The organism is Bacillota bacterium (assembly GCA_013178305.1).
GTDB lineage: Bacteria > Bacillota > Sulfobacillia > JABLXB01 > JABLXB01 > JABLXB01.
Window position 1 is genome coordinate 230686 of the sequence record JABLXB010000003.1, and the last position, 57671, is coordinate 288356.

At 64.1% G+C, this 57671-nt stretch carries 55 protein-coding genes and 1 riboswitch (2 of these 56 only partly in view); of the genes, 45 read left to right on the top strand and 10 right to left on the bottom strand.

The annotated features are described in order from the left end of the window. Nucleotides 1-75 carry the final stretch of a Holliday junction resolvase RuvX gene (ruvX, locus tag HPY55_08780; GenBank protein ID NPV70722.1) on the top strand. Its footprint begins 375 nt before the window's first position, so the window shows 75 of its 450 coding nt (coding positions 376-450); the start codon falls outside the window, past its left edge; it ends in the stop codon at nucleotides 73-75. Between the two features lie 97 nt (nucleotides 76-172). Then, nucleotides 173-493, top strand: a complete 321-nt coding sequence (locus tag HPY55_08785) for a DUF1292 domain-containing protein (GenBank protein ID NPV70723.1) — start codon at nucleotides 173-175, stop codon at nucleotides 491-493. A 68-nt stretch (nucleotides 494-561) separates the two neighbouring features. Here HPY55_08785 and mltG read toward each other — a convergent pair whose 3' ends face one another. Further along, entirely contained in the window at nucleotides 562-1593 is a 1032-nt protein-coding gene (gene mltG, locus HPY55_08790; GenBank protein NPV70724.1) for an endolytic transglycosylase MltG, read from the bottom strand. Nucleotides 1594-1705: 112 nt separating this feature from the next. On the opposite strand from mltG, the gene HPY55_08795 reads away from it, so the two are divergent. Further along, a complete protein-coding gene (locus HPY55_08795; protein ID NPV70725.1) occupies nucleotides 1706-2635 on the top strand; it encodes an NAD-dependent epimerase/dehydratase family protein in 930 nt (309 codons plus the stop codon). After that, the gene (locus HPY55_08800; protein NPV70726.1) at nucleotides 2611-2817 is read left to right on the top strand and encodes a hypothetical protein; all 207 of its coding nucleotides are present in this window, start codon (nucleotides 2611-2613) and stop codon (nucleotides 2815-2817) included. The genes HPY55_08795 and HPY55_08800 overlap by 25 nt, the downstream gene beginning before the upstream one ends. Nucleotides 2818-2829: 12 nt before the next feature. On the opposite strand, the gene HPY55_08805 is transcribed toward HPY55_08800, so the two are convergent. The 3 genes from HPY55_08805 to HPY55_08815 all read right to left on the bottom strand — a co-directional run bounded on the left by HPY55_08805 (nucleotide 2830) and on the right by HPY55_08815 (nucleotide 5646). After that, a complete protein-coding gene (locus HPY55_08805; protein NPV70727.1) occupies nucleotides 2830-4149 on the bottom strand; it encodes an extracellular solute-binding protein in 1320 nt (439 codons plus the stop codon). Between the two features lie 65 nt (nucleotides 4150-4214). After that, nucleotides 4215-5033 carry an epoxyqueuosine reductase gene (locus tag HPY55_08810; protein NPV70728.1) on the bottom strand — a complete coding sequence of 273 codons (819 nt, stop codon included), beginning with the start codon at nucleotides 5031-5033 and terminating at the stop codon, nucleotides 4215-4217. Between the two features lie 34 nt (nucleotides 5034-5067). After that, nucleotides 5068-5646 (bottom strand): DUF2284 domain-containing protein, encoded by a 579-nt coding sequence (locus HPY55_08815; protein ID NPV70729.1) that lies wholly within the window; start codon nucleotides 5644-5646, stop codon nucleotides 5068-5070. Between the two features lie 134 nt (nucleotides 5647-5780). Here HPY55_08815 and HPY55_08820 point away from each other — a divergent pair, with 134 nt between their 5' ends. The 14 genes from HPY55_08820 to HPY55_08885 all read left to right on the top strand — a co-directional run bounded on the left by HPY55_08820 (nucleotide 5781) and on the right by HPY55_08885 (nucleotide 24123). Next, nucleotides 5781-6830: a lipoate--protein ligase family protein gene (locus tag HPY55_08820; GenBank protein ID NPV70730.1), complete on the top strand. Its 1050-nt coding sequence runs from the start codon at nucleotides 5781-5783 to the stop codon at nucleotides 6828-6830. Nucleotides 6831-6970: 140 nt separating this feature from the next. Next, nucleotides 6971-9139: an S-layer homology domain-containing protein gene (locus HPY55_08825; protein NPV70731.1), complete on the top strand. Its 2169-nt coding sequence runs from the start codon at nucleotides 6971-6973 to the stop codon at nucleotides 9137-9139. 409 nt (nucleotides 9140-9548) lie between these two features. After that, nucleotides 9549-11228, top strand: a complete 1680-nt coding sequence (locus HPY55_08830) for an L-lactate permease (protein ID NPV70732.1) — start codon at nucleotides 9549-9551, stop codon at nucleotides 11226-11228. A 134-nt stretch (nucleotides 11229-11362) separates the two neighbouring features. Next, nucleotides 11363-12757, top strand: coding sequence for an FAD-binding protein (locus HPY55_08835; protein ID NPV70733.1), 1395 nt, complete (start codon nucleotides 11363-11365; stop codon nucleotides 12755-12757). After that, the gene (locus tag HPY55_08840) at nucleotides 12754-13908 is read left to right on the top strand and encodes a (Fe-S)-binding protein (protein NPV70734.1); all 1155 of its coding nucleotides are present in this window, start codon (nucleotides 12754-12756) and stop codon (nucleotides 13906-13908) included. The genes HPY55_08835 and HPY55_08840 overlap by 4 nt, the downstream gene beginning before the upstream one ends. Before the next feature lie 134 nt (nucleotides 13909-14042). Next, nucleotides 14043-16043 (top strand): LUD domain-containing protein, encoded by a 2001-nt coding sequence (locus HPY55_08845; protein ID NPV70735.1) that lies wholly within the window; start codon nucleotides 14043-14045, stop codon nucleotides 16041-16043. A 107-nt stretch (nucleotides 16044-16150) separates the two neighbouring features. Beyond that, nucleotides 16151-16600 (top strand): glycine cleavage system protein H, encoded by a 450-nt coding sequence (locus tag HPY55_08850; protein NPV70736.1) that lies wholly within the window; start codon nucleotides 16151-16153, stop codon nucleotides 16598-16600. Nucleotides 16601-16688: 88 nt separating this feature from the next. Then, nucleotides 16689-17921 (top strand): (Fe-S)-binding protein, encoded by a 1233-nt coding sequence (locus HPY55_08855; protein NPV70737.1) that lies wholly within the window; start codon nucleotides 16689-16691, stop codon nucleotides 17919-17921. A 64-nt stretch (nucleotides 17922-17985) separates the two neighbouring features. Next, nucleotides 17986-19971 carry a CoB--CoM heterodisulfide reductase iron-sulfur subunit A family protein gene (locus tag HPY55_08860; GenBank protein NPV70738.1) on the top strand — a complete coding sequence of 662 codons (1986 nt, stop codon included), beginning with the start codon at nucleotides 17986-17988 and terminating at the stop codon, nucleotides 19969-19971. Next, the gene (locus HPY55_08865; GenBank protein NPV70739.1) at nucleotides 19953-20375 is read left to right on the top strand and encodes a hydrogenase iron-sulfur subunit; all 423 of its coding nucleotides are present in this window, start codon (nucleotides 19953-19955) and stop codon (nucleotides 20373-20375) included. The genes HPY55_08860 and HPY55_08865 overlap by 19 nt, the downstream gene beginning before the upstream one ends. Then, complete coding sequence (locus HPY55_08870) at nucleotides 20366-21349, top strand: hypothetical protein (GenBank protein ID NPV70740.1); 984 nt, start codon at nucleotides 20366-20368, stop codon at nucleotides 21347-21349. Before HPY55_08865 ends, HPY55_08870 begins: the two co-directional genes overlap by 10 nt. A 15-nt stretch (nucleotides 21350-21364) precedes the next feature. Next, a complete protein-coding gene (locus HPY55_08875; protein ID NPV70741.1) occupies nucleotides 21365-22441 on the top strand; it encodes a 4Fe-4S dicluster domain-containing protein in 1077 nt (358 codons plus the stop codon). Continuing rightward, nucleotides 22431-23309: an FAD/NAD(P)-binding protein gene (locus HPY55_08880; GenBank protein ID NPV70742.1), complete on the top strand. Its 879-nt coding sequence runs from the start codon at nucleotides 22431-22433 to the stop codon at nucleotides 23307-23309. The genes HPY55_08875 and HPY55_08880 overlap by 11 nt, the downstream gene beginning before the upstream one ends. Before the next feature lie 103 nt (nucleotides 23310-23412). Next, nucleotides 23413-24123, top strand: coding sequence for a FadR family transcriptional regulator (locus HPY55_08885; protein NPV70743.1), 711 nt, complete (start codon nucleotides 23413-23415; stop codon nucleotides 24121-24123). Here the strand turns inward: HPY55_08885 and HPY55_08890 are convergent. From HPY55_08890 to HPY55_08900, 3 genes are all read right to left on the bottom strand, one after another. Beyond that, a complete protein-coding gene (locus HPY55_08890; protein NPV70744.1) occupies nucleotides 24098-24685 on the bottom strand; it encodes a biotin transporter BioY in 588 nt (195 codons plus the stop codon). The genes HPY55_08885 and HPY55_08890 overlap by 26 nt on opposite strands. A gap of 162 nt (nucleotides 24686-24847) precedes the next feature. After that, nucleotides 24848-25822 carry a biotin--[acetyl-CoA-carboxylase] ligase gene (locus HPY55_08895; protein NPV70745.1) on the bottom strand — a complete coding sequence of 325 codons (975 nt, stop codon included), beginning with the start codon at nucleotides 25820-25822 and terminating at the stop codon, nucleotides 24848-24850. After that, on the bottom strand, nucleotides 25819-26919 hold the full coding sequence (locus HPY55_08900) for a pyridoxal phosphate-dependent aminotransferase (protein NPV70746.1): 1101 nt from the start codon (nucleotides 26917-26919) through the stop codon (nucleotides 25819-25821). Before HPY55_08900 ends, HPY55_08895 begins: the two co-directional genes overlap by 4 nt. Before the next feature lie 305 nt (nucleotides 26920-27224). Between HPY55_08900 and murJ the strand changes: the two genes are divergently transcribed. The 22 genes from murJ to HPY55_09010 all read left to right on the top strand — a co-directional run bounded on the left by murJ (nucleotide 27225) and on the right by HPY55_09010 (nucleotide 49491). Next, nucleotides 27225-28871, top strand: a complete 1647-nt coding sequence (murJ, locus tag HPY55_08905) for a murein biosynthesis integral membrane protein MurJ (GenBank protein ID NPV70747.1) — start codon at nucleotides 27225-27227, stop codon at nucleotides 28869-28871. A gap of 180 nt (nucleotides 28872-29051) precedes the next feature. Beyond that, complete coding sequence (locus HPY55_08910) at nucleotides 29052-30704, top strand: penicillin-binding protein 2 (GenBank protein ID NPV70748.1); 1653 nt, start codon at nucleotides 29052-29054, stop codon at nucleotides 30702-30704. Between the two features lie 40 nt (nucleotides 30705-30744). Then, a complete protein-coding gene (locus HPY55_08915) occupies nucleotides 30745-31674 on the top strand; it encodes an EamA family transporter (protein ID NPV70749.1) in 930 nt (309 codons plus the stop codon). Further along, complete coding sequence (locus HPY55_08920) at nucleotides 31671-32723, top strand: hypothetical protein (protein ID NPV70750.1); 1053 nt, start codon at nucleotides 31671-31673, stop codon at nucleotides 32721-32723. The genes HPY55_08915 and HPY55_08920 overlap by 4 nt, the downstream gene beginning before the upstream one ends. Before the next feature lie 127 nt (nucleotides 32724-32850). After that, a complete protein-coding gene (locus HPY55_08925) occupies nucleotides 32851-33279 on the top strand; it encodes a sigma-70 family RNA polymerase sigma factor (GenBank protein ID NPV70751.1) in 429 nt (142 codons plus the stop codon). 288 nt (nucleotides 33280-33567) lie between these two features. Next, complete coding sequence (locus tag HPY55_08930; GenBank protein ID NPV70752.1) at nucleotides 33568-35247, top strand: recombinase family protein; 1680 nt, start codon at nucleotides 33568-33570, stop codon at nucleotides 35245-35247. Then, nucleotides 35171-35533, top strand: a complete 363-nt coding sequence (locus tag HPY55_08935) for a sigma-70 family RNA polymerase sigma factor (protein NPV70753.1) — start codon at nucleotides 35171-35173, stop codon at nucleotides 35531-35533. Before HPY55_08930 ends, HPY55_08935 begins: the two co-directional genes overlap by 77 nt. 104 nt (nucleotides 35534-35637) lie before the next feature. Beyond that, a complete protein-coding gene (locus HPY55_08940; GenBank protein NPV70754.1) occupies nucleotides 35638-36228 on the top strand; it encodes a YqeG family HAD IIIA-type phosphatase in 591 nt (196 codons plus the stop codon). Between the two features lie 144 nt (nucleotides 36229-36372). Beyond that, the gene (locus tag HPY55_08945; protein NPV70755.1) at nucleotides 36373-36741 is read left to right on the top strand and encodes a response regulator; all 369 of its coding nucleotides are present in this window, start codon (nucleotides 36373-36375) and stop codon (nucleotides 36739-36741) included. A gap of 237 nt (nucleotides 36742-36978) precedes the next feature. Then, a complete protein-coding gene (locus tag HPY55_08950; GenBank protein NPV70756.1) occupies nucleotides 36979-38025 on the top strand; it encodes a type IV pilus twitching motility protein PilT in 1047 nt (348 codons plus the stop codon). An 89-nt stretch (nucleotides 38026-38114) separates the two neighbouring features. Continuing rightward, nucleotides 38115-38597, top strand: a complete 483-nt coding sequence (locus tag HPY55_08955; protein NPV70757.1) for a prepilin peptidase — start codon at nucleotides 38115-38117, stop codon at nucleotides 38595-38597. Between the two features lie 173 nt (nucleotides 38598-38770). Continuing rightward, the gene (locus tag HPY55_08960) at nucleotides 38771-39970 is read left to right on the top strand and encodes a M20 family metallopeptidase (GenBank protein NPV70758.1); all 1200 of its coding nucleotides are present in this window, start codon (nucleotides 38771-38773) and stop codon (nucleotides 39968-39970) included. Beyond that, on the top strand, nucleotides 39967-41121 hold the full coding sequence (locus HPY55_08965) for a sensor histidine kinase (protein NPV70759.1): 1155 nt from the start codon (nucleotides 39967-39969) through the stop codon (nucleotides 41119-41121). Before HPY55_08960 ends, HPY55_08965 begins: the two co-directional genes overlap by 4 nt. 46 nt (nucleotides 41122-41167) lie before the next feature. Then, nucleotides 41168-41836, top strand: coding sequence for a response regulator transcription factor (locus HPY55_08970; GenBank protein ID NPV70760.1), 669 nt, complete (start codon nucleotides 41168-41170; stop codon nucleotides 41834-41836). Nucleotides 41837-41947: 111 nt separating this feature from the next. Continuing rightward, a riboswitch (cyclic di-GMP riboswitch) is annotated at nucleotides 41948-42035 on the top strand. 13 nt (nucleotides 42036-42048) lie between these two features. Continuing rightward, a complete protein-coding gene (locus HPY55_08975) occupies nucleotides 42049-42342 on the top strand; it encodes a Flp family type IVb pilin (protein NPV70761.1) in 294 nt (97 codons plus the stop codon). 182 nt (nucleotides 42343-42524) lie between these two features. Next, complete coding sequence (locus HPY55_08980) at nucleotides 42525-42986, top strand: pilus assembly protein (protein NPV70762.1); 462 nt, start codon at nucleotides 42525-42527, stop codon at nucleotides 42984-42986. Nucleotides 42987-42997: 11 nt separating this feature from the next. Next, nucleotides 42998-43954, top strand: a complete 957-nt coding sequence (locus HPY55_08985; GenBank protein ID NPV70763.1) for a pilus assembly protein — start codon at nucleotides 42998-43000, stop codon at nucleotides 43952-43954. A 12-nt stretch (nucleotides 43955-43966) separates the two neighbouring features. Then, nucleotides 43967-44674: a Flp pilus assembly protein CpaB gene (gene cpaB / locus HPY55_08990; protein ID NPV70764.1), complete on the top strand. Its 708-nt coding sequence runs from the start codon at nucleotides 43967-43969 to the stop codon at nucleotides 44672-44674. A gap of 46 nt (nucleotides 44675-44720) precedes the next feature. Next, the gene (locus HPY55_08995) at nucleotides 44721-45989 is read left to right on the top strand and encodes a response regulator (protein NPV70765.1); all 1269 of its coding nucleotides are present in this window, start codon (nucleotides 44721-44723) and stop codon (nucleotides 45987-45989) included. 18 nt (nucleotides 45990-46007) lie between these two features. After that, a complete protein-coding gene (locus HPY55_09000) occupies nucleotides 46008-47435 on the top strand; it encodes a CpaF family protein (protein ID NPV70766.1) in 1428 nt (475 codons plus the stop codon). Next, nucleotides 47408-48478 carry a secretion system protein gene (locus HPY55_09005; protein ID NPV70767.1) on the top strand — a complete coding sequence of 357 codons (1071 nt, stop codon included), beginning with the start codon at nucleotides 47408-47410 and terminating at the stop codon, nucleotides 48476-48478. The genes HPY55_09000 and HPY55_09005 overlap by 28 nt, the downstream gene beginning before the upstream one ends. Before the next feature lie 77 nt (nucleotides 48479-48555). Further along, entirely contained in the window at nucleotides 48556-49491 is a 936-nt protein-coding gene (locus tag HPY55_09010) for a type II secretion system F family protein (protein NPV70768.1), read from the top strand. 4 nt (nucleotides 49492-49495) lie between these two features. On the opposite strand, the gene HPY55_09015 is transcribed toward HPY55_09010, so the two are convergent. After that, nucleotides 49496-51097 (bottom strand): hypothetical protein, encoded by a 1602-nt coding sequence (locus HPY55_09015; GenBank protein NPV70769.1) that lies wholly within the window; start codon nucleotides 51095-51097, stop codon nucleotides 49496-49498. A 475-nt stretch (nucleotides 51098-51572) separates the two neighbouring features. Here HPY55_09015 and cpaB (HPY55_09020) point away from each other — a divergent pair, with 475 nt between their 5' ends. From cpaB (HPY55_09020) to HPY55_09040, 5 genes are read left to right on the top strand one after another with little or no spacing between them, the layout of a single operon-like run. After that, the gene (gene cpaB / locus HPY55_09020) at nucleotides 51573-52298 is read left to right on the top strand and encodes a Flp pilus assembly protein CpaB (GenBank protein ID NPV70770.1); all 726 of its coding nucleotides are present in this window, start codon (nucleotides 51573-51575) and stop codon (nucleotides 52296-52298) included. Between the two features lie 18 nt (nucleotides 52299-52316). Next, on the top strand, nucleotides 52317-53537 hold the full coding sequence (locus HPY55_09025) for a hypothetical protein (protein ID NPV70771.1): 1221 nt from the start codon (nucleotides 52317-52319) through the stop codon (nucleotides 53535-53537). Next, a complete protein-coding gene (locus tag HPY55_09030) occupies nucleotides 53521-54864 on the top strand; it encodes a CpaF family protein (protein ID NPV70772.1) in 1344 nt (447 codons plus the stop codon). Before HPY55_09025 ends, HPY55_09030 begins: the two co-directional genes overlap by 17 nt. Then, nucleotides 54861-55589: a hypothetical protein gene (locus HPY55_09035; protein NPV70773.1), complete on the top strand. Its 729-nt coding sequence runs from the start codon at nucleotides 54861-54863 to the stop codon at nucleotides 55587-55589. Before HPY55_09030 ends, HPY55_09035 begins: the two co-directional genes overlap by 4 nt. After that, the gene (locus HPY55_09040) at nucleotides 55582-56229 is read left to right on the top strand and encodes a hypothetical protein (GenBank protein NPV70774.1); all 648 of its coding nucleotides are present in this window, start codon (nucleotides 55582-55584) and stop codon (nucleotides 56227-56229) included. The genes HPY55_09035 and HPY55_09040 overlap by 8 nt, the downstream gene beginning before the upstream one ends. 329 nt (nucleotides 56230-56558) lie before the next feature. Here HPY55_09040 and HPY55_09045 read toward each other — a convergent pair whose 3' ends face one another. Both HPY55_09045 and trpB read right to left on the bottom strand, forming a co-directional pair. After that, on the bottom strand, nucleotides 56559-57404 hold the full coding sequence (locus HPY55_09045) for a tryptophan synthase subunit alpha (protein ID NPV70775.1): 846 nt from the start codon (nucleotides 57402-57404) through the stop codon (nucleotides 56559-56561). After that, nucleotides 57401-57671, bottom strand: the 3' end of a protein-coding gene (gene trpB, locus HPY55_09050) for a tryptophan synthase subunit beta (GenBank protein NPV70776.1). The gene runs 926 nt beyond the window's last position; the window shows 271 of its 1197 coding nt (coding positions 927-1197); the start codon falls outside the window, past its right edge — the gene reads right to left on this strand; it ends in the stop codon at nucleotides 57401-57403. Before trpB ends, HPY55_09045 begins: the two co-directional genes overlap by 4 nt.

The window sequence follows — 57671 nt, forward strand, 5'->3', positions numbered from 1 at the left end:
CTCATCCTGCAGGCATACCTGGACAGGACTCGGGCGGCTCCTGGAGGAGCGCCTCGCCCGGGATTAAATCCGTAACGGTGGGTAGAATTAAGGCTCGGGATGAAGTCGATTGACTCCCGTCGAGCGCCCGTACTACAATAGGTCTATCCGCTGGAAAACTGAGGTGAGTCGTTTGACAGAGGAAGGAATGGACGACACTATCGTCCTTAAGGATGAGGACGGCGAGGAGCATGAATTCAGCGTCGTCGACGTGATCGAGGTCGACGGCAAGGAGTACGCTATCCTGCTGCCCATGGACCACGAACTCGACCAGGGCGCCGACATTGAAGACATAGAGGAAGGGGCCGTCATCTTCAGGGTAGAGAGCGACGGCAAGGGCGAAGAGGTGCTCGTCGAGATAGATGATGACGACGAATGGGAGCGGGTGGCCGGGGCCTGGGAGGAGATAATCGAGGACGAGGAAGACGAGGACGATGAGGACGACGAGGATTGACCTGAGTCTACCGGCGTTTGCCAGCGTACGGACGCCCTGCGGAACGGTCCGCGGGGCTTTCTGCTTTATCAGAGGCCGTAAGGCCTGTACTTGTTGATTGCGTTGATGTGCTCTCGCAACGTCATGCTGAAATGGTGGGTGCCGTCGTTCTTCGCCACGAAGTACAGGTACTTGGTCTCGGCGGGGTACAGCGCGGCGCGTATCGAGGCCGTCCCCGGCGCCGCGATCGGGCCAGGCGGCAGGCCCGGCTGCCTGTACGTGTTGTACGGTGACTGCGCCTTCGTATCGTCCAGGGTGACCGGGCCGCTGAACTTGCCGGTGGCGTACCTCACCGTGGGGTCGGCGTCGAGTTTCATCCCGATACGCAGCCTGTTGTGGAATACCCCCGAGATAAGCGGCCTCTCCTCGTCAACCACTGCTTCCTTCTCGATAATGGAGGCCAGGGTCACCACGTCGTGCAGCCGCATTCCGATCTGCTTCGCGCGCACCCTGAAATCGTCGTTGAAGACATCCCTGAACCGCTGGACCATGAGCGCCACTACCTCGGTTTCGGCAGTGCCCTTGCGTATCCTGTACGTTTCGGGGGAGAGATAGCCTTCGAGTGGCTCCTTTAGATTGACGCCGGGCGGTGCAAGGTCCGCCACGACCGAGCGGTCCCTGGCCGCCTTGAGGAATGCCTCCTTGTTCACCACTCCCTGCGAGGCGAGGGATTCAGCGATCTGCAGGACTGTCAGGCCCTCCCGGACCGTGAACGGTCGCGTCAGGATCGGTCCCTTGACGAGGTACTCGAGGATCTCGGCGGGGGACATCGCGGCGTTCAGCTCGTACTCACCGGCCCTGATCTTGCCGTCGAGCCCACGGTACTCGGCCAGCAACCTGAACACGAACGCGTTCCTGATCACCCCGCTGGACTCGAGTATCTCCGCGATCTTCCCAGCGGTGGCGCCCTGGGGGACTTCCACGACCCGCGGCACAGGGGCGCCTGGTGACGCCGGCCGGAGCATGAGGTTAACCTGAAAGAACACCAGACCCCCGACCAGGACGGCCAGGGTTGCCAGGACGAGCAGCAGGACAGGCCTGTGTTGTGCGCGAAACTCCATGCGTACCCCTCTCCGGCGGGATGGACGTTCATATTCTTCCACGAAACGCCCATTTCCTTTGTTCCGCGCACCGGTGAGGTTGTGAGAAGGATTGAGGGACGCGAGGTGTGTGGTGTTGTCCAGGATACTCGTCACCGGAGGGGCCGGCTTCATCGGCTCACATGTCGTCGAGGCGCTGCTTGACAGTGGTTCGATCGTCGTGGTCGTTGACAATCTGTCGACTGGCAAATCCAGGAACCTGCCTGACGGCGTGCCGCTGCACGTGGCCGACGTGGCTGATGAGGAGGCCGCGCGTCTTGTCGAAACGTTCAGGCCGCACTGCGTGGTGCACCTGGCGGCGCAGGCGTCGGTCGGCGTTTCAACGAAAGACCCCGTTCTCGACTGCCGCACGAACGTGTTGGGGACCGTGAGGATGCTGGACGCGGCGCACAGGTGCGGGTGCGGCAGGTTCGTGTTCGCTTCGTCCGCGGCGGTCTACGGAGTGCCCGGACAGATCCCGGTTTCCGAAGACCACCCGGTGGGACCGTTGTCGTTTTACGGCCTGTCAAAGGCCTCAGCGGAACGGTACGTCCGCGAGTACTCGCGGCGAGGCATCGATTGCGCCATTCTCAGATACGCGAACGTGTACGGCCCCCGGCAGGACACACAGGGCGAGGCCGGCGTGGTGGCCGTGTTCGTGGATCTGCTCGTCAGGGGTGGACGGCCGGTCATACACGGTGACGGGACTCAGTCCAGGGATTTCGTCTACGTAAAGGATGTCGCGGCCGCTACTGCGTCTGTAGCCCTCAGGGGATCCGGGGGCGCCGGTACACTCAACATCGGGACCGGGAGGGAAACTACGGTCAACCGGCTGCTGGAAATGGCCGCGGCCGCGTGCGGCCGCCGGGTAGAACCCCTGTATGGCGAGCGCAGGGAGGGCGACATACACCGCAGCGTGCTGGACGTTTCCGGGGCCGGAGAGAATCTGGGCTGGAAAGCCGGGTGGTCGCTGGACGACGGGTTGAGGGAGACCGTTCTATGGTATTCCGGGTCAGGCAGGTGATAGACATCATGGAGCAGGCCCACCTGGGCACACCGGGCCTTGGCCAGGCCAGGGGCCTCATCGAGTCTCAGAAGCTATCGGTAATGGATGATGAAAAGGGGTTTGTGGATCTGATAGACAGAGTCACCGACGTTCTCATAGACGAGGTTGACCGTCCCTTTCCCCACCGAACCGAACCGTAGTATATCGCAAGTCTATTGCAGGCGGCTGAAGCCCCTCTTCAGCTCGATCCTCGCCTTCTCGCGGGCGAGCTGCTTAAGCCGCAGCTCGGCGGAGTCGTAGAGTGGCTGCGGGCTGCCCCTTTGGACCGAGGCCAGCGCGACCACCGCATTCCACCCGTGAGCCTCCGTCCAGTCTCCAAGATTCGGCCTGTAAGCAGGCGTTAATAGTACTGGCAGGGCGCCATCCCATGGCGCGGTCGAGAGAGCCTTGGCCAAATTGACGACGATCCTCGTGTGCTGGCCCCCCTTATACTGTTGTTGCCTGAAAACGATTATCCCACCGGTACGGACCGGGTGTCCCCGCAAAAGGCCCGACGTCGGTACGGGCATGAGGACGGGGGAAAACGAATCGCGAGAGTGCCTCGCCACGATCTCGCTGGCGAGGATCGGGCTCAGCCCGGCGGCGAACCCAACATTTCCGCCCGCCAGAGCATCGAGCGTTCGCCACTCCGCGCCGCCCACGATCTGTGCTCTGGCGAGTCCCCGGCGGACCAGAGACCGAGCCAGTTCGGCGGGCGCGCTCGACAACACCCGGGGCGGCCCGGTGTCGGTAGGCGGCGGAGGCGACCGGCCGGGTGGCTGGGGTTCTCCTGGCGGTTCGTAACCCAGGTCGGTCATCAGGTCTGGTGACGACGGGTCGACCATCGCCGGGACGAATCTCTTCGCCTTGAGCTGCTCGCACAGATTCTCGAACTCCCGCCAGGTCCAGCCGCTCATCGTCTTCCCGGGGTCAAACCCCACACTTCGCAGCGCCCCGGCATTCGCGATCCATGCCCTGCCTTCCACCCACCTGGGCAGGGCGAGCAGTCTTGCCCCGCGGCTGCAGCCGGAGATAGCCTGGGGCAGATAGGATTCGATCTCGTGGCGGGCCAGGAACGGCCTCAGGTCCAACTGCAGGACCTCATCGTAAACGGCAAGCCCTCCGGGGGGCGGCAGAAAGATGTCGGGTGGGTCGCCCGATAACAGCGCCCTGGTCAGCTCGCTGGTGCAGGCCTGGTACCCCAGGATAACCAGATCGACCGTAACTCCAGGGTGCGACGCGCGGAATTCGCCAATTACTTGTCCGAGCCCCGCTTCGGGGCCATTGACTGGCGCCGGCCAGCGGTATGCCCAGATGCGAATGTGTGCCGGGGATACCGGGGGCTCGTCTGGCAGGAGTCTCGGTGAAGGCGTCCGCGAAGGTGGGATCGTGAGGGGTGGAAGAAAGCCCGCGCGCACGACGGAGAAGGCGCCAAAGAGAAGGCCGGAACACACTACAGCCGCAAGAATCCTGGTTCCCCACCGTAATCGCAACCCTGCAAGCCCCCGGGGAGCCACACCGAGTGACCGAACGGTCCTGTGGACACCCGGTAACAAGGCTATGCGCTACGGGGCCTGCCTGAGAACGGCCGGAATGCGCAGGGGCCGGTCGCGCACTTGCCGCAGATGGCGAGGGACCCCGGGAAACCGCGCTCGGTGTTCAGGTACTTTCCGACTCTGCGGCAGTGGTCGTTACACTTGCTCTTGTCCAGCCCTTCGCCGGATATGGCGGACGCGGGGCATAGCCTGATGCAGGTATTGCAGCGTTCTCCCGCGAGGAAACCACAATATGGCTCCTCCCCGCCACCCTCGCCTCTGGCGGACCGGGTGTCGTGTACGGCCGAGTCTACCACGATACTCGAAATGCGTCCTGCGCACCCGCGTTCGGTGATGAGCAGGTGGTTGAGCCCGAACCGCCCGACGCCGGCAATCGCCGCCGCACTCTTGTGCGACCACCTCGCGCGCAGCGTCGCGGGGTCGTAGTTGTGGGTGGGCTGCTGAAAGGCGGCGCCCACGCCAACCGCGGCAAGCCTGCGCTGCAGGTCCTCACATATCGCCGCGAGCAGGGCATTGGTCTCGGTGTAGGAGGCGGCCCATTCGTCCGCGCAGAGGGGGGCGCGAGCGTTCGCCGCAACTATGCCCTTATCGAAGGGTAGGAAGAAGCACACCACCGAGCGTGCCTGCGGGAGCAGATCGGTAGGGAGGAGGTGGCCCGGGATAGGGCCGTCGCCGAGATCCTTCCACCGCGGGTCGGCAGCGTCGGCATACCCGGTGACGGGCTCGCGATACCTGGTGCTGCCGGCATGGTTCAGCGCGGCGGACCGGACGGTATCCTCGATAAGGCCCCGCAGCTCCGCCGCGTTCAGTTCTCTCTGCATTACGTCAACGCCCTCCCCCGGACTGCCACCCCGCCTAGTGGACAAGTACACACCCGGTCCACACGGCTCGGTTACCGGCTGGGAATTCCGCGTCCAATCCGAGTTCCCTTACGGTACGGATGACGTCGATCCCCATGCCTTCCATCGAAGGCCTCGCCTCGAACGGGTGCCTGCACGCCTTGCCGTCGTCGGCCGCCACACAGGTGTCGCACAGGCGGCACGCCCCGCCGATCAACCCTGCCGCGAGGACGAAACCCATCTCGAACGCCTTCTTCTCGACCGCGCTGACGGCGCGGTGAAGCCGCAACGCCCCCTGGTGGACCTCAGGGCGGGTGATGGACCCCCCGGTGGCCGGCGCCGCTTCAACCTGGATCATGACGACCCTGCTGTACCGCGCCAGCGCTTCTTCAAACTCCTTCACAGCAGGAAGGTTCGGGGGGCACATCAGGTTCCGGCCGTAGCTGGGGCACCGCGGGATCATGCATTTGAGCCGCACCCTGGGATCCACGCGGATTGAAGACGTGCTGGTGACAATGGCGCGCGTGGCGCCGGCGCCACGCGCTGCGTCGAGGAGGCACTTGAGATCACTACTGTTACCGGCATCCTCGTTCATGGTCCTCATGATTCTACGAATTTTACGGATCCACCTGTCGGCCCCCCGCTGGTTCATGCGAGGGCAGTTGCCAGGCGTGCCTTATGCTGGTAGGATGGTCTATAGGTCAGACCACGTACAGGAGGAAGATTAGAGTGAAGATCTTCAGGCTCGGGCTCGTCCCACCCGCCTTCTCGCAAGCCGTCTACCACGCTCTGGCGCGGGAAGGCATTGAATCGCTGGTCATCCTGTCGCCAGCCAGCAGTTACGTGTGCGTCGGCTACTTCCAGAACCCGCACAACTGCGTGGACCTGGAGTTCTGTCAGAGCGAGGGTATCCCGGTAATCAGGAGGGAGGTTGGGGGCGGTGTCGTGCTCCTCGATTCTAACCAGGTGTTCTACCAGCTGATCCTCCGGAGGGGGAACCCGCTCCTGCCCGGTACTGTCGCGGAGATGTACGAGAGGTTCTCGGGCCCCCCCGTGGCGACGTACAATGCCCTCGGCGTTCCAGCGAGGCACCGGCCCGTCAACGACATCGTGACGCTCGATGGGAGGAAGGTGTCCGGCCAGGGTGGAGCCGATATTGGGCCTTCGCAGGTTTTCGTCGGCAATATAATCCTCGACTTCGACTACGACACCATGGTCCGAGCGCTCCGCGTGCCCGACGAGAAGTTCCGGGACAAGGTCTACAAGACCATGAAGGACAACCTGACAACCCTCAAGCGAGAGCTCGGCGAGGCCCCTCCCAGGCGGAAAGTGGAGGACGTGCTGATAGGCGAATTCGAGAAGATGCTCGGGCCGCTGCACGAGGAATCGCTGTCGCCGGAGTTCCTTCAGAAGGTCCGCGCGATGGAGGAGTACCTCGCGTCCAGGGAGTTCCTCTTCAGAGAGGGCGCCAGGCCCCGCGGGGTCACCATCCGCGAGGGGGTCAGACTCGGGCGCGCGGACTACAAGGCCCCGGGCGGCCTGATAACGGCCGAGGTCGAGGCCGGAGACGGGACCATCAGGTGGCTGTCGCTTTCGGGAGACTTCACGTTCCACCCCAAGGATGAATTCGACGGCCTGGCGGCGGCCGTCAGCGGCCTGCCGCCCGAGAAGGAAGCCGTCAAAAAGGCCGTGGGCGCATACTACTCGTCCAGGTCGATCGACTCCCCGGGCGTTACTCCGGAGGACATCGCTACCGTGGTAGTCAAAGCATTGGGTTAGATACTGTAGTCCAGGCGCCGTGAGCCGTCGCCCGCGCCGCGGCCCCCGGTATTTTCCAGATCGTGTCCGGCAACCCTCATAAAGCCCCGGTCCCCTGCGAAAGTATCTGGAAGAACAGGCAGTGAGGAGGAGGTCTTGGTATGGCGTGGGCTAGGAGACTGATCTGCGTGGCGGTGGTGGCGTCGCTGCTGGTGGCGGCAGGGGGCGTGGCGAGCGTGGCGGCCGCGGCGTACGAGAAGGAGGTCGCTTTTAAGCCACAGGGCAAAGGGGTAAGTGTCGGCTGGGCCAAGAAGGTGTTTATAGACGAGGATGATGCCCCGTGGGCCACGGGATACATGGCCAAGATGAAGGTACGAGGGCTCATGCAGGGGTATCCCGGGGGGAAGTTCCTCCCCAACGCGGCCGTCTCCAGGGTTGAACTGGTGGTGCTGGCCGTCCGTCTGAAAGGGCTGGAGCAAGAGGCCAGAGACCGCAGCGGCGCAGTCCTCCCGTTCAGTGACGCGGAGCAGATCTACCGCAAAAACGCGTGGGCCGTCGGCTATCTTGCCACGGCGATTAGCGCGGGGTTGATTTCGTCGACGCGTGCGGCGTTCCAGGCTGAGAAGGCCGCGACCAGGCTCTGGGCTTCCGAGGTATTCATAAAGGCCATGGGCCTGGAGCAGGAAGCCAACGATATGATGAACACCAGTCTCCCGTACTCAGACGCCCACGAGATCCCCTCCGACAAGGTCGGCTACGTGGCCGTCGCCCTGGAACGGGGGATCATGATGGGGTACGGCAACGCCTTCAGGCCGAACGCTCCGATCAAGCGCTCGGAGATCGCGGCGGTGCTCGACCGAGCCGACGAGGCTCTCCCGCCGAAGATCGGCTACGAGGTTCGCGGGATCATAACCGGCGTTAACGAGCAGAACCCCGCCATAACCGTCAGGGTGCTCGACAACCGGTGGTGGGACTGGAAGGTCATGACCCGCAACGCGTACAAGGGGAACCTGTTCACAGGCACGGTCACGATACCGGTGTCAGAGGACGCGCTGATCCTGGTCAACAAGAAGCTCGGCGACCTGTCGGACCTCGAGACAGGGCAGCGAGCGTTGATACTCAGGAACTCCGACGGCAAGGCCATCCTCATCGACGCCAACGGGAACGGCCCGACCCCGAACTGGCCCGACGTGGGGAGCATCAGCAAGGAAGGCACCGTGAGGGCGATCGATCTGGGCAGCCCGAACAAGGTCACCATCAGGGATAATCAAGGGATCGACTGGACGTACCAGATCGCGTCGAATTGCCAGTTCCTCAGGGACGGTGACGAGATCGACCTCGACGATGTGAGGGTCGGCGACAGGGTCACTATCAAGATCGTTGACTCCAAGATCACCAAGCTTGTTGTGGAGGCGCCGGTGGCGGACTCGGTGAAGACCGGCGAAGTCACGGACATAAGAGCGGGTTCAACACCGAGGATCACGATAGAGCTGTCCGATGACTCGAGCTTCACCGCCGCCATCTCCTCCTCGGTGGTCGTGAAGGAGGACGGCTCGACGCGGTATCTCAGCGACGTGCACGTCGGTGACGACGTCCGCATCGAACTGCGCGACGGATATGTTGTAAGGATCGACATACTTGAATCGGAGGCCCGTGAGTACACCGGAGTAGTGCAGGACGTGTACTTCAGCGGATCGCCGAAGAGGCTCACAATCAGGTTGGACGGGACGCGGACGATGAGCGCCACCCTGTCGGACAGCGTCGTAGTCAAGTACGACGGGCATACCGTCAGCCTCAGCGAAGTCAAGGTCGGTGACACAGTCGATCTCACGGTTGTGAACTCGCTGGTCACGAAGATAGACATCGAGCGACGCTCGGTCACCGAGAGAGAGGGGACGGTAACCCAGGTCGAGACCGGCTCCGGCGCGCGAATCTGGATACGCGTCAGCGGCGGTTCCATCGTGAACTACCAGGTTACCTCCAGCGCCACCGTCGAGTTCCACGATGACGACGACCTGGAACTCGAGGATGTAGTGCCCGGCGACAAGGTCGACCTCAGGATCTCCGACTCCAAGGTGACCAGGATCGTGATCGAGGAGCGGCCGGTCAGTGAAATCCAGGGCACGGTAACAGCACTGAACCCGAGCTCAACCTCGGGGCGCACGGTAACGGTCCGCGACTCGGCAGGGAACCTCATGACCTACAAGGTGTGGAATGAGGCCAGCATTAAGAAGGGCTCCGACACCCTGAGGTTCAGTGACCTCGACGAAGGTGACTCGGTGATACTGAAGGTCGAGGGGAACCTCGTGACGAGGATCACAGTATTGTAGCACCGCGACGTAACCACGTCACCTGATCGGCGGCCGTTGGCCGGCCTGGAGCCGGCTCGGCCGCTGGTCGTTTTGTGGCCGCCGGCGAGTTCTACCGCCGCTCCAACCGCGTCGCCCGCGTTTTACCACTGTGAGCAGCATTTTGAGCAGTACTTTCGAGAAACATTACCGTAAGACTTTCTTTCCGGCAGGAATCATCCGCCACCACGCTGAATAGCCGCGGTGGCCTAGACATCATACTGGTCTGACCAATGAACCTGGGACCTGCTAAACCGCAGTTGCAGGCGCGAAGGGGGTGAAAATGGGGGTAGGACGACGGTGAGCATTCGGCCACTGGAGGCATCAGTAAGGCAGTAGATTCTCTGTGGTTGGAAGGTGCCCGCGTGACAATAGAAAGGAGGTTTCCCTAATGCCACTTCCCCTTGGGGTTATGGCCATCCTTGCTCTGTTGCCCATCCTCGCGGCAGTCGTCCTGATGACTGCATACAGATGGCCCGGCAAGAAGGCCATGCCGGTGACGTGGCTGGTAGCGGTCCTCATCGCAGTGGTTTTCTGGAGAATGGATTTCACCTGGATAGCGGCTTCAACGATTAACGGCTTCCTCTCCGCTCTGAACATCCTCGTCATCGTTTTCGGCGCAATCTTCGTAATGAACACGTTGCAGAACGGCGGCGCGATGAATGCCATCAAGCGCGGGTTCTACGGCATCACCGGGGACAGGCGCGCGCAGGCGCTCATCGTGGGCTGGCTGTTCGGAGCCCTGATCGAAGGGGCGGCGGGATTCGGCACCCCGGCGGCGCTGGCCGGACCCCTGATGGTCGGCCTCGGATTCCCGCCACTCGCTGCGGCAATGGTTGCACTCATATACAATAGCACCCCCGTTTCGTTCGGGGCCGTCGGCACCCCGATCCTGGCGGGCGTCAATACCGCCATAGGCAACTTCATAGGGGCCGGAAAGGAGCTGCCGGTCGACTACCTCAGGATGCAGGGTATCTACGTCTCGCTCGTTCACGGTATCTGCGGCACGTTCATCACTCTCGTGGGCATATGCATGATGACCAAATTCTTTGGTGAGAAACGCTCGATCAGCGACGGTCTCGCGATCTGGCCGTTCGCGGTGTTCTCGGGCCTGGCGTTCACCGTCCCCTACATGCTTCTAGCCCAGATAAGCCCGGAGCTCCCGTCGCTCGCCGGCGCGACCATCGGCCTGCTCATCGTGATGTACGCGGCGTCGAGGAACTTTCTGCTGCCGAAGGAGCCGTGGGACTTCCCCGCGCGAAACAAGTGGGAATCCGACTGGGTGGGGAGCCTGGAACCCGGAAGGAAAGGGGACGCGGCGGAGAAGACGATGTCTCTCGCGCTGGCGTGGGCGCCGTACATACTCATCGTCGCGGCGCTCGTGCTGACGAGGCTCCGCAACCTGCCGTACGGCAACATGCTGAAGGCTGCGTGGGTCATAACTGTCCCCAGGATACTGGGGACCTCGATAACCTACACGGTGCAGCCGCTTAACCTCCCCGGCTTGTTCCCGTTCATTCCTGTGGCGATGATCGCCTGGGTCATTCACTCGATGAAGGGGGAGGCCATCAACAAGACTCTCAACCAGACGTTCAGGCAACTGGTCCCCGCGACGATCGCGCTGCTGTTCGCCGTGGGTGCCGTTGAAGTCATGAAGGCCTCTGGGAACAACGCCCTGAAGATCGATGGCATGCTGATCACTATGGCGAAGGCCGCGGCCTCGCTGTTCGGGGCTGCTTGGCCGTTGTGCGCGCCCTTCGTCGGCGTACTCGGCGCGTTCGTGGCCGGTTCGAACACCGTTTCGAACATCCTGTTCAGCGGGTTCCAGTATGAGGTGGCCAAGCAGCTCGGCATATCCAGGCTCATAGTGGTGGCCCTCCAGGTTGTCGGCGGCGCCGTCGGCAACATGATTTGCGTCCACAACGTTGTGGCGGCATGTACCACCGTGGGTATCCAGGCAGCCGAGGGCACTGTCATCAAGCGCAACCTCGTGCCGACGGTCATGTATAGTCTGGCAGCGGGGATAATCGGGCTTCTCATGGCGTACGTTTTCGCTCCCGGGCTCCTGTAAGGGCTGGCAGGCGCTCGCGGGCAATTGGCGTGGCACGGTGATCCGCCGCTGGGCTGCGGGCGGTCACCGTGCCGCCCCAAGACACACGCGGACCGGGTGACGCGGACCTCATCACGCGGGGGTGAGATTGACTGATGTGTGAACTGGGACAGGAGCTCCGGAGGATAGCCGGAGACGCGAACGTCCTCAGCGACATGGAGGACCGCCTGTGCTACTCGTACGATTCGACCCACGTCGAGCATCTCCCGGAATTCATAGTTAGACCCCGCACGACCTCCGAAGTGATCGAGATAATGAGATTGGCCAACGACACGATGAAGCCGGTCGTGCCCAGGGGCGCCGGAACTGGCCTGAGCGGCGGCAGCGTCGCCATCTCGGGCGGCATAGTGATGGACCTCACCCGCATGAACTCGGTGCTGGAGGTAAATAGCCAGGACCTGTACGCCGTGGTGGAACCCGGCGTAATCACGCTGGACCTGCAGAACCAGGTCGCTGTGGACAAGCTACTCTATCCGCCGGACCCGGGTTCGAACAGCGCGTCGACCATCGGCGGCAATATCGCCGAGAACGCGGGCGGGCTGCGCGGGCTGAAGTACGGGGTCACGCAGCACTATGTGATGGGACTCGAGGTTGTGGCTCCGACCGGCGAGGTATTCAGGACCGGAAGCAAGACCGTGAAGTGTGTCACGGGGTTCGACCTCACGCGGCTCATGGTCGGCTCCGAGGGGACGCTCGGGGTGGTCACCCGGGCGACCCTCAGGCTTATACCGGCGCCCGAATTCGGCCGTGCCATGCTTGGGGTATTCGACGAAACGATGAACGCGGCCAGGGCTGTATCGAAGATAATCGAGGCGGGCGTGGTGCCCGCCACGCTGGAATACCTCGACAGGGTAACCGTCAACGCCGTCGAGGACTTCAAGCCGTGCGGCCTGCCGAGGGATGCCGAGGCCGTGCTGCTGTGCGAGTGCGACGGCTACCGAGAGGCCGCCGAGAGGGAAGCCGCTGCGGCGAGCAAGATCATGAAGGACTGCGGGGCGAGGCGCGTCGATTTCGCCCGTGACGACGCCGAGAAGGCGGCCGTGTGGGCCGGCCGGCGCGCTGCGCTCGCCGCGCTCACCCGTGTCATGCCCACGACGATCCTGGAGGACGCTACGGTACCGCGCAGCAGGATACCCGACATCATCGAGATCATAAGGCGGATCGCCGCGGAGTACGACCTGGGGATCGGGACGTTCGGCCACGCGGGCGACGGCAACCTCCACCCCACGTTCCTCACCGACGAGCGCAATGCCGCCGAGATCCATCGCGTCGAGATGGCAGTCGACGACCTTTTCAAGGCGGCGCTCGAACTCGGGGGGACCCTGAGCGGGGAGCACGGCATCGGGGTCACCAAGGCGAAGTTCCTCGCGTGGGAACTGGGCCCCGAGGGTGTGGGGGTCATGCGGCGGATAAAGAAGGCGATGGATCCGCGTAACATTCTTAACCCCGGGAAGATGGACCTGGGGGATTTTGGGGGTGTTGCCGGTTGAGCGCGCTGTCCGCTGTCGAAGAAAAAATGGTGCGCTGCATGAAGTGCGGGCTCTGCAGGGCGGCGTGCCCCATATACAAGGAGACGGGAGTCGAATCGAACCTCGCGCGCGGCAGGGTCCGCCTGGTCAAGGCGGTGCTGAGGCGGGAACTCCCCATCACCCCCAACCTGGTTTCAAAGATATACATGTGCCTCCTGTGCAGGCAGTGTGTCACGGCATGCCCGAGCGGCGTGGATGTGGACACCATCATGAAGGCCGCGAGGGAGGAATTCGCGCAGGGCGGGTTCGCCCCCGGGGCGATGGAGACGCTCGCGAAGTCGATCGATGAATTCAAGAACATCACGGGGGAAGCCAACGAGAGCCGCCGGCTGTGGACTGAAGGTGAGTCCTGGGCTGAGCGCGTGGCGGCCCAGGCGCAAGGCGCGGAGGCCCTGTATTTCGTGGGATGCGTGGCCGCGCTTTTCCCGCAGGTGTACGATATCCCGCGCGCTGTTGCCTCGCTTCTCGACTCGGGCGGTGTCAGGTTCGCCACCGCGCAGGGTGACGAGTGGTGCTGCGGGTTCCCGCTCCTCGTGGGGGGAATGCCCGGGCGGGCGAGGCAACTTGCCAGGCGCAATGTCGCGGCGGTGCGGGAGACGGGCGTCAAGGCCCTGGTGGCGGCGTGCCCGTCGTGCTACCATACGTGGAAAACCGGCTACCCCGAGCTCCTGGGCGAGGACCTCGGGTTCAAGGTATTGCACTCATCCGAGGCGTTGCTGGAGCTCGTGGAGTCGGGCCGGCTGAAACCGGCTGCGGTCGAGATGACGGTCACGTACCACGACCCATGCGATCTCGGCAGGAAGAGCGGGGTGTACGACCCGCCGCGGAATCTGCTGAAGAGCATTCCGGGGATCGATCTCGTCGAGATGAAGGCGACGCGCGATGCCACGGTGTGCTGCGGCGGCGGCGGGAACATGGAGATGAATTTCCCGGATATGGTGCAGGCGCTGGCGAAGAAGAAGGTGCAGGAGGTCCTCTCGACCGGGGCCTCCGTGGTCGCAACGTCGTGCCAGCAGTGCAAGAGGACTATCCAGGGGTCGGCGAGGAAAGACAAGGCGAAGCTCAGAGTCCTGGACGTCTCCGAGATCCTTGCGAGGGCGGTTTCGGGGTAGATGCGCGGCGCGGTCCGCGTAGGAGCCGTCGCGGCGGTCTTGCCGCGGGGGACCCGCGATGACCGGCAACCAGCCCGGCCGGTCTGCCCGGAAGCCTCACTGTCGAGAACACTCATCAGAAAGGGGCCTGCCGTATGAGCGAGCAGAGGGTGACTGCGCACGAGGCGCTGAACGAGAAGATCAGGGACGGGCTGGCCGACCGCGACTCCCAGCGCGGGCGGAACGTCGCCCTGCAGGTCATCTGCCCCAAGCACATAGCGAAGGTACGGGATTATCCCGCCCTGTCGCGGCGCCTCAGGGAAATAAAGGCGTATTCGATCACTAACCTCGATGCCCTGGTGAAGAGGGCCGTCGCGGCGATGCAGGCCGTCAACTGCAAGGTATTCTACGCAAGAACGGGCGCCGAGGCCAGGGACTACATACTCGGCGTCATCAGGAAGGGGCCCGTGGTAAAGAGTAAGACCAACGCGGGCAAAGAGATCGGCCTCGTCGACGCACTCGAGGCCGCGGGGATTCAGGTGATCGAAACCGACCTCGGCGACAGGATAGTGCAACTTGCCGGCAGCCATCCCAGCCATTCGCTCGTTCCGGCGCTGCACATCCCCCTCGAGCGGATAGCTCAGATCTTCAGCGAGGAGACCGGGCAGGTTGTGGATCCCACTCTCGATGCGTGCATCGCGGCCGCCCGGAAGGGCCTCCTGCACTACATGCTCGACGCGCAATACGGGATATCGGGGGCGAACGCCATCGCGGCGGATTCCGGGACCATATTCCTCATCGAAAACGAGGGCAACGTCCGCGCCGTCACAAACCTGCCGCACACCCACATCGTCATCGCGGGTATCGAGAAGATCGTGCCCACTCCTCAGGATGCCCTCACCGTGGTACAGGCCGCGTCCGTGTACGGCCTGGGGCAGGACCTGGGCACTTACGTCTCGTGCATATCGGGACCGTCGCGCACCGGCGACATCGAATACAAGGTGGCGCTCGGGATGCACGGGCCGAAAGAGGTGCACGTGGTGCTGCTCGACAACGGGAGGTCGGAGGCGATCAGGCAGGGCTACGAGGAGGCGCTGTACTGCACCAACTGCGGCAGCTGCCTGAACTTCTGCCCGGTGTACGGGGCGATCGGCGAGCGGTACGGCTACAAGTACCTCGGCGGCAGGGGCATCGCGTTCACTGCGTTTCACGCAGGGCTGGACACGGCCGTCGCGGAAGGATTGCCCCTGTGCACCACCTGCGAGAGCTGCAAAGCGACCTGCCCCGCGCAGATTGACGCGCCCAAACTGGTCAAGCGCCTGAGGAAGGACGCTGGGTGTTCCGCGCTCGAGTTCGAACCGTACGCGCAGGCGAAGGCGGAGATCGATAGGAACGGCAACCCGTACGGCGAGACGCGCAAGCCCTGGGGACACGAGAAGTCTTCCGCGGAGAACGTTGTGTTCGTCGGTTGCGTGGGGTCGTTCAGGGAACGCGAGAGCGCGGAGGCGACCCTGAGACTCCTAGAGAGGCTCGGGGTGGATTTCACGACGATCGACGAGCGGTGCTGCGGCGGCGTGTACGAGGACATCGGGTACCAGGCGAACGCGGAGTTCGCGCGGCACAACCTCGACGCTGTGCGCGCCGCAGGCGCGAAACGCGTGATCGCCATCTGCCCGCGGTGTATGAGGTTCCTCAAGGAGTCCCCGGGCTACGAAGGCGTCGAGATCGTCCACGTGACGGAATTCCTCGCTGAATTCCTCGCGGGCAAGGGCCTACCGGTGAAGACCGGCGCGAAGATCGCATACCACGACCCCTGCCATCTCGGCAGGTCGCAAGGCGTGTACCAGGCGCCGCGAGATCTCGTAAGGATGGTGGCCGATAATACCGTGGAGCCGCTCCGTTCGAAGGAGTACGGCCGCTGTTGCGGCGCCGGGTCCGTGGTGCGCGGCGTGTTCCCGCGGCTCTCGATCTCCATGGCCCGCACCCGCGTGCAGGAGTTCGAGGATACGGGGGCGGACGTGGTGCTGACGGAGTGCTTTGCTTGCCTGCACAACCTGAGGAATGCCCTGACCTCCAGGAATAAGGTGGAGGTCTACAACATAACGGAGTACATCTCGCTCCTGCTGGACGGTAAGGCGCAGGCGGCGGCCGAGTAGAGGCGCCCGCCCGGACACGGTGCGCGCTGCATTTGCCGGGGTGGCGGTGCGGTCGCCCGCCGGCGCTGCCGCCCGCCGCCTGATGTGAGGTATTGGGAGGGATACGCTTGGAACTCAACGGTTACGTTTTTCCGGACGATCTGCTCTACGACAGGCATCACGCGTGGGCGCGGGTCGAGGAGGGCGTTATCACCTGCGGTGTGACCGACTTCGCCCAGAAGCTCGCGGGGGAGATCGTCTACGTCGAGCTACCGCGCAAGGGGCGCAAGGTAGAGCAGGAAAAGCCGCTCCTGTCCCTGGAGTCGGGGAAGTGGGTGGGCAGGGTGTATGCGCCCTTCACGGGGGAGGTTCTGGAGGCCAACACCTCGCTCGAGGATGACGCCTCGCCGGTCAACGCGGACCCGTACGGCGAGGGCTGGATCGTCAGGCTGAAGGTCGATCCAGCCACGGCGCAGGCGGAAACCGCCAACCTGCTCAAGGCCGGTCCGGCCCTCGAGGAGTTCATAAGGTCGGAGATGACCCGTATCGAGAAGGAGAAGGCGGAGAAGCGCGGCTAGGTGCGGCCGCCCGCGGGCCGGCGGGTGCGGCGCTGCGGTGCGACTCCGCACGGCGTCCCGGCCGGCGCGGGGGTTGGGGGTGTGGACGTTGGGCCCGGGCCTTATAACGGCAGCGGAACTGGATTCGCGTTTCCTCGGCGGCCTGGCGGACCAGGCGGGCCGGCCTGTAGCCGGCGAGTTCAAGGGCTGCATACAGTGCGGCACCTGCACCGCCACCTGCCCATCGGCCGTGGTCATGGAGCACCCGCCGAGGCGGATGGTGCGAATGGCCGCGCTGGGCCTGTGGCGGGACCTGTTCTCCGCCAACTCGGTGTGGCAGTGCCTGACCTGCGCATCGTGCCAGGCCAGGTGCCCCCGTGGAGTGAAGATTGCCGACGGCGTACTTGCCCTCAGAAGGGAATTCGGGCGGCGGGTCGGCCTGCCCGAGGGCATGGGGCGGCTTGCATCCGTGGTGTCGTCGGACAAGAACATCACCGGTGACCCTAACGATAACAGGAATCTATGGGTTGACGACCTTGACATGAAACCCCCTCTCGCGGATGAGGCCGCCGGGGCGGGCGTGACGCTCGATGCGGTCTACTTCGTCGGCTGTGTGGCCTCGCTTTTCCCCGCGGTGTACGGCATACCGAGGAGCGTGGCTGGTCTGCTGTCGCGCGCGGGACTGAAGTTCGCGGTCATGGGCGGGGACGAGTGGTGCTGCGGCTTCCCGCTGATCGGGGCGGGCGCCACGGAAGGGGACGCGCCGGATTCCCCGAACCGTATCGAGGACCTCGTCCGCCACAACGTGGACGTGGTGAGGCGCTCCGGCGCGTCGAGGCTGGTTACGTCGTGCCCGTCGTGCTACCACACCTGGAAGCACACCTACAATGCGATATACGGCTCGACGCTGGGTTTCGAGGTTGTCCACGCGTCCGAGCTCCTGGCGGAGGTCGTAGACGGCGGGAGGCTCAACCTGAACCCGCAAGAGATGGTCGTGACGTATCACGACCCTTGTGACCTGGGCAGGAAGTCGGGAATATTCGACGCCCCGCGGGCCCTGCTCAGGGCGGTGCCGGGGCTGGAACTGAAGGAGATGAGGTTTCACGGCCCCGACTCGAAGTGCTGCGGGGGCGGCGGGAACCTTGAGATGAACGACCCCGCTCTGAGCGGGGAGATCGCAAGATCGAGGCTGGCGCAGGCGGCTTCGACCGGGGCCGCCGTACTTGCCTCGTCCTGCCAGCAATGCAAGCGCACGCTGCAGGGCGCGGCGCGGAGGGACAAAGTCAAGATCAGGGTCATGGACGTGAGCGAGGTCTTGTTGAAGTCTGTGACCGGCGAGTGAGTCGTGGGACGCGGGGGCATGGCAGCCGCGTGACCGGCGGGCCGAGTTTCCGGGGGTGTATGGGTTGCGGAGAATAGGCGTTTACGTGTGCCACTGTGGCAGCAACATCGCGGGCACGGTGGACGTCAAGGACGTCGCGGCGGCGGCTGCCGCGCTCCCGGGGGTCGTGGTATCGAGAGACTACACCTACACCTGTTCCGACCCGGGGCAGGAGATGATCAGGGAAGACATCAGAAACCTCAAACTCGACAGGGTGGTTGTCGCGGCGTGCTCCCCCAGGATGCACGAGCCCACGTTCAGGGAGACCGTCAGGTCGGCCGGGCTGAACCCTTACTACCTGCAGGTAGCGAACATCCGCGAGCAGGTCTCGTGGGTCACGAAGGACACCGCCGAGGCGACCGGAAAGGCGAAGGACCTGGTACGTGCCGCCGTCGCTCGCGTGGCCCTGCACAGGCCGCTCGACACCCCGTCGGTGCCGGTCAACCACACCGCCGTCGTCGTGGGCGGCGGGATCGCCGGGATACAGGCTGCGCTCGACATTGCTAACGCGGGGCACAAGGTGTACCTCGTTGAGCGGGCGCCCAGCATAGGCGGGCACATGGCGCAGCTCGACAAGACGTTTCCGACGCTCGATTGCTCGGCGTGTATCCTCACCCCAAGGATGGTCGACGTGGCGCGCCACCCCAACATCGAGATGCTCGCGTACTCCGAAGTCGTCGACGTGAGCGGCTACGTCGGCAATTTCGCGATCAAGGTGAGGCGTAGGCCGCGCTACGTTAACGAGGAATCGTGCACCGGTTGCGGCGAGTGCGCCAAGGCGTGCGTACTGGAGGGCAGGATACCCGACGAATTCGAGAGAGGCCTTTCGAAGCGCGGCGCGGCGTACATACCGTTCCCTCAGGCCGTGCCGCTCAAGGCCGTCATAGACCCCGTTCACTGCCTGTACCTGACGCGGGGGAAGTGCACGAGGAGGTGTGAGACTGCGTGTTCGAGGGGAGCCATCGACCTCGCGCAGTCCCCGCGTGAGATCGAGATAGCCGCGGGCGCCGTGGTGCTGGCGACGGGTTACGAGCTGTTCGACGCCTCCCGCCTTACGCCGTTCGGCTACGGGCGTTATCCCGACGTGGTCGACGGCCTTCAGTTCGAGCGACTCGTGAACGCCTCAGGTCCGACGCAGGGACACATCGTAACGAGCGAGGGGAAGACCCCGGAATCCGTCGCGTTCCTGCACTGCATCGGATCGAGGGACGACAACGCCAACAAGTACTGCTCGCGGGTGTGCTGCATGTATTCGATGAAACAGGCCCACCTCGTGAGGGACAAGACCGGCGCTGAGGTATTCGAGTTCTACATCGACATCCGCGCCTCCGGGAAGGGCTACGAGGAATTCTACGAGAGAATCCAGGGCGAGGGCGTGAACTTCGTTCGAGGGCGCGCGGCCGAGGTCGTCGAAGAGAACGGGCGCCTTCACGTGAGGGCTGAGGACACGCTGCTCGGGCGGCTGGTGGATGTCCCGGCTGACATCGTCGTGCTGGGCTCCGGCCTGACGCCCCAACCAGACGCCGTCCCGCTCGCCAGGATGTTCCACGTCGGGATCGGGTCCGACGGCTTCTTCATGGAGGCCCACCCGAAGCTCCGGCCGGTGGACACGAATACCGCGGGGGTGTTCCTCGCGGGCGCGTGCCAGGGTCCGAAGGACATCCCCGAGAGCGTGGCGCAGGCGAGCGCGGCCGCCGCCAAGGTGTGCGCCCTGTTCTCCAAAGACACTATCGAGGGCGAGCCCGCTGTGGCCGAGGTGGATGAAGCGCTGTGCACCGGCTGCATGTGGTGCGAGCCGGTTTGCCCCTACGGGGCGGTGAGCCCCAGGACCATAACCGAGCGACTGCACGGTATTCCAGTTGAAAGGCGCGTCGCGCAGGTCAACCCTGCCCTGTGCCAGGGCTGCGGGGCGTGCAGCGGCGCGTGCAGAGACGGGGCGATGAGCCTCAAGGGATGCACGACTGAGCAGGTGCTGGCGGAGGTGGACGCGCTATGCCTTGGAAGCCGTTGATAGTGGCGTTTTGCTGCAACTGGTGCAGCTACGCCGGTGCCGACCTGGCCGGCACCAGCCGGCTTGATTACCCCGCGTCCGTCAGGATCGTCAGGGTCCCCTGCTCCGGGCGGGTCAATCCGCAGTTCGTGCTCAGGGCGTTCCAGCGAGGCGCGGACGGCGTGCTGGTGGCGGGGTGCCATCCGGGGGACTGCCACTACACGACAGGCAACATGTTCGCCAGGAGGCGTTTCCTGATAGCCACGAGGCTCCTGGAATACATGGGGATCGATTCCGCGCGATTCACGGTCAGGTGGATATCGGGCTCGGAGGGGCCGAAGTTCCAGGAAACCATACGCGAATTGACGGAGAAGGTCCAGGCGCTGGGCCCGAACCGCAGGATGAGGGAAGAGCCATGGACGTGAACAGCGAACGCCGGACGGCACAGCCCGGGTCCGCGTGGAGCGGCCTGGTGAACGATCTCCGCGGGCAGGCGGCGGAGCTCCTTGCGTCGGGCTGCGTCTCGGTGGTCATCGGGTACGCGAATGGCTGGGACCCGTCGAGGCCGGTACCGTACTTCGCTCGTAGCCCCGCCCAGGCGCAGGACCTCGTATTTGACTCGAGGTGCGCGTTGTCGCTCGTCAAGTACGTACTCGACTGGATACCCGGGGCCCGGCGAACGGCGGCCAGCCGGCGCGCCGCCGCGCCCGCGGGCAGCGCCGCCGGCGACAGAGCGGGCGCCGCCGTGACGAAGGTCGCGGTAGTGCTCAAGGGTTGCGACGCGCTCGGGCTGAGGCGCCTGATCATGGACAGGAGGGTATCCCGCGATGCCGTATACGCCATCGGGGTCCGGTGCAACGGCGTCCAGTCGCCGGACGCCCAGTGTGGCGTACTGTTGCCGAAATGTACTGGCTGCGAATCGTTCGAGCCGGCGGACTGCGATATCGTCCTCGGGATACCCGCGGACCCCGCGACTTTCGGGAAAAGGGACCTTTCGAAGGTGGACGAATTCGAGGCGTCCACGGCGGACAGCCGGTACGCGTTCTGGGCGAGACAGATGCGGAGGTGCATCAGGTGTTACGCCTGCCGGAACGTGTGCCCCGCCTGCCACTGCAGGGAATGCTCGCTCGAGCCGTCCAAGGGGCCGTGGTTGACGAGGGAGCGGGACGTGCCGGAACAGGCGATGTTCCAGTTCGCCCGCGCATTCCACGTCGCGGGCCGCTGCGTGGACTGCGGCGAGTGCGAGAGGGTCTGCCCCGTGGGCATCCCACTTGCGCTATTGAACCGGAAAGCAATGAGGGACATCAAGCACCTGTTCGGCGTCGAGAGGCCCGGGGTCCCCGGGGAGACCGAGCCCCTCGGCCGTTTCTCTCAGGATGACCCCGAGGAATTCATGTGAAGGGAGGGGCTCGTGATGACGCACTGCATACGCATAGAAGACTTGCCTGCGCTACTTCCCCGGCTTTCGGGGCTCGGGAGCATTGTGGCGCCGGCCTACGAGGACGGCGTGGCGGTACTGGCGGAAGTGGCGGACCCCTCCCGCGTCGCGTGGGATTTCCCGAAAACGATAGTCCCCCCCAAGGAACTACTCCTGCCGCACACGGACAGGTTCCTCAGGATTTCCGTAAAGGGGCGGGCGGTGGAAGCCGGCGAGCCGGCGTCGCCCGCGCCGGTCGTACTGTTCGGGGCGAAGCCGTGTGACGCGGCGGCTGCCGACATGCTGGGCCGGGTGATGTTGGAGGGACAGTTCAAAGACGAATCGTACGCGCGCCGTCGGGACTCCGTCACGATAGTGACGGTCGCGTGCCGGGACGAGGGCCCGTACTGTTTCTGCAGGTCGTTCGGGCTGGCGCCCGATTCCCCCCGGGGGTCCGACCTGATGCTCTATCCCGGCGGCGACGTGCTATATGCTGAGAGCCTCACTCCCCGCGGCGACCGGGTGATTACGATGGCCGGCGGCCTGTTCAAGGACGCTCCCGGGGGAAGGGGGCCCACTCCGTGTCGCGAGCCCATGAATGGCGGGCAAGACTGGCGGTCCGGCTCGCCCGGCGACGGCCGGCGACTACGTCCCGCGCCTGGGCAAGTGGCTGCTGCCTCGCGTAGAATGGCGGCCGACTTCGGGCTCGCATACTGGGAGGAAGCATCCCTTCGCTGCCTTGGCTGTGGCCTGTGCACTTACCTGTGCCCCACGTGCCACTGCTTCGCGGTGGTCGACAAGTTGCGCGGAGACCGGGTAACCAGGTCAAGGTGCTGGGACTCGTGCATGTTCGAGGATTTCTCGGCAATGGCCGGGGGGCACAACCCCAGGCCGACCACGCTCGAGCGCGTGAGGCAGAGATACATGCACAAGCTGGTGTACCATGCCGAACGATTCGGTGAGATACTGTGTGTGGGCTGCGGACGCTGCGTCGAGAAATGCCCGGTGGGGCTGCACGTCGCGTGTGTCGTCGAGGAGATCGCCGCGGGAGGTGGGCCCGGCAATGACCGTTGAGATTCTACAGCCGGCGCTCGGCACTGTAATTGACGTACGCAACGAAACCACCTCAGGTGACGTCAAGAGGATTGTCGTGGAGGTGCCTCGCTCGAGGACGTCAGGCGCCGCGTGGGCGGGGCCGCACCGGCCCGGGCAGTGCGCGATGCTGTCGGTATTCGGCGTGGGCGAGTGCATGATCTCCGTTTCGTCGTCCCCGCCGCTCGTCTCCGGACCGGGCCGCCCTGGAGCGACCGTCGAGAGGCTGGAGTTCGCAATCAAGAACGCCGGGCGGGTAACGTCCGCGTTCCACGAGCTCGAACCGGGTTCCCCGGTCGGCGTGAGAGGTCCGTACGGCAACGGCTTCCCCGTGGATTCCTGGAAGGGCATGAGCCTGCTGTTCGCGGGGGGCGGCATAGGCATGGCGCCGCTCAGATCGGTCATCAACTACTGCCTGGACCGGCGCGACGACTACGGGCCGATCCGCATCGTTTACGGGGCGCGGTCGCCGGGCGACCTGTGTTTCAAGGACGAGCTGTTCGAGAAATGGCCGGGGGTGAAAGGGGTCCAGGTCGACGTCACGGTCGACAGCGGAGATGAAACGTGGCCGGGCCCCGTCGGGTTCGTCCCCCAGTTCACGGAGTCGCTCGCCCCGTCTCCAGACGGGTGCGTGGCGGTAACGTGCGGGCCACCGGTGATGATCAGGGTAATGCTCGCCACGCTGGAGCGGATCGGGTTCAAACCGGAGAACGTGTTCACCACACTGGAACTCAAGATGCAGTGTGGTGTGGGGAAGTGCGGCAGGTGTAATACCGGCTCGAAGTACGTTTGCGTGGACGGTCCGGTGTTCACGCTCGCTGAAATGAAAACGCTGCCGTCCGAATACTGAGTGCGTCGAAGGCAACCCCCGGTTTACATGCCCCACCACCTTAACCTATATTAAGAAGAGCGGCGGCCTCAAACGAGGGCCGTCCCGCGCTGGGGGTCGTGGGATGTTCAAACCGGTGAAAACGCGGAAAGTATACGAAGAAATCGTCGGGCAAATAAGGGAACTCATCGCAAACGGCACACTCCGGCCGGGCGACCGCCTTATCTCGGAGCGCGAACTCGCCGACAAGCTCCGCGTGAGCCGCGCGTCGGTCCGCGAGGCGTTCAGCGTCCTGGAGAGCCTGGGCATCATCGAGAGCAGGCCTGGAGAAGGGACGTTCATCCGCGAGGAGACCGCTGATTCGATCGCCGAGCCGCTCGCGTTGCTGGTGGTGAGAGAGCGCGACAGCGGCTTCGCACTGCTCGAGGTGCGGAAAATCCTGGAGGTCGAGGCAGCGGGCCTGGCGGCGGCCAGGGCAACCCCGGAAGACATCCAGAAGATCGACGACTGCCTTTTGGAGATGAAAACCGAGGTCGACCGGGGCGAACTCGGGGACGTCAGCGATTACAGGTTTCACTACGCGCTGGCGGAAGCCGCTCAGAACAGCGTCCTGGTCCGCGTGATGGCCACCATATCGGACCTTTTCGCGCAGGGACTCCGGTCGAGCCGGCTCAGGTTGTACAGCCTCGATGGCATGCCGCAGATCCTGATGCAGCAGCACTCGCGCATATCCGACTCCGTCAGGGGGCGGGAGCCGGCGGCGGCGCGGCAGGCGATGCGCGAACACCTCGAATTCGTGGAGCAGAAGCTCAGGGAGCTCGAAGGGGAGCGATAGCGCGTAGCCTGGGCGCCAGGACTGCTGCTGCCACAGCTTTTGCCGTGTCCAGGGGGATGAATGGAACGACGGCGACACTCGCCGCCGCGCCGGCGGGCTTTCCCGTGATCCAGGCGAGCCTCAAGGTCCCTACGAAGTAAATCACCGCCAGGCCCGCTATCATCGAAACGAGGGTCCTGGCGACCCCCGCCCTCTTCGACGGACCCGCCAGGAGACCAACCACCGCCGTGGCGAGCGGGAACGCGGCGAGGTATCCGCCGGTGGGCCCCAGAAGGACGGAGAACCCTCCCCTCATCATCGAGAACACCGGGAGGCCCGCGGAGCCCAGCAGTATGTAGACGATCACCGCCATGGTCCCGGCCCTCGGTCCCGCGACCGCGCCGGCAAGGAGCGTCACGAACACCTGGAACGTGATGGGGACGGCGCTGCCGGGAAGCGGGATGGAGATTGCGGCGCTGGCGCACATCATCGCCGCGAACATCGCGGGCACGGTGATGCTCCGTGCAATTCCGCCGGCGCCTCGCGCGGCGGATGTCGTTACGCTAGGGCCTGAGACCACCACAGGCTGACCCCCCTGATCCCCTGATGGCTTACCTAAGGCAATTATAGCCACTGCGGGCGTGGAATGTCAACTATGTGGTGAGCACAGGTTAACAATACAGCCATGAGAAAACTGACCATGAAAAAAGGCGCTCGCAAGGGCGCCCCTGCCTCGCGCATTTGTCTACGCACTCCGGAGGGAGACATCTCCCGAGAGAACCCTTCTCTCCGGACCCCCGTCAGGTTTCACGATGAGTGCGCCGTCCTCGTCGATTCCGGTGGCGGTCCCTTCGAATGACTCCCCCTGGCCCACGACCCTCACGCGCTCGCCCAGCGTAATCGAGAGTTGCCTCCACTCCGACAGGGCCGGTACGGGGCCGTCCTGCAGGTACCTCATGTACCACGACTCGAACTCCCGCAGGATGGAGCGGAAGACGGCCGCCCTGTCGAGTCGCCTGCCGAGTTCGATGTCGAGCGACGTGGCACAATCCCTCAGGTCCTGAGGTAGCCCTTTCCTGCCGAGGTTGACGTTGAGGCCTATGCCGAGGACCACGAATTCCACGCGGTCGATCTCGGCGACCATCTCGGTCAGTATCCCGCAGACCTTTCGACCGCCAACGATTATGTCGTTCGGCCACTTGATCCCGGCTTCAAGTCCTGTTGTATGCCTTATTGCGCGGGCCACCGCCACCGCCGCCACAAGCGTGAGCCTGGGCGCCTGGGGCGGAGTGAGAGCCGGCCGGAGGATCACCGAGAACCAGAGGCCACCCCCGGGTGGCGAGGCCCACGGCCTGCCCATCCTGCCGCGGCCGCCGGTCTGTTCCTCGGCGACGACCACGGTCCCCTCGGGGGCGCCCTGCCTCGCCATTTCCTTCGCGCAGTCGTTCGTTGACGCCGCGCTGGTAAGGTAGCGGACCTTCGTCCCGATTACCTTCGTGTCGAGCCCCGCCTTCACGGCGGCGGGGAGGAGCTTGTCCGGAGCGGCTATGAGGGCGTATCCGGACCTTGGCTGCCCGACGATCGCATAACCCTCGCGGCGGAGCGCCGATATGTGTTTCCACACCGCAGTCCGGGATATGCCCAGCCCATCGCTCAGTCGCTCACCTGACACGAACTTGCCGGAAGCCCCTTCGAGGGCTTCGAGGATCTTGTGTTTCAACGTTTGGACTCCAGTGCTCCGGATGAGACGGCCTTCTCGATCCGCCGCAGGCCTTCCTCAATGCTCTTCTCCGAGGTCGCGAACGAAATTCTCAAGTAGCCTTCGCCGCTCGGCCCGAACGCCCTGCCGGGCACGGTGGCCACGCCGGTCTTTTCGAGGAGCGTCATCGCGAATTCCATCGACGGGATGCCGAACGACTTGATGCTCGGAAAGGCGTAGAACGTGGCAGGCGGCTTCTGGCACGAGAATCCGGGTATCCTGTTGAAACCCTCGACGACGATGTCGCGCCGTCTCCTGTACTGCTCGCGCATTTCGGTAACGCACTGCTGCGGCCCACGGAGCGCCGCCAGCCCCGCGCGCTGAGAAACCGAGCTCGGGCAGGCGATCATCTGCTCCTGAAGGCGCATCATTCCGGCGATCACCGGCTGAGCGGCGACAGCGTACCCGACACGCCAGCCCGTCATCGAGTATGTCTTCGAGAACGAATTCACCGTGATGACCCAATCGCGCACGGCCGGGTCCGATGCGGGGCTGTAATGCCTGCCCTCGAACACGAGCTTCTCGTAGACCTCATCCGAGATGACGTAAACCCCGGCCCCCGCGCAGATCCTCGTCACCTCGGCGAGACTATCGGGAGGCGTAATCCCGCCCGTCGGGTTGGATGGGCTGTTGACGATGATCAGTTTCGTCTTCGGGGTAATCTTGGCCCTGACCGTTTCGGGGTCGAGCGCGAAGCCTTTCTCTTCCTTGAGCGGGACGTAGACGGGGTTACCACCCGCCATCAGGACGTGGCCCAGATAATTGGCCCAGCCCGGGTCCGGTAACATGACCTCGTCCCCGTCGTCCACGAGCGCCATCACGGCCGAGGCTATAGCGCTCATACCTCCGCACGTGATGATGACCTCGGTTTTCGGGTCGGCCTTGATGCCGTTCTCCCTCTCAACCTTTTCCGCCACAGCCGCCCGGAGCTCGGGGTCACCCAGGCTCGGGGCGTACTTCGTCCAGCCCTGTCTGGCTGCCACGTCGGCTGCGTCGAGTACGTGCACGGGGGTGAAGAAGTCCGGTTCTCCGATCTCGAGATGGATGACGTCTTTCATGGTCACGGCGAGGTTGAAAATACGGCGGATCTCCGATTGCGGAACTCGCCCTGCCCTGGCTGAAAGCCGGTTACCGGTCACGCATGATCCCTCCAAATCAGCTCGTCTGGGGATATACGGAAGCGTCGCACACGTTCAGTATAAGGCGGCGGGCCGCTTTGTGTCTATGATGGCTGGCGCGCGAAAATGCGGCCTGTAGTATGGGAAGGTGCTTGACTCCGGTGTGCCGAATGCACAAAGGCCGGGGGCCCGGTCCGGGCCGCGGCGTTCACGCGGTGGCGAGGATCTTACGGAGGGGATGCTGTGTGGCCCGCCTCGATGGTTCCGGTAACGGCCCGCTCGAGACCATAGGCGAGAATGCGGGGTATAAGACCGCCACGCGTGGTGAAGGGGCCGTCGCTGGAGCCAGCGCCGTCATCGCGGGCGTCGCGGGGCTGGCCAAACTTGCGGGATTCCTGAGGGACCGTTCCCTCGGGATCGCATTCGGGGCGGGCTCCGAGTCAGACGCGTACCTTGTAGCCACCTGGTTGCCACCCCTGCTCGTCGCCGTGATAGTCAGCGCCGTTAACACGTCGCTGCTTCCTGTGTTCACCGAGCTTCGCGTCAGGGGCGAAAACAGGGCCGCCTGGCGCCTGGTCTCCGCCGTGCTCAACCTGGCGGTGGTGGTTTCCGGCGCGCTGATGGTGGCGGGGCTCGTGTGGGCGGGCGACCTCGCGCGGCTCGTGGCGCCGGGGTTCGACGAGGCGACGACGGCAACCACAGCGCTGCTTCTCAAGATCACGATGCCATGCATGGTGTTCCTTACCCTGCACGCCGTGGGGTCGACGGTGCTCCATTCCTTCAGGTGTTTCGCTCCGCCCGCCGCAGGCGCGGTGCTCGTCAACGCCGCCACCATCGCGGCGATCGTGTTCGGCGCCGGCAGGTGGGGGATAGGCGCGGTCGCGCTCGGAACGGTCACCGGATACGCGCTCCAGGCAGTGTTGCTTGCGCCTTTCCTGCGAGGGCGCTGGGGTCATTACTCCACCTCGCTGGGGCTCAGGGACCCCAACGTCCGGCGCGTCCTGGTCCTGGCCGCCCCCGTAACCGCCGTAGCCGCACTTTCCCAGGTGTCCGGCGTAATCGAGAAGTACCTCGCGTCCGGGCTAAGCGCCGGTAGCATTGCCGCCCTGACGTTCGCGAGCAAGCTCATCATGCTTCCCACCGGGCTGTTCGCAATCGCCGTTTCCACTGTTGTCTTCCCGGTGATGGCCGAGGCAGCCAGTCGCGGTGACCTCGAATCAGTCAACTCATCGGTCCAGCGCGGGACCAGGATCCTGGTGTACGTGACGCTCCCCGCGGTGGTCGGCCTCTCCGCGCTCAGATACCCGGTGGTGCAGGCGCTGTTCGAGAAGGGGGCGTTCGGCCCCGAGGCGACGGAGGCAACCGCCCTGGCGGTACTGTGCTACTCCGCAAGCATGCTGTTCAAGTCGGTTGAACCGGTCTTCGGCAGGGCGTTTCACGCCATGCAAGATACCCTGACGCCGTCAGCGATAACGCTCGCGGGGGTGCCCCTCTTCGGTGTGACGGCGGTGCTGCTCAGCGGTCCGCTCGGCCATGCCGGAATCGCCCTGGCGACGTCGTTGTCATCCGCCGTCGTATTCGCGGTTAACGTGGCTCTTCTCCGCCGCCGCCACCACGTCTCGCCTGGCGTGACGGCCCTCTCATCGTTTGTGCTCCGCCTCGTGATCCCGTGTGGCGTGATGGCCGGCGTATCTTTCGCTGCGCTGGCGGCCGCGCGGGCGATCGGGGTTGGCCGGGCAATCGCGATGCTCTCGGCAGTGGGCGCGGGCGCCGTGGCGTATTTCGTCGCTACCCTCGTCACGGGGGTTAAGGAGGCTCGCGATGCCGTGAGGGTTTTCCGCACCGTTGCCCGGAAGGTCGCCACGGTCGCGCCGAGAAGCGCCGCCCACTGATCCGGCCGGAGTCGGGCCGCTCAACGGCCCACTTCACCACCCGCTTCGCTGGCTGACTCACCGCCCGCCATCCTGCCCGCTGGCATAGGCTGGCTTCCCGCGTGGAAGACTACCCCCGCCGTCAGGTCCTCCGGCGCCCCTCCACGAACGCCGGAGCCACGAGCGGGCGGGGGTCTTTACGTGAAGCGCAGGGCGCGTTCCATAGCCGCTTTGACTGCGGTACTCTTCCTGGCTCTCTTCCTCAGGTTGTTCTGCATACAGGTCGCCCAGTCGAAATGGCTCTCCCTGGCGGCCGTGAAGCAGCGGGCCGCGGGGTACCCGCTGGAGACGGCGAGGGGGCAGATCTACGACCGGAACAGGGTGCCGCTAACGGACTTCCGTTTCACGTCTCTCGTCGCCTTTCCCTCGATCATAAGCCGGAAGGACGCAGTAGCCGCGGCCGTATCATCCATACTCAAGACCGGTTACTCTCCTGTCCGCAGCCTCCTGGACGGTGAGGCGCCGGCGAAGGTGGCGGAGAGCCTCACCGCCGGCCAGGTCTCCGCTTTGAGGGCGCTGGGCCAGGAAGGGCTTACGCTGACAGAGGAGAGTCGCAGGTATACGCCGGTCTCCATCGCGCGCCACGTGGTGGGGTATGTTGGAGCTGGCGGAGATGGCCAGGCAGGGATCGAGAAAGCCTTCGACAGGGAATTGAGGGGGGACTACCCCGGATCGCTGGCCGTGTGCGTTGACGCAACGGGCCGCGCAATCCCGGGACTGGGTTACCGGGTGGCCGGCTCCCCTCCCGTGGACGGAAGGCTCGACGTGGTCCTGACGATCGACTGGCGCGTGCAGGCGGCTGTGGAGCGGGCGCTCGACTCCGCCTGGGCCGGGGCGGGAGGGTTCAAGGGGGCCGCCGCGGTGGTGCTGGACGCGCGCACCGGCGAGATACTCGGAATGGCCAGCAGGCCCAACTACGACCAGTCGCGGGTCGCAGCCTACATTGGCGACCCGCGTGGCCAGCTACTGAACCGGGCGGTCGCGGCGTACACCCCGGGGTCCGTATTCAAGGTCGTGACCGCGGCCGCGGCGATCGAGGGCGGCCACGTGGGCCTGGCCGAGCGGTTTGCCTGCCGCGGAGAAGTCGAAATCGGCTCGACGACGTTCGATTGCGCCAGCCGCGAGAAGGGCGGCCACGGCCTGATCGACTTCAGAACCGCGGTGGCGCAGTCGTGTAACGTGGCGTTCATCGAGGTGGGCCAGAGGGTTGGCGCCGAATCGCTCGTGAAATACGCAGGCCTGCTCGGCTTCGGCAGGCCAACGCCCTCCGGTATCCTCGGCGAAAGCGGGGGCAATGTCCCGGATCCGCGTTCCATTTACCCGGGGGATCTGGCAAACCTGTCGATCGGACAGTGGAAGGTGATGGCGACCCCACTTCAGGTTGCGCAGGCGATGACGGCGGTCGTCAACGGCGGCAGGCTCACCCCCGTCTCACTGGTAAAAGAGGTGTGCCGTCCCTCCGGGCTGGCCGTCAAGGTGTTCCGGAGGCCAGCGCCCGTGCAGGCGATCTCCCCCTCGACCGCGGCCTGGCTTCGCCGGGCGCTCTTCCAGGCCACGAGGTCCGGGAACGCTACGGCCGCGTGGGTTGAGGGCAACGGCTCCGCCGGGAAGACCGGTTCCGCGGAGACCGGGAGGAGTACGGGATCCAGGAACGTGCTGCATGCCTGGTTCGTTGGGTATGCGCCCGCCGCGTCGCCGCGATACGTCTGCTGTGTCCTGGTCGAGGAGGGCGGCTACGGCGGCACTGTCGCGGCTCCGGTTTTCCGCTGTATAATGGAAGAGCTGCTCGGCTAGATTCTGGCAGACTCTGGCAGCGGAACGGAGGCCGGCCACGGTGGGCGGGCGTACCAGCGGGGCCTTTTTCGTGGCCGCCGGCGCCACGATATGGGGGACCATAGGTGTCGCCGGGAAGAGCCTGTTTTCCCACGGGCTCGACCCGATGCTGGTAGCTTCCTGCAGGCTGTCCGTCGCGTTCCTCTCGATGCTCGCCTATGTCGCCCTGTTCCGCCGCGACCTATTCCGGGTCCGGGCCGCGGATCTGCTGCTTTTCGCCGGGTTCGGCGTCGTCAGCGTCGGTCTCTACAACTTCTTCTACCTGACCGCGATACACCTCACCACCGCGTCTACCGCCGTCGTCCTCCTTTACACGGCGCCATTCTTCGCCGTGGTTGTTTCCGTGGTCCTGTTCAAGGAGCGGTTCGGTCCTGTGGAGGTCTCAGGGCTAATCCTGGCCGTCGCCGGGACGTTCCTCTGCGTTGGGGGCCTGAGCGTCCTGCGAGGGGCGGCGAACCCCGCTGGAATTCTTGCGGGCCTGGGCTCCGGCCTCACGTACGGCCTGTTCGGGGTGTTCGGGAAGAGGGGAATCGAGCGCTACGATTACCGGACCGTTCTGGTGTACTCCCTGGGTTTCGGCGCGGCATTCCTGGGGCTGTGGAGATCCCCCTGGAGCGTGCTCGGGGGATCACTCCCCGCTCCGGTTTGGGCCGCACTTGTGTACCTCGCGCTCGGGCCGACGGTCGCCTCGTACTGCCTTTACCACGTCGGACTCGAGTACACGGGGGCGGGCAGGGCTAGCGTCATCTCGACGGTGGAGGTGGTCGTCGCTCTGGTCCTCGGCAGGTTCGTGCTCGGCGAAATACTCTCACCAGCGCAGGTTGGAGGGGCGCTGATGGTCCTCGGTGGAGTGGCGCTCATACAGATGAGGGCCGGTGATCCGTACGGACACAGCGGTGACCACCCTGCGGAAACGGGGGTATCCTTATGAGCGTTATCGATGTGAACGTGATCAGGCCCGGTGTGGTCGGGATGCTCCAGACTAACATGGGGTTGCGCCCGGGCGAAAAAGTGCTGGTCGTCTCCGACTATCCGGTAGCCGCGCAATGGAGCTCGAGTCCCCCCGCCGAGCTCGCGGAGATGTCGGAAAGGTGTATCCTCGGGAGGCTGGTCGCGGAGATAGCCGCCGTTGAGTTCGACGGTTGCGTATTCAGGTTCATCCCATTCCCCGCGACTGGGAGGTCCGGCACCGAGCCGCCCCACGATGTCGCCTGCGCCATGAGAGAGTCCGACGTGGTGATAGCGATCACGTCATACTCGCTGACGCACACCGGGGCGAGGGAGAATGCCTGCCTGGCGGGGGCGCGCGTGGCCAGCATGCCGCGGTTCTCGGCGGAGATGTTTTACCCTGGCGGGCCGATGGCCGTAGACTACGGCGCCGTGGCCGCCGAAGCGAGGGACATGGCGGATAAGGCAACGCTCGCGGGCTTTGCCGAGATATCGTCACCGGCGGGCACGCGCCTGCGGCTCGACCTCAGGGGCCGGCGCGGGCTACCCGACGACGGCATCTACACCGAAAAGGGCGCCTCGGGCAACTTGCCCGCCGGAGAGGCGTACATAGCGCCTTTGGAGGGGTCGGCGGAGGGACGGATCGTTGTGCTGCCGGACTGGTACCCCCGTCTTGAGGAGCCCATGACGATCCTGGTAACGGCCGGCATTGTGTCGGCGCTGGGTGGTGGCGGGGAGGTTGGGCGCGGCCTTGCGGAGACATGGGCTCTCGACGACCCCAACCCGCCGGCGATCGCCGTGGCGCGCAGGAACATCGCTGAACTAGGCATCGGCACCAACCCCAACGCGCGCAGGGCCGACGTGGTCCTCGAAGCCGAGAAGATCAGGGGCACGGTGCACATTGGTATAGGTGACAACTCACACATGGGCGGCGTGAACGTGGCGGACTTTCACCAGGATTTCGTGATACCGGAAGCGACCCTGGTGTTCGACGGCGTGGCGGTGATGGAGGGTGGGAGGCTTCTGACGTAATGGCGCGCCAGGCCGGGCGCCTGACTCCCAATGACCGGCAGTTCTGCGGGCGGGGACGCGCACCAATCCGGCCCCCCATTCATATAATTGAATCTGCATCCGTCACAGAGACCGTGGAGGTGGGGCTATGCTCGGGCTCCTCGTTGCCATGGGGCCTGCTCTGCTGAACTCGCTGAAGTACCTGGTGTCCTACGTTAACGCCTCCAACACATTCCCTCAACCCCTTTCCGAGAAGGAGGAAGCCCATTATCTCGATCTCCTCGAGGGCGGCGACCTCAACGCGCGAAACACCCTGATCGAAAGGAACCTTCGCCTCGTGGCACACATCGTGAAGAAGTTCGACAACTGCGTTGAGGACCCCGAAGACCTCATCTCGATCGGCACCGTCGGGCTGATAAAGGCTATTAACACCTTCAAGCAGGGGAAAGGAACCCGCCTGGCAACTTATGCCGCGCGGTGCATCGAGAACGAGATCGCGGGTCCAAAGGGTCGCGGTTATTCGTTCCAATCGATGCGTTCCAATCGAGGGGAACTCATCGACAACCCTTCTCTGTAGACGCGCTGCGTAGAGGAGCCGGCTCGCAGGCGGTAGTAAGGACGTGACTGCGTGCGAATATAAATCACCCCGAGAGGGGTGATTTGTCTTGTCGCCCGTGAAGAGGTCAGATCCTGGAAAGCAGCGACTCCGCCGCCCCGGGCCGGGGGATGGGGTTAAGGTGGATCTGGAGCCATCCACTTCCCCCCCCCAGGCGCTGGAGTCGCTGAGGCGTGCGAAGAAAATCGTCGCCCGCTGGATTCTCAGTAAGGCGCTGTCCAACCGGCCCGGCCCCCGCGGTGAGAACCGTTGAACGCGGCCGTCTACGTGAGGGTATCGTCGGACGAGCAGGCGCGTCACGGGTACAGCCTCGCGGCGCAGTACGAATCGTGCGCGGCGCGCGCGCTGGCGCTGGGCGCGGCGAGCGTGGTCAGGTACGCCGACGAAGGGGTGAGCGGCGCCGTCATTTCGAGACCCGGCCTCGATTCGCTGCGGGACGCAGCCAGATCCGGCCTGGTCGACCTGGTCGTGGTCATGGACCCCGACCGGCTTTCGCGCGACCTGGCGCACCAGCTCCTCATTACCGAAGACCTCGAGAAGGCCGGGGTCCGCCTCGAATTCGTGAACTTCGAATGGAAGGACACGCCCGAGGGACACCTGTTCTATGCCCTGAAGGGAGCGATATCACAGTACGAGAAGGCCAAGATACGGGAGAGGACCGCTATGGGGCGGCGCCAGCGCGCCCGCGCGGGCAAGATGCCGTCGGGATTCGAGCCGTACGGTTACCGGTACGACCGCGTGACAGGGCTGCTCGAACCGGACCCCGTCGAGGCCGTCTGGGTGGCCAGGATATTCGCCTGGCTGAACGATGGACTGGGGCCCGGCGCGATCGCCGACCGCCTCAATTCACTCGGAGTGCCGAGGAAACGCGGCGGGCTCAGGTGGCACCGTTCCGTGATAAGAAGGATACTGGCTAACCGGGCGTACACCGGGGTCTTCTACGCCAATCGCTACGACTGCTCGGGGGTGTCGCTCAACCCATACCTCGCCCCGGCAGACAGGGCCAGGTCGAAGCTCCGCGCGAAGGCGGAATGGATCGAGGTCCCGGCGCCCCGCCTGGTGGGGGACGAGGTATTCGCTGCTGCGCAGGCCAGGCTCGAGTCGGCGAGGCGGCTGTGGGCCGGCGCCCCTCGCGCGCCATACATCCTGTCGGGACTCGTGGTGTGCGGTTCGTGCGCGCGGCCCATGACCGGCCATACCAGCACCGACTGGGGTGTGCAGTCGCGGTGGTACGACTGCAAGAAGAGCGGCGGCCGGGGCTGCGGGCGCAGGGTGCGCGCCGGTGAGGTTGAGGCCCTGGTCTGGACGCTGGTAGTGAACGTCCTCGGCGCTGCGGGCGGGTTATGGGACGAAATCCTGTCGAGGCCCGACATCGAGAGCCTCCGCGCAAGCATCGAGGAACTGGGACTCATGCTGAGGAGGATCGAATCGGCGAGGGAATCCCTGTTGCGTTGCGTCTCGGCGGGGCTTCTCCAGGCGGACGAGTCGGTGGCGGCGCTCCGCGCGTGCGACAGCGAGGCCGCCGGCGTAAGGGACCGGCTTCGCGACTCCACGACGAGGCTTCACTCACTCGAGGCCGAGGCGTACTCGATGGGTGAGGCTCTCCGGGGGAGCGCCGGATCGGACCCTGCCGCGTGGCCTTCAGTGCTCGAAGCGATGGACCCGGACTCCCGGAGGGCCGTGGTCAGGGAACTCGTCACCGGAGTCAGGGTCGAGTGGAGTGACGGACGGCGCGCCCCACCGCGCGACGGGGGCCGCGCAAGGACGCGCGGTTCCAGGCCGTCGCGCCTCGTCCTCAGCGGGCCGCTGGCGCAATTTGCCCGCCCCGTTTGCGCCGAACAACGAAATCCTGATGCACCTGCGGTCTACGAGGAAGACCCGGACGGAGGTGTCGCTGTACGACCCGATAGGAGTGGACAGGGAAGGTAACGAAATCACGTTGATAGATGTACTCGGCTCGGACCCGGATCACGTCCCCGAAATGGTCGACAGGGAATTCGAGGAGGCCAGGCTGCTCGAGAAGATTGGCACGCTCGACAGCAAGGAGCGCAAGGTATTGCAGCTCAGGTACGGCCTGTACGGGGGCATGAGGAAGACCCAGCGTGAGATAGCGCACCTTCTGGGGATTTCGAGGTCATACGTCTCGAGAATAGAGAAGAAGGCCGTCAACAAGCTGAGCCGCGAGATGTATGCCGGCCAGCGCCGCGCCCAGTAGGCCGTCGTTTGACCGGTGGGGCGCCGCGGTGTTAGGCTTCTAGTGACAGGGGAAACGGCGCCGAAAGCGGAATCGAAGACGGGACGCACGGGGTGAAGCGGAGGATGCCCGCTCTCGAAGGAACAGGCCGAAAGAAGGGCGTCAAAGGATCAAGCGGGGTGGGCCGGCTCGCGCGGCTGGTCTGCCCCGACCTGTGCTGCCCGTCGATTGGCGATATAGACCTCGCCGCGCTGAAGCGGTGCGGCATCGAAGGCCTGATAGTAGACGTCGACAACACCCTCGTTGAGTGGAACCGGCACGAACCCACCGAAGCCCTACATACCTGGTTTGACGCTGTTCGGGCCGCCGGGCTGCGGTGCTGTATCGTGTCCAACTCGCGACGGAGGGACGGGATAGCCGCGTTTGCAAAACCCCTGGGTGTGCCGTTCGTTGTTCCGGCCGGCAAACCCAGCCCCAGACCGTTCAGGCTCGCGATGAACCTCCTCGGCACGGACCCGTCGAATACGGCCGTCGTGGGAGACCAGGTGCTCACCGATGTCCTGGGCGGGAACGCGCTCGGCCTTTACACTGTCCTCGTGAAACCCATCGGGACTCGCGAATTCGCCGGCACGAGGCTGGTCCGGCGATTCGAGCGAATGATCCTTCGCTATCTTCGCCGTCGCGGCCTGATCCCCGAGGACCCCCCCACGGTCTGATCCCTCGGCGTGCCGCACCGCGCCTTACAGATTTCATGTAATCCGGGGACGCCGACTGACAGATTGTGACAGGATTCATGTTGTATAATCCGGGTAGACAGGACATAAATCTCGCCGTACGTCCTGCGCCGGAGGGGTTTCACGATGAGGGTCGTTGTGGCCGACTCGAATCCCATGGTGAGGGAGATGCTCGCGGCTTGCTGCGAGTTGATCGAGGGCGTACAGGCTGTCCACGTGGCCCTCGACGACGTCGACGCGATTTACCAGGTCATGTCGACGGGCGCCGGCGTCGTGGTCGTAGATGTCGACCACCCGGTCCTGGACGGCCTCTGGCTCATTCGGTCGCTGCGCAGGGCCGGTTGCACAGCCAGGATAATCAGCACGTCCAGCGCGGCAAACGATCACCTCGCCGGGCAAGCCGCACAGGCCGGATCGACCGTCCACCTCGTCAAACCTTTCCCCCTCGAGGAGTTCTTCAGGGCGGTCCTGTCCGGGCCTGTCCGCCTCCGGTAACCGGAAGGGCTCTCCGCCGCGGCGCGCGGGCGCGCCGCCCGGCCTTTCGCCGCGTCGCCGAACTGGTCGCGGCGGCTTCCTGGAGGATCACACCACCTACTGTCGAATTCCACCTGCTGGTAGCGCTCCCTGTTAACTGGCGGCGCCGCGCCGCCGATGATCTTACTGGCGTTGCTCGCGCTGTTTTACGATGACTGAGCGCTGCCAGGCCGCCAGGCCACGAAACGGGGTGCAGGGATCGTGGACATCGACGCGTTGCTGAACTCCGCGGTTGCGAAACACGCTTCCGACCTTCACCTCAGTGCCGAGTCTCCGCCGGTGTACAGGGTTTTCGGCGAGGTCGTCCGCGACGAGTCACCCCCCCTGGGCTGCGCGGAGATAGACGACGCCTTCTCGAGGTTGGCGACTCCCAGGGACAGGGAGGCGCTGCTCTCGCACGGGCAGGTGGACTTCTCGTACAGTCTCCCCGGAGTCGGGAGGTTCAGGGTGAATGCCTTCAAGCAGCGAGGGTCCACGGCGCTGTCGGTGCGCATCCTGTGGCCGAAGGTGCCTTCTCTTGGCGAGTTATCGCTCCCGCTGGTCGTGGCGGAACTGGCCATGAAGCCTTCAGGCCTTGTAATCGTGGCGGGACCCGCGGGGAGCGGAAAATCCTCCACGCTTGCCGGAATGGTGAACCTGATAAACGAGAACAAGACATGCCACGTGATCACGCTCGAAGACCCCATAGAGTACCTTCACAAACACAATCGCAGCGTCGTCAACCAGCGAGAAGTCGGCGCCGACACGCCCTCGTTCGAAGAGGGGCTGGGCGCCGCGCTGAGGCAGGACCCCGACGTCATTCTCGTCGGCGAGGTGCGCGATCTGGAGTGCGTCAGGCTTGCGCTCACCGCCGCCGAGACCGGGCACCTTGTGCTCGCTTCGCTGCACACGACGAGCGCCGCTCAGGCGGTGGAGAGGATCATAGATGTGTTCCCGCCCCACCAGCAGCAGCAGGTCAGGGTGCAACTCGCCTCGGCCCTCGCCGGGATCGTGGTGCAGCAGCTCGTCCCCAGGATGGACAAGCCCGGGCGAATCGTTGCCTCCGAGATCATGACGGGGACGCCCGCCGTCAGGAACCTGATTAGAGAGGGGCGGACGCACCAGCTGTACTCCGCGATCCAGACCGGCGCGAAGTACGGGATGAGGACCATGGAGCAGTCGCTCAGGGATCTTTACGAGAAGCATCTCATCAGCATGGAGGAGTTCAAGGCCCGTTCTGGTATTGACCCGCAACGGGACCTCTGAGCCACTTTCTCGAGTCTCAACGCATCACAGCGGACGACCCGGACCGGGGGTACACCCCGGTTCACCCGTCCCGAGGGGAGGGTGCACGCTTGAACGTGTCGCTTCCGGCCGCGGCATCGTATGCCGCATTTGTCGTGATGCTGGTGGTCGTGTCCGCCGTCGACATACGCACTCACACCATACCTAATCGTCTTGTCGCTGCCGGGATACTCCTGCTGGCGGCCTCCGTCGCCGCCCGCGCGCTGCCCCTCGGCCAATCGCTTGCGGGAATGGCGGCGGCGGGCGGCCTCATGTTCCTCGTCGCGTTGCTGGGACGGGGGGCGATGGGCATGGGAGACGTCAAGGTATCCCTGGTAATCGGGGGTTTCCTCGGGTGGCCGCGCGTGCTCACAGCCATGTTCTTCTCATTCATACTTGTGGCCGTGGCCGGGCTCTTGTTGCTCGCGCTGCGGGTCAAGGGCAGGAAAGACTTCATCCCGTTTGGGCCATTCCTTGCCGCTGGCGCTCTCCTGGGGCTCATCCTCGGGAACAGAGTGCTCGCGTGGTACCTTGCGCGGTGGATTCGCGGCTGACGTCCGGGACGGCTGGGGCGACGCGGCGCGGTATTCGCGCCGGTCGAATGGCCCATAACCTGCAGCGCCGGCGGCGACGATACAAGGGGTGATGGGTTTTTTCTTGTCTCCGCAGCCGTCTACTCACATCTTCGTGACTTGCTGCGAACCAATATACGGGGGGTGGCCGGAGGATGTCTGTAACGACAGACGCCGGGAAGGCAAGCTACAGGATCGAAACCCTCAAGCAACGGGCGATCAAGAAAGCAGACGCGCTGGCTCCGGCGCTGTTCGATCTCAGCGACAGGATATACCACAATCCCGAGCTCGGCTATGCCGAGCACAAAGCGAGCAGGTGGCTGACCGAGTTCCTCTCGGCGCACGGATTCACGGTCGACCACAGAATTGCCGGCCTCGAGACCTCATTCCGCGCGGTCGCGACGGGCCGCGCGCAGGGGCCGGTGGTAGCGCTACTCGCGGAGTATGACGCCCTCCCCGAGATCGGCCACGGTTGTGGGCACAACGCGATCGGCGTCGCTGCCTGCGGCGCGGCGGCCGCCCTATCCGCGGTCCTACCCGAGCTCAAGGGTTCCGTCCTCGTTCTCGGGTGCCCCGCTGAGGAAGGCGCGGTGGACGGCGCCGGTGGAAAGGTCGTGCTGGTCCGCAACGGTGAATTCGACGCGGTGGACGCCGCCATGATGGTCCATCCCGCGTCCAGGTTCGTGGTTGTCAGCAGTTCTGCCGCCCGGGTAGCTCTGAAGGTGATATTCAGCGGTTCCGACCCGCAGTCCGCGGCGCTGCTTGCGTTCAACGGGATGAACGCGCTCAGGCAGCAGTTCCAAAGAGACGTCATGATCCATGGCATCCTGAAACGAGCGAGCGCCGTGGCTGTGCACGGCGAGGACGCTCCCGGCGCGTGCGAAATAAGGGTCTACGTCCGCGCGAGCGATTCACTCCGCCTTTCGGAGTGGGAACGCAAAGTGCGCGAGTGCATACGCGGGGCCGCGTTTTCAGCGGATTGCGAGGCGGAGATAGGTTACACATCACCGACCTACGAGGAACTCGTAACCAATCAGACGCTCGCAGGGGCTTTCATAAGAAACCTCAGGTACCTGGGCGCAACGGTCGACGAACCTGACGACTCCGGGATAGGCTCGACCGATATGGGGAACGTCAGTCACGTCGCGCCCGCGCTTCACGCCTACGTGGCGACCTGCCCGCGCGGGGTCGCGGGCCACACCCGCGAATTCGGGAGGGCCACACTGACACGCGAGGGTCACCAGGGTCTCCTGCTCGGGGCCAAGGCCCTGGCGATGACCGTCATCGACCTGGTGGAAGACGAGGAACTCCTCAAAAGGGTTAAGGGCGAGTTCGAGGCGCTGGTGAGAAGATGACAAACGAAACCGACCTGCGTGTTCTCGATTCGATACTGAACAAGACGGTCGAAGTGATCCAGAAGTCGCGCGACCAGATGTTTCACATTTCCGAGATGGCAAGGGCCGAGTTTAACCATGTCAAGAAGGAACTCGGGAATACCGAGGCGGAGGCCGCTCGGCAGATTCAGACGGTGGACCGTCTCGAGAAAGAAGACAGGGCGGCCCGCTATTGGCTCATGGTGGTCAGCCGCGACTTTCACGAGCACACGGAGGACGAGATACGGGACGCTTATGATAAGGCGGCGCGCATCCAGGTAGATCTCGCACTCTCTCGCGAAAAGGAGGTACAGCTCCGCGAGAAAAGGGATGACCTGCAGCGGAGGATGCGGACGCTCAAGTCGATGGTCACCCACGCCGAAGACCTGGTGTCCAGGGTCGGCGTCGTGATGGACTACCTCACCGGGGACCTGAAGGCCCTGTCGTCGCACGTGCAGGGGTGGCGAAAGCGCCAGGAACTCGCGGTAAGCGTGATCCGCGCACAGGAGGAAGAGCGGCGTCGCGTCGCGCGGGAGATCCACGACGGCCCCGCACAGGTGCTGGCCAGCCTGGCGATGCGGCTCGAGCTGTGCGAGAAGGCGCTGGACAGCGAGCCGAGCAAGGCCAGGGCGGAGGTGGGGGACCTCAAGACCATAGTGAGGGCGAGCCTCCAGGACGTCCGGAAGATCATATTCGACCTGCGGCCCATGGCGCTCGACGATCTCGGGTTGTTCCCGGCGATCAGGACATATGTGCAAGCCTTCGAGGAGCGTACAGGTGTGAGAGTAACGCTCACCGTCCTGGGAGACGAGCGGCGGCTACCCTCGACTATTGAGGTAGCCATATACCGCCTGATCCAGGAATCGCTGGTCAATGTCGCAAAGCACGCCCGCACCAGCGAGGTGTGGGTGAAGGTCGAGATCGCCAGCGGGAGTCTCAGGATGGTCATCCGCGACGAGGGCGTCGGATTTGACCCCGCCGCGGTCGACCTCGCGAAGGGAGAGAGGTTCGGGCTGATAGGTATGAAGGAACGAGTGGAGATGTTCGGCGGAAAGCTGACGGTAAGGTCACGGCCCGGGGGCGGCACGAAGATTACGGTTAACCTGCCGCTGGAGGAGGCGGCCGCATCGTGAGCCGCCGGTTTACGGGACCATATGCAGTCGCGGGGAGGTGAGGATAGTGGCCTTAAAGGTGCTTGTCGCAGATGACCACGCGCTCATGAGGCGTGGGCTGGTCCAGGTGCTGGAGAAGGAGACGGGGATTTGCATCGTAGGCGAGGCTTCCAACGGGACCGAGGCTGTAGAGAAGACCAGGTCGCTGTCCCCGGACGTAGTCATTCTTGATATAAGCATGCCCGACATGAACGGGCTTGCCGCGGCCTCCACTATAAGGCAGGAGTTCCCCGAGGCCGCCGTCGTCATACTGACCGTCTTCGACGACGACGAGTACGTCCTCGAGGCGGCCAAGGTCGGAGTGTCCGCGTACGTCATGAAGGACGTCGACCCGTCGGAACTGGTGAAGGCCGTGCGGGCCGCGGCCGAGGGCAAGACGTACGTCCACCCGGCGGTCGCCCCAAAACTCCTGAAAGGGTTCTCGCGGTACTACGGCGACAAGTGCGCCGCACTGGATGCGTTGACCAAGCGCGAGGTTGAGGTACTCGACCTCGTCTCGCAAGGCTTCTCAAACCGCGAGATCTCGGACAGGCTGTTCATATCCGAGAAGACGGTAAAGAACCACCTGAGCAATATCTTCGGGAAGATCGGCGTAGACGACAGGACGCAGGCCGCCCTTTACGGGCTGAAGCACGGGCTCGGGGCTAGGGTGGTGGGTCGAAGGACGGCGGTTTGATTGAACTGACGCCTACTCCTGGGACTTTAGTCCTAGATAATTGAGACTCGCGCTCCATGTAACAGGGTTTCGCCTCTGCTAGACTGGAATCACAAGACCTAGACAACCAACGCCGCGAAAGGGCAAACCCGCCGAAAGGCGGGGGCGCAAAACCAACGGACCTAACGCCCGCAAGGGCCAGGGTGGCCGGGCTGCCGAACGACGAAGGTTAGATGACTCACCCTCGACGGCTTCCCGACCGGGAAGCCGATTTAAGTTCCACCACGGTGTACGGCGCAGGTTGCCAGGGTGAAATCTCCAGTAAAGGAGGCGGAACCGTGACATCGCTGTATCTGGCGCTCAAGAGGCTGGTCAGGGACGAGAAGGGTCAGGGCATGGTCGAGTACGGTTTAATCATCGCGTTGGTGTCGATCGTAGTCATCGGTGTGCTCGGAACGATGGGCACCGACATCGGCCAGTTGTTCACCCGCATATCCACCACTATCCAAGGCACCTTGACCCCGTAACTCAGTGTAAGCGGAAATCCGGGCTTTGCCCCAGCACCCCCCCAATGTGCGGCTAAGCCCGGGTGTTCCTCCACCAAAAGCCTGGAGGGGAATATCCGGCGGGCTGCCCCTCCAGGCTTATTCATCCCAGTTTCGGGATGTGGACCAACACCCGCCGGCCTTGCAAAAGGGGGCGAGTCATCGTGAGGCATGCCGACATTCACCGTTCAATGCTGTACCGCCTCGAGCTCAGGCTCGCCCGGGGCACGCATACGTGGCGTCCTGTACGGGACGAGCGAGGGACCGCGATGGTTGAAATGGGCCTGGTCCTGCCGGTGTTCCTGCTCGTGCTGGTCGGGGTGATGGAGTTTGGCTTACTGATTAACGCGTTTGTCACCGTTCAGCACGCAGCGCGCGAGGGGGTCAGGCTCGGGATCACCGGCGCCACGGACTCCGAGATCACCGACAGGGTGCGGGCGGCCGCTGTGCCGCTTTCGCCTGCCCTGGTTAACGTGAGTGTCGCGCCGGCGCCCTGGTCCCGCGAACGCGGGCAGCCTCTGACGGTGACAGTGCAGTACACGCACACATTTCTGACGCCGCTGATATCGGCGATAGTGGGAAACAGCGTTACGTTGCAGAGTGCTCTCGACATGAGAATGGAGTAGGGGTGAAACGCGTGAAGGGATTCACCTGGTTCACCACCGTTCTTCACGGGCGGCTTGGCGGTGACGGTCTCGAGAATGAAAGGGGATCGGTCCTCGTACTGGCCGCTCTGGCAACCACCGCGGTGATGGGTTTCGCAGCCATTTCGATCGACGCGGGCCGCATGTTCACAGTCCGCCAGAAACTCGTCGACATTTCCGATGCCGCGGCGTTGGCAGCTTCTCAGGATCTTCCGTATGACCCCGTCGCGGCTGAGGCGGCCGCGAGGCTTTACCTGCAGAGGAACGGCGTCGACCCCGCGACGGCCACGATCTCGATCACACACAGCAACAGCAGGGTCAGTGTCAGCCTGTCGAACCCGGTAGACATGACGTTCGCGCGGGTGCTCAACGTTAACAATGTGGATGTTGGGGCGCGGAGCGCTATTCAAGTTGGCAACACGAGTTCGGCGACCGGCTGTCAGCCGTTCGGGGTCGAGACGCAGGCGTTCGCCTACGGCCAGACGTATGACATCAAACTCGACGGCGGGGCGTCCGGCGCCAACTGCGGCAATTTCCACGCGATCGCCCTGGGCGGGACAGGCGCTTGCAACTACAGGCACAATATCATCGACGGATATGATGGGATCATCCGGGTCGGTGATGAGATAGACACCGAGCCAGGCAACATGTCGGGCCCTACGAAGCAGGGAATTCGCGAGAGGTACGACGCCGACCCGTGCGCGACATTCGAAACAGTGGATTCCGATTCGCCGAGGATGCTCATCGTCCCGATAGTGACGCCGTTCACCGGCTGCAATGGGCGGGACAAGGTCCGCGTGATCGGGTTTGGGGCGTTCTTCCTTGAGGAAAGGTGTGTGACGTCCAAAATCCGCGGAAGGTTCATGAAGCTCCTGATGCCGGGGGAGTTTTCGGAGCAGGCGATGGACACCGGCCTCAGGTCCGTCCGGTTCCTGCCGCCAGGTAGCTAAGGAGGGGCTGAGATGAGGGTGCGTTTCCTGCGGCTGGTTGTCCTGCCTTTGCTGATCGCGCTGGGTGCCAGTTTCGCCGCCTATTCGTACCTGTCGTCGATGGAAGCCAACAAGAAGCTGGCAAAGGTGGTCACGGTCGTCGCCGCGAGTCAGGCTGTTCCACCGAAGACCGCGCTGACACGGGAAATGCTGACCACGAAGTCGTTGCCGCAGGAATTCGCCGACCCGGCATTCGTGGCGTCGGTCGAGGAAGCGATCGGCAGGATGACGACGGTCCCGCTGGCGCAGGGCGAGATCCTGTACCGCAGCAAGCTCGCGTCCAAGGATCAGAAGTCGGGACTCGCCTACCACGTGCCGGCGGGCAAGAGAGCCATCGCGATTCCCGTGAACGAGGTCTCGGGGGTCGCGGGGCTCGTGGAACCGGGCGACAGGGTGGACATAATTTGCACCTTCCAGAAGGAGGTTGCCGCGAAGGACAGGACGCGGCTGATCGCCGAGGACGTGCCTGTCCTGGCCGTTGTGCAGTCGATGCAGGTACGGGAATCGCCGGTGCGCGATCTGAAGGGTTACACATCGGTGACTCTGTGTGTTTCACCCGAGCAAGCCGTCCTGATCGGGTTCGGCGAGAAGAATGGCGCGCTGAAGCTGGCGCTGCGGGCGCCTAACGACGGCTCGCAGAAGGGTGAATACGAAGTCAACGCCGACAGGTTTAGCAGGTGAGAGTTTCCCAGGAGATTTAGAACGTGAGCAGCAGGGGGTGCGCGCGTTGCGGACGCAGATCAGGGTCGTGGTTGTCGACGATGCCGAGCAGACCAGGCAGAGTATCAAGGCAATGCTCGAGACCGAACCCTGGATATCCGTTGTCGGGGAGGCGGGCGATGGCCTTGAAGCCCTCCGGGTCGCAAATGACGTGAAGCCCGACCTGGTTCTGATGGACATAAACCTTCCGAGGATGGACGGGATCCGCGCGACGTCGGAGATGCTGAAGTCGTGCTCCACGAGCGTGGTCGTCATCTCGGTCGAAGGGGATAAGGAGTACTTCAGGAAGGCGATGCAGGCCGGCGCCAGGGATTACCTCATGAAACCGTTCACGACCGGCGAGCTGGTGCAGGCAGTCCGGAACGCATCCGCCGGAGCAGAGCCAGCCGGCCACTTCTCGGCGGGGACGGGGCCGGCCCTACTGACGGTTTTCAGTACCAAGGGCGGGGTAGGTAAGACCACGGTCGCCACGAACCTGGCCGTCGCGTTGGCACGGTCCTCGCAAGCCGAGGTCGCGGTCGTCGATCTCGACCTCGAATTCGGCTGCCAGGCCGTAATGTTCGGGATCCGCCCGCACGCGAGCATCGTGAACCTGTGCCAGACGACCGGGGAGATACGCCGCGAGACGGTGGACAGGGTTCTCGCGCGTGTCCCGAACGTGCCGAACCTGTTCGTGCTGTCAGCCCCGCCGTTGCCTGAGCAGGCTGCGCTCGTTGACGGCGATTCCAGGAAAGTCCCCGAGAGGAACTACGTTGGGGAGATTCTCGACCTGGTAAGGTCGCGATTCGCTTACGTGGTCGTCGACACCCCGTCGTCGTTCAGGGAAGCCACGCTTGTGGCGCTCGAGAAATCCGACTGCGTGCTCCTTGTCACGACGCCGGACATCCCGTCTCTCCAGAACACCGCGAAGTGCCTCGATACCCTCGTCGAGAAGCTCGAATTCCCGAGAGAAAAGATCCAGCTCGTCCTGAACAGGTCGGGGGGATCGGCGGCCATACCTGCGGAGGACGTATCGAGGAGCCTCGACTTCCCGGTCGCTTTCCACATTCCAAGTGATGGGCAGACGGCCGTTTGGGCTGCGAATTGCGGCCAGCCGTTCACGGCGAGGCGGACCAAGGCGCCCATCGCGGCGTGCTTCACGACGATGGCCGGCGCCCTCATGAAGGCGGGCGATGCTTCGCCGGCTTCAACCGATGCTCCTCCCATCCCAGTTGTGGCGCCCGTGCGCGAGGGTCGAAGGGGCTTTTTCGGGATGGGGTCCGGTTCTTTCAGGTAACGCGGGGGAGACGGAGCCATGTCGCTATACAGCAGGATCAAGGTCAGAGATGAAACAGCGGGGCTCGCAGGTGACGGCCTGACCGTCGAGAGGGTCCCGGAGCAGTACGCCGGCCTGAAGACGAAGATCCAGAGTAAGCTCATCAATGTAATCGACGCCAGAGCCCTCGTGTCCTCGGCCGAGATACCAGAGAAAGAGAAGGCCGAGATCAAACAGAAGATACTCGAGTTGCTCGAGGACGAGCAGTCTGTGCAGCCACTGGATCGCGAGACCGTCGCCGAGGGGTTGTTTGCCGAAATAGTGGGGTACGGCCCGATCCAGGTGCTGCTCGAGGACGCCGAGGTGGACGAGATAATGGTTAACGCGGCCCGCGAGGTCTACGTCGAAAGGCGCGGGAAAATCGAATCCACGACTGTTGAGTTCGCCGACGACAGGGACGTGATGCTGCTCATCGAGAAGATAGTCGCGCCCCTGGGCCGCCGCATAGACGAGTCCTGCCCGATGGTGGACGCCAGGCTTCCCGACGGGTCTCGCGTCAACGCGATAATCCCGCCGCTCGCCGTACACGGCCCTTGCCTTACGATTCGTAAGTTCGCCGCTAAACCCCTGATGATCGAGGACCTGATGCGCCTCGGGACCCTTACAAAGAAGATGGCGGAGTTCCTCGATGCCTGCGTCAAGGCTAGATTGAACGTCGTGGTCTCAGGCGGCACCGGCAGCGGCAAAACGACCACACTGAACGTGCTGTCGTCGCTCATCCCCGACGACGAGCGGATCATAACAATTGAGGATGCTGCGGAACTCCAGCTCCGGCAGGATCACGTGGTCTCGCTCGAAACGCGCCCGCCGAACATAGAGGGAAAAGGCGAGATCACCATACGTCACCTTGTAAGGAACGCGCTCAGGATGAGGCCGGACAGGATCGTCGTGGGCGAGGTGCGTGGCGGCGAGGCGCTGGACATGCTCCAGGCGATGAACACCGGCCACGACGGCAGCCTCACTACGGGCCACGCGAACAGCCCAAGGGACATGCTGTCCAGACTTGAAACCATGGTGTTGATGGCGGGGGTGGACCTCCCCGTGAAGGCGATTCGCGAGCAGATCGCGTCGGCAATCGACCTGATAGTGCACCAATCGAGGATGAAGGACGGGAGCAGGAAGATTACTGATATCGTCGAGGTCCAGGGCATGGAGGGAGACGTCATCGTCCTCCAGAGCATCTTCGAGTTCAAGCAGACGGGATACAGCCGCGAGGCCGGTGTGGCTGGAAAGTTCGTTCCCACGGGCATCAGGCCGAGGTTTGTGGACCGGATAGAAACGGCCGGCATCAAGCTGAGCCCGGACCTTTTCCATCCGGACGTCGAGGAGGAGGCCGTCAGGCCCGAGGACATCCTGTCGAAGGGGGCTACGGCGCTGAAATGGGTCCCGCCCAAATACAGGATTTAGCAAACATCTTTGCCCGCTATCTTGGCGACAGTCAGGCCAGGCCCGTCTCAACCCTGGTGTCGGCTGCGGTATTCGTGTTGCTGGCGATAGGCTTCAGAAACCTCATCGCCCTTGCCGGCTGGGACAACGCGGCGGTCAAGGCGCGCGTGGAGGAGATCGCACGCCGAAAGGAGGCGTCCCGACCCGCGGAGGAAGAGGATGAGGAAGGTGGCGTCGCCGGCACTCGGCGCGGCGTCGTCCGTCTGGCGCTTGCTGGTAGGAAAGGGCTCCGAGTAGTCAACAGGTTCCTCGAGCGGAACTCACTGGACAGGAGCCTCACCCTTGCCCTGGAGCGGGCGGATGTGAACCTCAAGGCGGGGGAGTTCCTCGTAGCCTGCGCCGCTTCCGCGATAGCCTCCGGTCTGATGGGGCTTGTGTGGTTGGGCGCGTTCGGCGCGGTCGTGTTCGGGGTGCCGGGCCTCTGGTTTCCGGTGTTCTGGCTCGGGCGGCGGCAGTCGCGCAGGGTGAAACAGTTCAACGGCCAGTTGCCGGATGGGTTGACGATGGTGGCGAACTCGCTGAGGTCCGGCTACTCGCTGCTGCAGTCGCTGGATGTTGTGGCGAAGGAAATGCCGAAGCCGATATCGGCCGAGTTCGGCAGGGTGGTGCAAGAGGCAGGCCTCAACGTGCCACTCGAGGAGTCACTAGGCAGCCTGATGAATCGCGTCCAGAGCGACGACCTCGATCTGATGGTGACGGCGGTGCTCATCCAGAGGGAAGTCGGCGGCAACCTCGCTGAGGTGCTGGACAAGATAGCGTACACGATACGCGATCGAATCAGGATCCTGGGCGAGGTGCGGGCGCTGACCGCGCAAGGGCGGATGTCGGGGATCGTGATAGCGCTGCTGCCGTTCGCCCTGTGCGTTATCCTCACGCTGATGAACAGGGAATACATGGAGCCTTTCTTCCGCCACCCCCTGGGGAGAGCCATGCTGATCGTGGCTGTCATCATGCAGGCTACCGGCATCATGATAGTGCGGAGGATAGTCAACATAAGGGTATGACCTGGCGTGGGGCTGCGTAGCGCCGTATGTGGCGGGCGGCTCACGCAGGTGTGTGTGAATCGGGGTGCGATAGCGAAATGGTCGTCGCGATTACGGTACTGTCCTTCGCTTCAGCGTTCTCCCTCGTATACTGGGCGCTGTGCCCCTCGGACGAGGCTGAGTCGGTGAGACAACGACTCGAGAGCCTGAGGGCGGGTGACAGGGAGCAGATGCTCGACCCGCGCGAGCGCGCAGAGACAGCGCTGCCTTTCCGGCAGCGCGTGGTCGCGCCGGTCCTCGACTTAATGTACGCCGCGGTACTGCGTTGGGCGCCGGGCGGAATCAGGCGGCGCATGGCCGAGAGGCTGGAGAAGGCCGGCAAGCCATTCGAGGCCGGCAGGCTGTTCGCGCTGAAGGTGCTGTTCGCAGCCACCATGCCGCTGGGATACATGGCGATAATCGCCGCGGCGCGGCCTGCCTCCATGGTGTACCGCGGGGTTACCGCGGCAGCCTGCCTCGGCGTTCTCGGCTACATCCTCCCGGACTTCTACTTGAGCAGGCTGATTTCGTCGCGCAAGTCCACCATCCGCGCCGCGCTCCCGGACGTTTTGGACCTGCTCACTGTATCGGTCGAGGCGGGCCTCGGGTTCGACGGCGCGATGCAGAAGGTCTCGGAGAGGTTCAAAGGCCCCGTCTCCAACGAGTTCCGCGAGTTCCTGAAGGAAGTCCGCCTCGGCAAATCCAGGGTAGACGCGCTCAGGTCGATGTCCGACAGGATCGACATTGACGACCTCAAGACCTTTGTGGCCTCAATCGTGCAGGCGGAGCAGCTCGGCGTGAGCCTCGCCCGCGTCCTGCGCGTTCAGTCGGATCAGATGCGCATCCGCCGGAAGCAGCGCGCGGAGGAACAGGCGATGCAGACCCCGATAAAGATGCTGTTCCCCCTCGTGTTGTTCGTTTTCCCCACCATATTCGTCGTGTTGCTCGGGCCTATCGTTATCCACGTCCTGCCGCTCCTCGGCAAGTTCAGGTGACGTCTCAGTCCACCAGCACGAAGCCCACCGTTTGCAGCGGCGGCTCGTCCACCGTCAGGTAGAGCGTTGTTTCCGCCGACTTTGTAAGTGATCTGCCGGTCAGCGCAACCCCATATCGACCGCTCGGGGAATCACCCGGGACGTGAAACTCCCCCGTCCACTCGCCGTCCTTTCCAGGAACCCTTCTCAGGCTCAACCCGGCTGCTCCCAGGCCGTCGCATGAAGCCGTTACCGCAATCACGCAGGGCGGGGCGTATGCCGTCACGGTGACGGTTGAGCCGGCCCTGCACGGGTTCGGGCTCAGGAATCCCGACACGCTTACATACTGGCGCACCATCACGCTGGTTGTCGTATCCCGCCTCGTATCGTCGTACACTGCCCGGAGATGCAGTCCGTATTCGCCGTCCGGCGTATTGGCCGGGATCCTGAACGGGCGGCGCCAGAAATCGCCGTCGCGCCCGAGGCCCTGGTACTGGGACCATGGGGAGGCGTATAACACGGCACTGGGATCGCCTTGCGCGTATGCCGTGACAACTGCCTCGTCACCGGGCTCCACGACGGGAGGCGACACGTGCCCCCATAGCCCCCTTGACTGCAGCGTCACCGGCTTTAATACCGACCAGAACACGGTTCGGTTACGGTCCTCTACCCTGGCGCGGTAGTAATACGTTCCATCGGGTAACACGCGGCGGTCGTCGGCGCGTCCGTCCCAGGATAGGGACGCGGGAGGCGGACCGGGGTCGAGAAGGTGATTCATTGTCCGCAGTAGTTGCCCGCTGTAGTCGGTCACGAACAGGTTCCAGGCGATTGCGTTCCGGTTTCGGAGAGTGGCCAGGTGGAACTCCGTTGTGTCGTTTACCCCGTCGCCGTCTGGAGAGAATTTGATTGGATTGACCGAGGCGGTCACCATGCAGGAGCGGTACACCACAGTCGCCGCTTCGGCGCGGGTTACATTCTGCCTCGGCCTGAGTGTGCCGTCGGGATAGCCCTCCACGATCTTCAGCTTCACGGCCACGGCCAGTTCCTTGACGAATCCTCCGGATACCGAGTTCCTGTCGCGGAAGCGCCGGAGCAAGCGCCAGACCTCGTCGTCCGAGAGCTGTCTTGCGTAGGACTCGAGCCCGAGTGCGCGCACGAGTATTACAAACGCCTGTTCGCGGGTTATCGTTACCTCGGGAACGAAGCAACCGTCCGGATAGCCCACGATTATGCCGGCGCGGGCGGCCGCCTGCACGTAGCAGAATGCCGGCTTGTCAAAGATCGAATAGCCCTCGGGGACATCGGCAAAGGCGGGGGGACCCTGGGTGTCGGGGCTTAGCCGGAATGCCTTCGCGAGCATCATCGAGTACTGTCCCCTCGTGCATCCCAGCGAGGGATAATACCGCGACTCCCGCCGGCGGCGCCCGTCTCGCCTCACGACCTCTATCTTGCCGTCGGTAACGTCCTCCTCCCAGAGGGTCCGGACGTACTCCTGCGCCCAGTGGCCCGCCACGTCGGTGTACCAGGGGTCACCTTCAGCAAGGACCGTGGAGGGGATCAAGGAAAGGCACAACAGGGTTACGGCCACAGTGGCAACCCGTACGTTCAGCCGCTTCTTCCTGCCCATACTGCGGGGCGGGCCTCCTCCCGCCGCCGCGCCCGACGTGCACCCGTGTGCCCTGTCAATTCCACGCGGACTGCGCCAGTCCTTCCCATGCGCAAAAGGAAGCGCTGGCAGTATTCGACAACACAAATGCATTGTAGGCAGTCAGGAGATACGTCGGTGACACTCGGAGTGTTGGAAGCTGTCGATCAAAACCGTTTGACTCCCCACGAGGCGACAGCTAGAATGGCAAGTGCCAAAAGATGGCAACCGGCGTGGAAACCTGGCGAAGGAAAGGGTCCACCGCGGCCGGGCAAACACCGCGGGAAAGGAGGTAGACCCATAATGCGAACATCGCCCGGATCCGGGTCGGACTCGTGCCCGTTTCAAAATAAAACAGCCACCGGCGCCCTTCGACACCCTCCTTCGCCAGGCTCTTCCCGTCGCCCTGGGTTGAGCCATCAACCCAGGGTAATGCAGGTGCTAGGAGGTTCAATCCGTGGCGAGGAGACAGATGCTTGTTGCCCTCGCGGTGGCATTGGTTGCCAGCGCGCTCACGTATGGGTATATCTCGAGCATAAGCGAATCGGAAGAGGTGGTCGTCGCCTCCGGTGACATCCCCGCCGGGGCGCGGGTGCTGTCCCAGATGGTTAAACTTTTTCCAGTGGCCAAGCGGTCGGTGCACCCGTCCGCATTTCGTAAGAAGGAGGACGTCGTTGGGAAGTTCACCACGCAGACTATAGTCGCCGGCGAACAGGTGCTGAAGAACCGCATTGCGGCGGGGGAGTATGCCGGAACGACTGCCGGTCTGCCCGGCGAATCCCGGGCGATGTTCGTGCCCGTCCAGGACGTCAAAGCCGTCGGCGGAGCGATAAGGGCCGGTGAACGCGTGGATGTGATCTTCGTGTCTCAGGAACAGAAGGCCGGCGCGTCCGCGTCGAGGTGCGTGCTCCGCTCGGTGCCCGTCATCGGCACGGGCCGGGGCGAGCACGTGGGTGGCAAGCAGTCGCGGGCGTTCTCAACCGGCATTGACAGCCGACCCGAGGGGGTCCTGCTGGCCGTGACACCGCGCGATGCGGAGCGCCTCGCGTTCTGCCTCGAGAACGGACACGTATACCTGGTGGCGGTGCCTTTTGGCGCTCCCGCGGTGCAGACCCAGGGGGTTACCTGGAAGGACCTCTTTGACCCACCCGTGCAGGGGATTTCTCCGTCAAGCGCCCAGTAATCGAGGAGAGGATTTGACTTGCTGGACTCAAATGCAACCACGCCGTGCGCGCGGCATATCCCGGTGATGGTCGTGGCCCGTGACGCATCCCTGGATGGTGTCCGGCTACCTGCCGGATATTCCGTGGCCGGCATCGTCCGGAATCTCGAGGCCGCGGCCGCCCTCATGCCATCCGTATCCGCGGAGGTCGTCCTCGTTGAGGACGGTCTCAGGCAGCAAGCCGGTTTTACCGACATGCTGAACCTGCTCAGGGCTGTATTCCCATCGCTGCGGATCGAATACTTCGCCAGGGCGGGTGACGTCAGGATCGTAGATGCGCCGGCGCCACCTCCGCCGGACCCCGGCGACCGGGCGTCCGCCGTCCCCGAGCGAGGCGCAAGCGTACTGGAAGGCAGGATGGTCGAGGGGATTCGCGGCGCGCTCGTTCTCGTGTGGGCGCCCAAGGGAGGCGTCGGGCGAACGTTCCTATGTTGTAACCTCTCTGCCGCCTCGGTCAGACGGGGAATCCATCCGGTTTGCGTCGTGGACCTGGACATGGGGTCGGGTGACGTCGCGGTACATCTGGACCTGGGGGATGGCCCCACGATACTGGATGCTCTGCCTTACACAGCGGACGGCTCACCTGCGATTCTCGAGAGGTCGGTTGCGAGGCACAGGAAATCCGGGGTGAACGTCGTCGCCGCACCCGGCAGGCCGGAACTGTCCGAGCTCGTTAAGCCCGAGGACGTCAGGCTCGTGGTCGAAGCACTGAGGCAGCGGCACTCCGCGGTATTCATCGACACGCCCGCTGATTCCATGGCGGAACCGGTTTACGACTACCTGGAACAGGCGTGGCGCATCGTTCTGGTCGTTACACAGGACGTGGCGTGCCTGAGGAGGACGAAAGCCGTTCTCGAACTGGCCGAGAAGCTGCGGCTGCCGCTTCTCGACAGGATAGTGGTGGTAGTGAACCGGTTCAGCGAAGCCAGCCCGGTGGACTCGTCGCGCATCGAGTCCTTCCTGGGAGTCAAGGTTGGAGCGGTTATTCCCGAGGACAGGCGGACGGTCGAAGAGTCGGTATATCGCGGTGTACCCGCTGTGCTGCTTGCCCCGAACGAGAACGTGGCCAGGGCGATCGAGGACGTTGCCTCACGGCTTTTCGGCCTTCCCGCAGCCCCGTCCAGGAGACTCGGAACCGTAAGGAATGCGATTTGGGGTGTTTTCGCCAGGGGGCGCCTGACCGGTGGTAAGCCTGCTTGAGCGTCTCGAGAGGATAGCCGAGCGCGACGATTCGGTGCCCGACGCCCGCCGACTGGATCCGGTGGGGCCCGTCCTCAAGAGGGTTCAGGAGAGCATCCTATCGACGTGTCCCGACCTCGTGCTTGTGGCGAGGGGCGATCAGCAGACGCGCTCCAGGCTCGAATCGGTCATCCTCCAGGTAATCGTGCGCGAGGGACTGTCCGTTCCGGGAATCGCGCGGGGCGCGCTCGCCGAAGCGCTTGTACAGGAGATCGCCGGCTTCGGCCCGATCGACCCCCTCATAGCCGACGCCACCGTCTCAGAGGTCATGGTGAACGGCCCCAGACAGATCTACATAGAGCGATCAGGTGTGCTGGAACTGACGGACGTGGTGTTCAAGAGCGATGAACACCTTGTCGAGGTCATAAGCCGGATTGTTGCCCCCCTGGGAAGGAGGATAGACACAGCATGCCCCTACGTCGACGCAAGGCTCCCGGATGGTTCGCGGGTCAACGCCATAGTGCCGCCACTTGCGCTGAACGGCCCAATCCTTACGGTCAGGAAGTTCCCGGACAAGGCGATGGCCCTGGAGGAGCTGGTGAGGCTCGAAACCCTCTCGGCCGGCATGGCTGAGTTCCTCCACGCCTGCGTGCGCGCGAGGTTAAACATTATCATTTCGGGGGGAGCCGGGTCCGGGAAAACGACGACCCTGAACGCGCTCTGCTCTCTTGCATCCCCCGGCGACAGGGTAATCACGCTCGAGGACGCCGCGGAATTGCGGATCCGGCTCCCGCACGTGGTCTCGCTCGAGAGCAGACCCGCCAACATTGAAGGTAAGGGTTGTGTGACGATACGCGACCTCCTCCGGAATGCGCTGAGGATGAGGCCGGACAGGCTTATCATCGGAGAAGTGAGAGGGGCAGAGGCGTACGACCTGCTTCAGGCCCTGAACACGGGGCATCAGGGATGTATGTCGACCGTTCACGCAAACGGCGTTGGTGACGCGCTCAGGCGCCTCGAGAATATGGTCTTGCTATCGGGAGAGACGGTTCCGCACGAGGTGGTGTCCGAGGAGCTCCGGTCCGCCGTGGACCTGCTCATTCACCAGCAACGAATGACAGACGGTTCGCGGAGGATCACCGATGTCTCCATTGTGGACAAGGCGTTTTCCGCCGGTGAAAGGCGCGGTCCGGTCCTGCGCCAGGTGTTCAGATGGGTTTCCTCGAGCGGCGCTGGCGCCGGCAGGTTCGAGGGGTGTGCGCTGACGGGAGTCGCGCCCGAGACAGTCTTCAAGTTCAGGCAGGCGGGCATCGCCGTGCCGGCCTGGTTAGGGGGTGAACGCGAATGAACACGTGGCGACTCGATACCGTCCTCGCGCTCGGAGGCTCATTCCTCTCCGCTTACCTCCTGGCCAGGCTGGTCCCGGAAGCCCTCGGCGGCAACCGCCTGTCGAGGCTGGATCAACGGCGTGACCGGCGCGCGAGTGTCCCTCTCGCCAGGACGCTCCCCTGGCCTGGAGCGGTCCGGCGTGACAGGCTGGAGGATCAGATGGAGTTCCTCGTCGTACTCATTTCCGGCGGCATGAAGGCAGGCCTCAGCCTCGTGCAGGCACTTGAGTCGGCCCAGGAAGAGGTTCAGGACCCGCCGCTAGGGCCCGGGTTGCGCGACAGCCTGAACCGTTACCGGATGGGCGCGAGGTTGATCCCGTGCCTTCTGGATCTGGCGCGGTGTATGGACCACCCGGATTTTGAGTACCTGGTGCGTGTGCTGGAGATATACACCTCGAGCGGCGGTGACCTGAGCGCGGCCCTCGAAGGAGTCTCCCGTACAGTTCGAGAGAGGCGGGCCATGCGCGACCAGATCAGGGCCGGCTGCGCCGACGCGAGGCTGTCGGCACTCATCATGGCCGTACTCCCCATGGGGTTTGCGCTGTATATGCTTGTGGCGAGGCGTGACATGCTTTCGCTCCTGGGAATTCACCCCCTGGGCCGTGCAGGACTGGCATACGCTGTGGTGTCCTGGATTCTCGGAGTCGTCGTCACACGCCGGATCGCCGGAGTCGACGATGTTTGAACACGCGGGGCTAATCGTAACGCTTCACCCGCTGCTGGCCGGGGTTGCCGCGGTTGCCTGGTTCACCGTGTTGTCGTTGGCGATAAGAGATATGACTCTTGGGAGGCTCCGGAGAAAGGCCGCGGCCGCCAGGGCGGCAACCTCCTGGTGCGCGCCCGCGCTCGCAGAGCGCCTCTCAAGGCGTGCGCGAAATCGCATGATGGTCAAGTCGCTGCCCGAGGCCATCGATCTGTTACTGGTGTGTGCGAACGCTGGAATGAACCTCTCTAACGCGCTCAAGTACGTTGGGGGGGTCGTGCGCGGCCCGCTGGGTGAGGCGATCAGGCGCGTGAGCGCTCTGGAGGCGTCGGGGGTGAGTCTCGTTGGGGCGCTACGAGAGGTGTTCGGTGAAGGAACCCCCGCTCCCGTAAGGATGTTCTCCAGCATAGTGGGTCATGCCCACGCGCGCGGGAGCCCGGTTTCGGAGGTCTTGAAAGCTCAGGCCTGGGCCACCAGGGTACATCGCAAGAACGAACTGGAGGGCGTCATAAGGACTCTGCCCACCAGGGTCAGCGTGTGCGCGATAGTCTTTCTCCTGCCTTCCATGCTGGTGCTTACTTTGCTTCCGGCGGTACTCATGTTCATTACTTCGAGGTGGTAACGATGCGGACGATAAGCGGGCGGGAGCGTGCCCCCGCCTGCGAGACCCGCGGTGAAATGTCAATGGCAGGAAATAGATGAGTATTAGAATGTCGCCTCCAGCAGGAGAGCACGCGAAGGAGAGTCGCATAGAGACGGTCGTCGCGCCGGGAGCAATGGAGGGTGAGTGCGATACAGGATGCGGAGTGAATCGCCGAGAGGAGCGGATGCGCCCTTTCGGGATGACGGACTGGGCCGGCGCAGCGTCGAGGACATCCTGGCGGAAACCGGCGTCGATATGAGCCGGTTTCCCAGCCAGGCGTACATAGCCTCGTGGGCCAGTTGTTGTGGTTAAAAGAGAATGGCGTTTCTCCTGCTCCGCTCACCCCGCGATTCGTCGTCCATGTCTAGAGCCTGCCTTAATTCGCCAGCTAACTGCCCCACAACTGGAACACACTCGGCAGGCCGGGGGCATTCCTCGATCCGTTGCATGATGGCGCTGCCCACGATAACGCCGTCCGAATAAGATGCGGCGCGACGGGCTTGATCGGGGGTCGAGATGCCGAACCCGATCGCCACTGGTACCCTGGCCGTTCGACGCACTTCCTCGAGAAACCCCCTCAGCCCTTCCCAGAGGTCCGCGCGAAGACCGGTCACTCCTGTGACGGAGATGCAATAGAGGAACCCTTTCGTCACAGCGCATAACTTGGCCACCCGATCCGGGGTAGATGTAGGAGCCACCAGCCCTATCAGCCAGATTCGCCTGGCCTCCGCGAGCTCCCTCAACGGGCTGCTTTCCTCCAGCGGGAGGTCCGGAACGATGAGGCCATCCACGCCACAGGATGCGCAATCGTCCACGAAATTCGCAAGGCCGTACTGGTGGATGGGGTTGTAGTAGGTCAGCAGCGTTATCGGAGCATCAGTGCACTTCCGGAGCTCTGTTACCAGCTTGAGGACGGCCCTTGGGGTGGTCCCCAGGTCCAGGGCTCTTTGAGAAGCCTTCTGGATAATCGGACCATCGGCAAGCGGATCGGAAAACGGCACGCCGAGCTCGATGATGTCGGCTCCCTGCCGGCAGAGCTCGAGCACAAGCTCGCCCGTGGAATCCAGATCCGGAAAGCCGGCAGTCAGGTAACAGATGAGGGCCTTGCGCCCCTCGGACCGAAGCTGCACGAACCTGGAATCTATCCTGTTCAACGCGGTGCCACCTCCAGGAACCTGCTGACTGATTCCACGTCCTTATCCCCCCGCCCGGATAGACACACTACGATGGCCTGGTCCGGGCTGGTTTGCGGAGCGAGCTTCCTCAGGTAGGCCAGCGCGTGCGCGGGTTCCAGTGCGGGGATTATGCCTTCCATCTCGGCAAGGAGGCGGAAAGCCTCAAGGGCTTCGCCGTCGGTCACCGAGACGTACTCGGCTCGATTCGTTTCTTTCAGATATGAGTGTTCTGGCCCCACGCCGGGG

Coding starts and splice junctions, on each gene's coding strand:
- mltG (NPV70724.1), bottom strand. CDS start 1,593: ATGGAGTTTCGCGCACAACACAGGCCTGTCCTGCTGCTCGTCCTGGCA.
- HPY55_08800 (NPV70726.1), top strand. CDS start 2,611: ATGGTATTCCGGGTCAGGCAGGTGATAGACATCATGGAGCAGGCCCAC.
- HPY55_08810 (NPV70728.1), bottom strand. CDS start 5,033: ATGCAGAGAGAACTGAACGCGGCGGAGCTGCGGGGCCTTATCGAGGAT.
- HPY55_08815 (NPV70729.1), bottom strand. CDS start 5,646: ATGAACGAGGATGCCGGTAACAGTAGTGATCTCAAGTGCCTCCTCGAC.
- HPY55_08825 (NPV70731.1), top strand. CDS start 6,971: ATGGCGTGGGCTAGGAGACTGATCTGCGTGGCGGTGGTGGCGTCGCTG.
- HPY55_08830 (NPV70732.1), top strand. CDS start 9,549: ATGCCACTTCCCCTTGGGGTTATGGCCATCCTTGCTCTGTTGCCCATC.
- HPY55_08835 (NPV70733.1), top strand. CDS start 11,363: ATGTGTGAACTGGGACAGGAGCTCCGGAGGATAGCCGGAGACGCGAAC.
- HPY55_08845 (NPV70735.1), top strand. CDS start 14,043: ATGAGCGAGCAGAGGGTGACTGCGCACGAGGCGCTGAACGAGAAGATC.
- HPY55_08865 (NPV70739.1), top strand. CDS start 19,953: ATGCCTTGGAAGCCGTTGATAGTGGCGTTTTGCTGCAACTGGTGCAGC.
- HPY55_08870 (NPV70740.1), top strand. CDS start 20,366: ATGGACGTGAACAGCGAACGCCGGACGGCACAGCCCGGGTCCGCGTGG.
- HPY55_08875 (NPV70741.1), top strand. CDS start 21,365: ATGACGCACTGCATACGCATAGAAGACTTGCCTGCGCTACTTCCCCGG.
- HPY55_08880 (NPV70742.1), top strand. CDS start 22,431: ATGACCGTTGAGATTCTACAGCCGGCGCTCGGCACTGTAATTGACGTA.
- HPY55_08885 (NPV70743.1), top strand. CDS start 23,413: ATGTTCAAACCGGTGAAAACGCGGAAAGTATACGAAGAAATCGTCGGG.
- HPY55_08900 (NPV70746.1), bottom strand. CDS start 26,919: ATGAAAGACGTCATCCATCTCGAGATCGGAGAACCGGACTTCTTCACC.
- HPY55_08920 (NPV70750.1), top strand. CDS start 31,671: ATGAGCGTTATCGATGTGAACGTGATCAGGCCCGGTGTGGTCGGGATG.
- HPY55_08925 (NPV70751.1), top strand. CDS start 32,851: ATGCTCGGGCTCCTCGTTGCCATGGGGCCTGCTCTGCTGAACTCGCTG.
- HPY55_08935 (NPV70753.1), top strand. CDS start 35,171: ATGCACCTGCGGTCTACGAGGAAGACCCGGACGGAGGTGTCGCTGTAC.
- HPY55_08940 (NPV70754.1), top strand. CDS start 35,638: ATGCCCGCTCTCGAAGGAACAGGCCGAAAGAAGGGCGTCAAAGGATCA.
- HPY55_08945 (NPV70755.1), top strand. CDS start 36,373: ATGAGGGTCGTTGTGGCCGACTCGAATCCCATGGTGAGGGAGATGCTC.
- HPY55_08960 (NPV70758.1), top strand. CDS start 38,771: ATGTCTGTAACGACAGACGCCGGGAAGGCAAGCTACAGGATCGAAACC.
- HPY55_08965 (NPV70759.1), top strand. CDS start 39,967: ATGACAAACGAAACCGACCTGCGTGTTCTCGATTCGATACTGAACAAG.
- HPY55_08975 (NPV70761.1), top strand. CDS start 42,049: ATGACTCACCCTCGACGGCTTCCCGACCGGGAAGCCGATTTAAGTTCC.
- cpaB (NPV70764.1), top strand. CDS start 43,967: ATGAGGGTGCGTTTCCTGCGGCTGGTTGTCCTGCCTTTGCTGATCGCG.
- HPY55_09000 (NPV70766.1), top strand. CDS start 46,008: ATGTCGCTATACAGCAGGATCAAGGTCAGAGATGAAACAGCGGGGCTC.
- HPY55_09005 (NPV70767.1), top strand. CDS start 47,408: ATGGGTCCCGCCCAAATACAGGATTTAGCAAACATCTTTGCCCGCTAT.
- HPY55_09010 (NPV70768.1), top strand. CDS start 48,556: ATGGTCGTCGCGATTACGGTACTGTCCTTCGCTTCAGCGTTCTCCCTC.
- HPY55_09015 (NPV70769.1), bottom strand. CDS start 51,097: ATGGGCAGGAAGAAGCGGCTGAACGTACGGGTTGCCACTGTGGCCGTA.
- HPY55_09035 (NPV70773.1), top strand. CDS start 54,861: ATGAACACGTGGCGACTCGATACCGTCCTCGCGCTCGGAGGCTCATTC.
- HPY55_09040 (NPV70774.1), top strand. CDS start 55,582: ATGTTTGAACACGCGGGGCTAATCGTAACGCTTCACCCGCTGCTGGCC.